The sequence below is a fragment of the Treponema saccharophilum DSM 2985 genome, from assembly GCF_000255555.1.
Taxonomy (GTDB): Bacteria; Spirochaetota; Spirochaetia; order Treponematales; family Treponemataceae; genus Treponema_D; species Treponema_D saccharophilum.
On sequence record NZ_AGRW01000044.1, the window covers coordinates 57,672 to 114,791 of the forward strand.

Below are 57,120 nucleotides of genomic sequence, written 5' to 3' on the forward strand. Positions count from 1 at the left end.
CCGTCATATTCGCGAAAATATCGGGCGTTGACGGCGGCGACGTTGGGCGCTACTGGAGAACAATCGGCTCCCTTTCCGGCAATGACGCGTTCGTCGTCCGCGGCGCGCCCTTCATAAAGCACGGGTCGTTCAGCCCGATGGCGCGGTTCGCCTCCGAATTCTACCGTGACGGGCGGCTCCGGGTCGATTACATAAAGGCGCATCCTGATTTTCCGTACAGGATTCTGCGCGGGGAAATGCAGGATTTCATCCTCGAGAAGCTTTCTCTCCTCATCGAGCGGAAACTCGTGCGGGGAATCGGGGAGAACGGGACGGAATACCTTGCCGTCTCGACAATACTGAACATGCCGGGCGAAATCGTCAGGCTGTTCCAGAATTTTGATTTTACGAAAAAAAGCCCTAAATTCGTCTACGTGAACGCGGGCGAGAGCGAGATTTCCGTCGAGGATTCGATTCTGTCGGCATTCCTCGTGGTTTGCGGATTCGACGTCGTCTTTTTTGTCCCGACGGGATACAGGAGCGTCGAGGGCAATTTTCGCGATATCCTTCCCGATGAGCACGTCGTCGGGGATTTCGTCTGCGGGCTTTCCGTTCCGGATGAGTTTCCGGCAGACGTTTCCCGCGCAGCGCGCTCGATTTTCGGGAAGTTTTTTAGGAGGAGGTGATTTATGGCACTTGATTTCGGGCGGAATGAGGAACGCCTGCCCGTCGAGGACGATTCGGCCGTAAGGACGTACGACATCGTCGCGGACAGGAAAAGCCTCGGCAAGACGCTTGTCGGTTCGGCGGAGGTTGACAGCCTCGTCAGCCGCATTGAGGTCCACAACATCGACACGATTGTGAACTTCGGGGCGGAGGCTGCCGGCGAGATTGCGAAGGCGTCCGATGCCGTTCTCGGCGGGATGAGCGTCGCGAAAATCGACGAGACGAGCGAGCTTCTCGGCACGCTCGCGAAGATAATGGACAAATTCGACATCAACGAGATAAAGGCCGACCCCGGTTTTTTGAGCAGGATGTTCGGGAACCTCAAGAAGCAGATTGAGAAGATAATGGCGAAATACCACACGCTCGGCGAGGATGTGGACAAAATATACGTCCAGCTCAAGTCGTTCGAGGCGGAGATACGCGAGTCGAACAAGAACCTCGACAAGCTTTTCGAGGCGAACGTCGAAAGCTACCATCAGCTCGTGAAGTACATCCTCGCGGGCGAGCAGGCGTGCGCGGAGCTTGACGAGTACATCGCCGCCCGCCGCGCCGAGCTTGAGTCCACCGGCGACAACTCGCTGAAATTCGAGATTCAGGAGCTTGAGCAGGCGCGCCTTATGATGGAGCAGCGGACGCAGGACCTCCGCATGGCAGAGAACGTCGCGATGCAGTCGATTCCGATGATAAAGACGATGGAATTCAGCAACTTCAACCTCATCAGGAAGATAAATTCGGCGTTCATCGTCACGCTTCCCGTTTTCAAGCAGGGAATCGCGCAGGCAATCCTCCTCAAGCGGCAGCGCATCCAGGCGGAGTCTCTCGAGGCGCTCGACAAGCGCACGAACGAGATGCTCGTCAAGAACGCGCAGAACACCGTGGAGGTTTCGACGGCGACGCTACGCATGGTTTCGGAAAGCTCCATAAAAATCGAGACGCTCGAAAAGACTTGGCGCACGATAACGTCCGGGATAGACGAGGCGCGCAGGATTGGCGAGGACGCGAAGAAAAAGCGCGAGGAGGATATCGTCCGGCTCGACGCCATAAAGCGCGAGTTCATGCAGAAATTCAACGGTAAGCAGTAAAAAAAAGGAGGAATGCATGCCGGTAAGTTTGGTGAAGGGGCAGAAGGTTGACCTGACGAAGGGAAACCCGTCGCTCAAAAAAGTTATGGTCGGGTTGGGATGGGACGTCAACGCGTTCGATTCCGGCTCGCAGTTCGATCTTGACGTCTCCGTTTTCATGCTCGGCGCGAACGGGAAATGCCCTTCCGACGGCGAGTTCATCTTCTACAACAATCTCTCGCACAAGAGCGGGAGCGTCGTGCACAAGGGCGACAACAGGACGGGCGACGGCGAGGGCGACGACGAGCAGGTCGATGTCGATTTGCAGAAAGTCCCGCCGAACATAGAGCGGATTGCGTTCACCGTCACGATTTACGAGGCGGAGAAGCGGCGGCAGAACTTCGGGCAGGTGTCGAACGCGTTCATCAGAATCGTCAACGATGCGGACGGCGCGGAAGTCGTAAGGTACGACCTAGGCGAGGACTTCTCGATTGAGACGGCGCTTGTCGTCGGCGAGCTGTACCGGAACGGCGCGGAGTGGAAATTCAACGCGATTGGAAGCGGGTTCAGCGGCGGGCTTGCGGCGCTGTGCGCCCATTTCGGAATCGATGCTGCCTGATTGATTCGTGTTTTGGCTGCGGGGATTCCGCGGCAAGGAGGAATATATGCCAATATGTTTGAAAAAAGGTGAGAAGGTCAGCCTCACGAAGGACAATCCCGGGCTGAAGAACGTTCTTGTGGGATTGGGATGGGACGTCAACGCGTTCGACACGGGCGGAAGCTTCGACCTTGACGCGTCTGCCTTTCTTCTTACCGACTCGGGAAAAGTCTCGGCGCAGGAGGATTTCGTGTTCTACGGCAACAAGGAGCACAAATCGGGCGGCGTCGTCTACATGGGCGACAACAGGACGGGAGCGGGAGAGGGCGACGACGAGCAGATTAAGCTCGACCTCTCGAAGATTCCGCAGGCGATAACCCGCATCGTCTTCACCGTCACGATTTACGAGGCGGAGGCGCGCCGGCAGAATTTCGGGCAGGTGTCGAACGCGTTCATCCGGCTCGTCGACGAGAGCGCGGGAAAGGAAATCGTGAGGTACGACCTCGGCGAGGACTTCTCGATTGAGACAGCCGTCGTCGTCGGCGAAGTGTACCGGAACGGCGCGGAATGGAAATTCAACGCGATTGGAAGCGGGTTCAGCGGCGGGCTTGCGGCATTGTGCGCCCATTTCGGCATCGAAGTCGCGTAGGAGGTTCTCGTGGCAGTAAGCTTGAAGAAAGGTGAGCGCATAAGCCTCACGAAGGACAATCCCGGGCTTGAGAAGGTAATCGTCGGGCTCGGATGGGACTCCGCGGAAAAAAAAGGCGGTTTTTTCGGGATTCTGTCGCAGCCGCAGCAGATTGATTGCGACGCGTCCGCGCTCGTGCTGAAGGGCGGCCGCCTCTGCGGGAACGCCGACATCGTCTATTTCGGGAATTTGCGCCATGCGTCGGGAACGGTCGTCCATCACGGCGACAACCTTACGGGCGACGGCGCGGGCGACGACGAGCAGATTTTTATCGACCTCGTGCACGTGCCCAAGGAATACGACAGGATTGTCGTCGTCGTGAACATCTACCACGCCGTTGAGCGAAGCCAGCATTTCGGCATGATTCGCAACGCGTTCATCAGAATCGTCAACGAGAAGACGCGCGCCGAGCTTTGCCGTTACAACCTCACCGACGATTATTCGAAAATGACGGCGATGGTTTTCGGAGAGCTTTACCGCGACGGAACCGAGTGGAAATTCGCGGCTGTGGGGCAGGGAACGACAGACCCCGGGCTTGCCGAGCTTTGCAAACGGTACGTGAATTAGCGCCGGAGCTTTTCAGACCGCTCAGCCCGGATTTCCGGCGTCATTCCGGACGTTTTTTTCAGAAAGCTGATTCGGAAATCGATGCGCGCGAAATACATGGATGCGGAATCTGTTCGGCATGACAAAATAAGGTGCCCGGACTCGTTTCGGGCACCTCCTCTTTTTGGAGATACTGATGAAATTTCTTGTAATATCGGACATACACGGAAGCGAAGGCTGCCTGAAAACTGCCCTCGCTTCCTTCCCCGATTTCGACATGCTCGTCCTCTGCGGCGACTACCTCAACCACGGCCCTCGGAATCCCCTTCCCGAAGGCTGGAATCCCAAAGGCGTCGCGGAAATCCTCAACCCGCTTTCGGGGAAAATCGCGTGCGTGCGCGGGAACTGCGACGCCGAGGTCGACGAGATGGTTCTCTCGTTCCCGTGCCTTTCCCCGTACGCGAACATATTCGCCGGCGGGGGCAGGATTTTCGTCCATCACGGTCATCTGTATGAGCGGGAACGGCTTTTGTCGTGGCTTCCCGAGAAAACGGTAATCGTTTCGGGGCACACGCATGTCGCGCTTCTTGAGGAGGACGGCGGGCGGATTTTCTTCAACCCCGGCTCAATCTCCCTTCCGAAATGCCCCGAGGGGAAAACGTGCGGGACAATCGAGTCGGACTGTTCCGGAATCCGGCGTGTCGCCCTCCATTCAATCGAAGGGAAGCTGCTGCGCGAGATTCGTCTATAGCCCGAGCAGCTTCTCCGCGCTGCCGAACGCGGTGTTCTCGTTTATGACGGCGCCCGCGCCCGTGAAAATCGGGAGGAATTCATCGACGAGCTTTTTGTTCCTGCCGTATGATTCCTCGTCCTTCGAGGCGTAGAGCGTGCTGAGTATGAAATACACGAGCGGCGTTATGTCGCATTTCGCGGTTTTCGCTGTCATCGCGCGCTTCGCCTTCGCGGGAAATCGCTCCAGATACTGGCGGAGAACGCCGAACTGGGAGAAACTTATCATCCTGTATACGGCTGAATTCGGGATGTCGGTGGAAATCGACGTTCCGTCCTTGTATCTCATGCCGAATTTCGCGAACCCGAGCGGCTTGTCGACGTCCGCGCCCTTTTCGACGAGAAGGCGCACCGTCTCCTCGTCCCCTATTTCCGCGGCAAGAAGGAGCGCGTTCGTCGCGGTTCTGTTTCCCGTGTCCTTCGAGAACGAGTCGACGTCCGGCGTCAGCTCGACGAGCCTCTTGATTATCCCCGCGAGCGCGTCCGATTTCTGAGGAAGCTCGTCGTCCTCCCCGAAAAACGCGCCGAACATTATCTTTCCCAGCCCCGACTTCTCGTATGTCGAGCGCATCTGATGGAAGATTTCGAGAATCTGCTTGTTGCGCATTTCCTCGGGAAGCTTGTCCAAATCCAGTTTCGCGACCATCGACTCTGCCTGAATCTGCACGATGTCGTCGGTGAATTTGCCTGCGCCCGATTTTATCGTCCCTTTTCTCTGTATCGCGTAGTAGAGCGGGGAAACGCCGTTTATGAGCCGCTTCGAAAAATCGCAGCCCGCCGCCGCCGCTATGAACGCCGCCTCGTCCGCGTCGTTTATCGATTTGAGGAGCGCGTCGTCCGTTTCCGCCGATTTCTTGTAGTCCGATTTTGCTTTCGTCCGCGCCTTCACCTCGTCCACGAACATGTCCGGCTGGAACTGCACCCAGAACTGCTCTTTCGCGTTGAATTTGGCGAAAAGCTTCCGGAAGAACGATTCCGTGTCGGGCTTCGCGAAGAATCCCCTCATCGCGCCTTCCGTCCAGAATTTCCGTGCGGATTCCTCGTCGCCGATGTACATGAAGAACGCGAATCCCTGCTGGAGGAATGCCGGAAGGTCGTCGGAAAGGGCGGACGCGTCCTTTATTGACGAGAGCGCTTCAAGCGCCCCGAGAAAATTGTCGCACGATTTTTTCCCGTCGTTCCGCGCCACCGCAACGAACGCTCGGAACCATGCCCCGTAGAATTTTCCGCTGTCCGGAGCCGATTCCTCCGCCTGCGCGAAGAATGCCTCCATCTGCGCGTCGTCCCTGTTTTTGTAGATGTGTTCCCGAAAAATCGAGCCGCACAAAAATGCCACCGTCTGCGCCTTAATCGAATCGAATTCCGTCATTTTTAATTTCTCCGTATTTGAATAGACCTGTTCGATAATTTCGTTATCGCTCAGGCCGACGAGTTCAAAGCAACCTGCTCGGAAACTTCATTTTCCGAACAAGTTTGATTTTGTTGTGCCCGCAAAAACATCCCGCCCTTTGCCGTTTTCCGGAGACTGCCGATGTTTCCGCAATCCCCGCCGGACGAACCTAAATCCACCAAGGCGCACGCCCCGAAGAACACTGATTGACGCGCGTCAACAAAGCGTGCGCCGTGCGTTAATTCCACAGAATTTCCGGGTAGTATCCTGACGAGATTTTTTCCGCGATGGCTGCCTTCACGATTGCCTTGTCCTCGGGGTACGTCATCCCGAACCAGCTTTCGTCGGACGTGAAGACTTTTATGCGTCCCTCGCCGTTCTTTATGATGTCGCTTGCCGCGACGGGGAGGAGCGCCTCGGCTTTAGGCATGGAAAGCGACGTTTTCTTGAAGTCGTCCCAGTATTTTTCGAACCGCTCGAACGCCTTGGGGCTGAACCCGAAGAGGTTCATGCTTACGGTCTCGTTTCCCGTCATCTGGATGGTTTTTCCGTCCAGCTCGGAAAGTATCGAATCCCCGCTGAAATTCTCTCCGCCGTAATAGATTTTCGTGTTCTCCACAATCGTCTCGAGGTATCCGTCCTTTGTCGTTGCGACGCCGCGGCTGACGGAGCCGTTCCTGCTCATCGTCTTTCCGAGCGTGTATCCGACCATCGCGTGCTCTGTGCAGTCGTTCCCGATTGACGAGAGGTATTTTCCGAGCGTCTGGAACCCGTTCCGGCCGTAGTAATCGTCCGCGTTTATGACGGCGAACGGCTCGTGTATCCTGTCCTTCGCGCACAGCACGGCGTGAATCGTTCCCCACGGTTTCGCGCGCTTCGCCTCCGCCGCGATTTTTATCTCATTTTCGGTGAGAAGCGCCTCCGGCGTCTGGAAAACGTACTCCGCGTCGAAGTTCGCCGCAACCCTGTCGAAAAGCCGCTCGCGGAAATCCTTCTCTATGTCCTTTCGTATGATGAACACCGCCTTTCCGAATCCCGCGCGCATCGCGTCGAACGTCGAGAAGTCGAGGATGCACTCGCCGTTTTTCCCTACGGCGTCAATCTGCTTCACCCCGCCGTATCTGCTTCCCATGCCAGCCGCGAGTACCAAAAGTGTTGGTTTCATTTTTTTTCTCCTAGTTTTGTTTTTGTCTGGAGGATTCCGCCCGTGGCGTCCTCCTGAAATGCATAAAAACTGCACGGAATGTTCATCCTTCCGGCAGTTTCGTTTTGTTTGGTTCGATTTCCCCGAAAAATGCAGGGCGATTTCCGGTTCTCGTAAAAAAACGCGTTTTGCCCGACCGCGCTTTCCTACTATAGCACCGAATCGCCGTATGCACAAACAACCGCCTCCGGCCTCGTTTTTCGGAAAAGCCGGCAGGGAACATGCGGTCTGTTTTTCCCCGGCGAATTCGCCCGCGCCGCAGCCTGCTTCCGTGAATCGACAACGAGTGTCAAATTCGGTAGAATCGGAATCCGCTTACAAATAAACGAGAAATCGAGGTCGCATATGATTAGACTGCGTGGCGCAATCACCGCAATGGTCACTCCGATGAATTCGGACGGTTCGGTGGATTACGAGGGGTTCCGGGGCAACGTCATCTTCCAGCTTGAGAGCGGGATAGATGTCATAGCTCCGTTGGGAACTGCTGGCGAGACTCCCTGCCTTGAGGAGGATGAGGAGGATAAGCTCATCAGGATTGCCGTGGAGGAGGCCCGGAAATATTCCGAGAAATCCGGACGGAAAGTTCCCGTGATGATTGGCACGGGCAGCAACAACACGAAGGATGCTGTCCGCTATACGTCCCGCGCGAAGGCTCTTGGTGCCGATGTCGCGCTCGTCGTCACGCCGTACTACAACAAGCCGAGCGACGAGGGCGTGTTCCGCCATTTTGAGGCAGTCTCGAAAGTCGGAATTCCCGTGCTCGTCTACAACATCCAGGGGCGCACCGGAAAGAACATCCCGACGCCGCTGCTCAAGAAAATCGCGTCCCTCCCGAACATAATCGGCGTCAAGGAAGCGAGCGGCAACATCGACCAGATGATGCACGTAATAAAGGAAATAAAACTTGAGAAGCCCGATTTCGCCGTTCTTTCGGGCGACGACTCGCTCACGCTCCCGCTTATCGCGCTCGGCGGCGACGGCGTCGTGTCCGTCGTGTCGAACATCGCGCCGTCTCTCATCGTCGATATGGTGCACTCCGCCCTTGACGGAAATCTTGCCGAGGCGCGAAGAATCCACTACAGGCTCATGCCGTTCTTCCGCGCGGCGTTCATCGACGGAAACCCAACGTCAATCAAGTACGCGATGAATTTCAAGGGCGGCGCCGGTCTTGCTGCCGGTGCTGTCAGGCTCCCGCTCGTGGAAGTCCACGACGAGGCGAAGAAAATCATCGAGTCCGCGCTCAAGGAATGCGGAATCTAAGTCGAGCCAGGAAAAATCGGTCATTTTGGCGGTTCGGGCGGCGTTCAACGGACGTTCCGCCTGCCGCCGTGAGGAGAAAAAATTATGTCGGATAAAATCAACGTCGGAGTTCTTGGCGCAACCGGAATGGTCGGTCAGCGCTACATCAAGCTTCTGGAGAACCATCCGTGGTTCGAGGTCACCTATGTGGCGGCAAGCCCGAGAAGCGCGGGCAAGAAATACAAGGATGCCGTCGCGAACCGCTGGCTCATCGGGGCGGACATTCCCGCAGCCGTCGCCGACCTCACCGTCGAGGACGCGAACGACGCGAAGAAGGCGCTCGGAAAGTGCAAGTTCGTCTTCTCCGCGCTTGAGATGGGAAAGGACGAGATAAAGGCGCTTGAGGCTGCCTACGCCGCGGAGGGAATCCCCGTCGTCTCCAACGCCAGCGCGAACCGCTGGACGGAGGACGTTCCGATGCTGATTCCGGAAATCAACTACAGCCACCTCGACGTCATCGCCGAGCAGAAGAAGCACCACGGCTGGGACAAGGGTTTCGTCGCCGTGAAGCCGAACTGCTCGCTCCAGACATACATGATGCCGCTCTACGCCTTGCAGAAGGCGGGCTATCCCGTCAAGCGCATGATTGTGACGACGCTTCAGGCGGTCAGCGGCGCGGGCTACCCGGGCGTGCCCTCGTTCGACATGATTGACAACATCGTGCCATACATCGGGGGAGAGGAGGAGAAGACCGAGAAGGAATGCCTCAAGATTCTCGGAAGCGTGAAGGACGGAAAAATCGAGAACGCATCTCTCCCCGTCGTCTCCTCGACATGTACGCGCGTTCCGGTCATCGACGGGCATACGGCAAGCGTGAACCTCGAATTTGACCTTCCCGAGGACAAGAAGCCGAGCCTCGACGAGATTCTCCGCGTGTGGCGCGAATTCACGTCGCTCCCGCAGGAACTGAACCTTCCGAGCGCCCCCGTCCATCCGATTGTCTACCGCGAGGAGGACAACCGCCCGCAGCCGAACCGCGACCGCGACACCGAGAAGGGAATGGCGTGCGTTCTCGGACGCCTCCGCAAGTGCAACGTGTTCGACGTGAAGTTCGTCGCGCTCAGCCACAACACCAAGCGCGGCGCCGCCCTCGGCGGAATCCTCAACGCCGAGCTTCTGAAGGCAAAGGGATTCTTCGACGCTCTCTAAAACCTGACGCGCGCATTTTTTTGCGTGCGTACACGCGGAACGTGCAGCAGCATGTTCCGCGCTTTTTTTTTGCGCTCCGTCCCGATTTCCTGCGTCCTTCCCGACCGCTTTCGAAAGAAAGATTGTTGCATCATCCATGCATCCGCAAACAGATATTCCGAATCAAGTTCGGAATGACAAAACCTTCAGTACATGCCGTATAGCGAAAAACAGCCCCGCAACCGCCCGCCCGGGCACGGAAGGCGCGCTTCTGCGCACCGGCGCACGCTTGCTCCGACCAAGCCGAACTTGGAGCGAAAAAAAATCCCCGCAACCGCCCTCCCATGCACGGAAGGCGCGCTTCTGCGCACCGGCGCCCCTTTCTCCGACCAAGCCGAACTTGGAGCGAAAAAAAATCTTCGCAACCGCCCTCCCGGGCACGGAAGGCGCGCTTCTGCGCACCGGCGCCCGCTTGCTCCGATGAAGCCGAACTTGGAGCGAAAAAAATCCCCGCAACCGCCCTCCCGGGCACGGAAGGCGCGCTTTCTCCGACCAAGCCGAACTTGGAGCAAAAAAAAAATCCCCGCAACCGCCCGCCCGGGCACGGAAGGCGCGCTTCTGCGCGCCGGCGCCCGCTTTCTCCGACCAAGCCGAACTTGGAGCAAAAAAATCCCCGCAACCGCCCGCCCGGGCACGGAAGGTGCGCTTCTGCGCACCGGCGCACGCTTGCTCCGATGAAGCCGAACTTGGAACGAAAAAAGACCCGCAAGCGCATTTTGTGGTAGGATTTATTTCATGAAGGAAAAAATGAGGAAAGCGCTTTTTTTGATGGCGTTTCTTGCGCTGTCGGCGTTTGCGGCATCGGAGAACTGGTATATCTGCCTTGCGTCGTTCATGCACGAGGACAAGGCAGACGCGCTGATTTCGGCGCTTGACGGAAAGGGAATTCCTGCGGTGAAGTCGGAATTCGTGAAGCCGACGGGGGAGAAATTCTTCCGCATATTGTTCGCGCAGCTTTTCCCGAATCTCACGAAGGCGCAGCTCAAGCGGGACAATCTCCGCGCGAATCCTGCCGTCCTTGAGCTGGGGCTCGACGGATTGTGGTGCTGCCGGGTTTCCGACATCGGCTCCCTCGACAACTCGAATCCGCCGGAAAGCGAGAAGCAGGTCATCCTCGTCCTCATAAACGGCGTTCCGTACAAGCGGCTTGAGATTGACAGGAGCGACAACAAGCTCATAAAAGTGAACATACATATCGACCGCTCGCACGCTGCCGATATTCCCGCGCAGAAATCAGGGGCGTCTGGCGTTCCCGTTCCGGATTCCGTGCCGCCTGAAAATGTCGCGGAAGTCGAGGTTCCCGTCGCGAAAAAAAGCGCCGCCGCCGTCGTTCCGCCTGCCCGCGAGGAAGGCGTGAAAGTCGCGGAAGAGAGCGCGGAAACTCCCGTCGTGCTTCCCGCGGAAAATGATGCCGCTTCGGAGATTCCTGCCGAGGAAAGCGGGGCGGGCGGCGCTTCTGCCGAAAGTGCAAGCCTGCCGGAAGCGGATGCTCGAATCGCTCCCGCCGGCGACGAGGGAGAAATTCCTTTGGAGGAGGAAAGCGATGCGGCTCCCCTGGAAGAAGTTGCCCAGCCGCCGGTTCCCGATGATGGGAATGCGGAAAATGAAAATCCCGCCGCGGACGGTGGCTTTTCTGATGAAGGTGCGGAATCCCCGTCCGAAATGCCGGAAATCCTGCTGGATGGCGGGGATGCCGGCGTTTCCGTTTCCGATTCGTGGTGATTTTTCGCCTCGCGGAGATTTTTTTGCCGAATCGGATTTTTTCTATTAGATTTCAAACCATGGACACAGAGAAAATTTTGCAGAAAGCGTTCAGCGACAACAAAGGCGCGCTGGCAAATCCCGGTGATTTGCTGAACGTCGCGATGGAATTCCAGCAGCTCCTGATGATTTACGAGAGCGCGATAAAAGTCGTCAAGACTCGCTTCGAGATTCTGCAGGACGAATTCGAGGCGAAGCACGAGCGGCGCCCGATTGCGACCATTTCGAGCAGGATAAAGGAGCCGATGAGCATCGCGGAGAAGCTCCAGCGGAAAGGGCTTGCCATAACGCTCGACAACATGGTGTCCAAACTGAAGGACATAGCGGGAATCCGCATAACGTGTCCGTTCATTAGCGATGTCTACCATGTCCTCCTCATGCTCAAGAACCAGAGCGACATAAAAATCGAGGACGTCAAGGATTACATAAAATTCCCCAAGAAGAGCGGCTACCGGAGCCTGCACGTAATCGTGTGCGTGTCCGTCGATTTCAGCGACACGCAGCGCGTCGTTCCCGTCGAGATTCAGATACGGACGATTGCGATGGATTTCTGGGCGAGCGTCGAGCATCAGCTTCACTACAAGAAGGACTACAATCTCCCCGCGAATGTCGATGACGAGCTCCGCGCCATTGCCGACACTATTGCGCAGACTGACGAGCGGATGCAGAGCATCGCCCGCCACATTCCCGGATTCGTCGATTACACGTCCGTCTCGGAGGAGATAAGCGCGCTCAAGGCGTATTATGCGCACGTTATAGAAACGCTGGAGATTTGATTTATGGCAGGGTATCTTTTTTTCGATGTCGAGTGCGCGAACTGCTTCGGCGGGGTGGGGAAGATGTGCTCGTTCGGGTACGTTCTTACGGACGAGGAATTCAACGTCGTCGAGAGCGACGATATCGTGATGAATCCGGAATGCGAGTTCGACTGGTATCTGTTCAAGAACAAGGACGACATAAAGCTCGCGTATCCGCAGGAGCATTTCAGAAGCCAGCCGAATTTTACCGCTTTCCACGAGAGAATCGTTGACCTGCTTTCGAAGCGTGGCGCGAAAGTGTTCGCGTTCGGCGCGCTCAACGATATAGGGTTCGTCGTCTCCGCGTGCGAGCGGTATTCGCTTCCCGTGCCCGCGATTTCCGCGCTCGATTTGGAGCGCGTCGTGAAATCGGACGACGAGATTTTCGGGAGCCTCGAGAAGCGGTGCGCGATTCTCGGCGTCGACAACTCCGACCTCGTCGCCCACAAAAGCTCCGACGATGCCGTCATGACGATGCGCCTTCTGCGCGCGTACTGCTCGCGCGAGGGGGTCTCCGCATCGGACATTTTCCGGAAAAACGGCGGGAGCGTGTTCACTACGGCGCGGTTCTTGAAGAAGCGCGAGGAGAGAAAACGGAAGAAGGAGCGCTGCAAACAGTATCAGCGCGGGAGGCGCGGCGCGCCGAAGACGGGAGGCGCCCTTGACCGGCGTCGCAAAGATTCGCGGACGATTTCGTTCGACGACTAACGGGCGCATTCCGTTCGATTCTTGGATGATGGCGTTCTTTTTTTATAGACGAATAATCCTAAATTCATTATTTTAGTGATAACGATTTTTTAAAATATAAGGAGTAGTTCAAATGGCAGTTAAAGTTGCTATCAATGGATTTGGCCGTATCGGTCGCTTGGCGTTCCGCCAGATGTTTGGTGCTGATGGATACGAGGTCGTCGCCATCAATGATTTGACGAAGCCCTCTATGCTCGCTCACCTTCTCAAGTATGACACCGCTCAGGGCGGATACTGCGGAAAGGTCGGTGAGAACCTCCACACTGTTTCTGCTGATGACGAGGCTGGAACAATCACTGTGGACGGAAAAGTTCTCAAAATCTACGCTGAGAAAGAGGCTAAGAACTGCCCGTGGAAGGAACTCAATGTTGATGTCGTCCTCGAGTGCACCGGCTTCTACTGCAAGAAAGAGCTCGCTCAGCAGCACATCGATGCGGGCGCTCGCAAGGTCGTAATTTCAGCTCCTGCTGGAAACGACCTCCCGACAATCGTCTACAACGTCAACCACAAGACCCTCACAAAGAATGACAACATCATCTCTGCGGCTTCTTGCACGACGAACTGCTTGGCTCCGATGGCGAAGGCTCTCAACGACTACGCTCCCATCCAGTCAGGAATCATGTCTACAATCCACGCTTACACTGGCGACCAGATGATTCTCGACGGCCCGCACCGCAAGGGCGACCTCCGCCGCGCTCGCGCTGGCGCTGCGAACATCGTTCCGAACTCAACGGGTGCTGCGAAGGCTATCGGCCTCGTTATCCCGGAGCTCAACGGCAAGCTCATCGGTTCTGCTCAGCGCGTTCCGACACCGACCGGCTCAACGACGATGCTTTTCGCTGTTGTTAAGGGCAAGGACATCACGAAGGAAGGAATCAACGCTGCGATGAAGGCTGCTGCTACAGAGTCTTTCGGATACAACGAGGATCAGATTGTTTCTTCTGACATCATCGGTATGCGCTTCGGCTCACTCTTCGACGCTACTCAGACGATGGTTTCTAAGATTGACGACGACACATATCAGGTTGAGGTTGTTTCTTGGTACGACAACGAGAACAGCTACACCTCTCAGATGGTCCGCACAATCAAATACTTCTCTGAGAACTGCTAAGTCCTTGTCTGAGAAGACATCAGCCTGAAAAGGCAGAAGCCCCGCGCGTTTTCGTGCGGGGCATTTTTTTTGCGGAACCGCGTCATCGGCTTTCGATGAGCTCGAGCGCCTTCTTCTGGTCTGCATCGTGGACTGCCGCCTTGATTTTGGCGAACAGGCATTCAAAAGACTCCGGCAGCGCGCACTGCTCGATTTCCGCGACAATCATGTCCGCCATGTCGAAGTCGAACGCGGACACGACTTCGCGGAGCGCGCTCAGCGCGTCGGAAATTTCGTCGTCGGAAAGGACGGGAAGCTTCTTGTCGCCGTCTTTTTTCTTCGCGCAGAGGGGCGCAAGCTTTTCCGAATAGCTTCTGTAGAATTTCAGGATGCCGGGCGTCTTTTCGGCGGCTTCTTCTGCCGCGCGCTCGTCGCCTTTCTTCGCCCTGTCGCCGAGCTTTTCCGCCTCCGCCGCCATTTCGGAAAGCTCCGTTGCGCCCAAAAGACGCGAGCAGCTTTTGAGCGAGTGGACGATGATTGTGTAGTTGTCCCAGTCTTTTTCCCGCGCGGATTCCTCGATTTTTGCCGCCCTCGAATCGATTGTGCCGGCGAATTCCCTGACCGCCTGGAGAAGAATGTCTGCGGAGCCGCAGTTCGAAAGCCCCGCCTCCGCGTCAATCCCGAACGATTCCGTCCACAGCTCCGCCGTTCTCCGCTGCTTTCCGCATGTCCGTGCAGAAAATCCGTCTGTTCCCGGCTCGATGACGAGGTTTTCCGGAAGGACGCGCCTTATGGTCCGCTCAAGCGACGCGGGATCGACGGGCTTTTGGAGGAACGCGTCGAATCCCTCGTTTACGTACATCTGCTCCGCGCCGTGAAGGGCGTTTGCGGTAAGGGCGATGCACGCGGTTTTCCCGTTCATCCCCGCGTCGTCCGATTTCATCGCATGGAGGAATTCGATTCCGTCCATTTTCGGCATCCTGTGGTCGACGAGGATGACGTCGTATTTCTTTTTCCGTGTCATCTCAAGCGCGTCGAACCCGTTTTCCGCCGTGTCGATTTTGATGAGCGTGTCCTTGAGGAGCCCCTTTATCACGGTGAGGTTCATCGGTGTGTCGTCCACGATGAGCGCGCTCGCCATGGGCGCCTGGAAATGTTCCTCGCGTCTGTTGTCCGCGCGCTCCGCCTCCTCCCGCAGCTTCCCGAAATCCCCGAGCGGCTCGCTGCTCCTTACGCCCTGCCTGACCTTGAACGAGAAGTCGGAGCCTTTCCCGTATTCGCTTTCCACCTCCAGCTTCGAGCCCATAGCGTCAAGGAGGCTCCGCACGATGCTCATTCCCAGCCCCGTCCCCTCGATGGAGCGGTTCCGGCTTTCGTCGAGACGCTCGAACGGGGAGAAAAGCCGCTCCATCTCCTCCGCCTTTATGCCGATGCCCGTGTCGCGTACCTCGACGCAGAGGAAAATGTCCCCGCTTCCCGCGTCTTCCGCCGTGATGCTCATCGTCACGGAGCCTTTTTCCGTGTACTTTATCGCGTTCGTGAGGATGTTCAGGACGCACTGCTTTATGCGGGCGTCGTCTCCGTTCAGCACGCGGGGGATTTTTTCGCTTGCGGAGACGATGAATTCCAGCCCCTTGTCCTCCGCGCGGTAGGAGACCATGTTGATGATGTCGCCCAGCATGGTCGCGACGTCGTAATCCGCGCGGATTATCTCCATTTTGCCCGCCTCAATCTTTGAGAAGTCGAGGATGTCGTTGATTATGGAAAGGAGCGATTTCCCCGAGCTTTTTATGTCGCGCGCGTAGCTTCGTATCGCGCTTTCCGTGCTCTCGCGCAGAATCATCTCGTCGAGCCCGAGGACGGCGGTAATCGGCGTCCGAATCTCGTGGCTCATGTTCGACAGAAAGCGCGATTTTGCGGTGTTCGCCTCGTTGAGCGCGACGAAATCCCGTTTTATGCGCAAGAAAAGCTCGTTGAACGTGATGGCGAGCGAATCGAGCTCGTCGTGCTTTCCCGTGACGTGCAGGAGCGTGCCGAGATTTGACGTTCCGATCGATTTAGCCGCCTTAGTCATTCCGACAATCGGGCGGAGCGTCCGCTTCGCGATGAGGAGCGCGGACAGGTACGATATTATGAGAAGCGGCAGGCAGATGAGAGCCGCGACTTTCGGCGCGAACGACAGGAAATCATCCGTCGCGTCGTCGCCCGAATTCGCGACCTGCAGTATCAGCTCATCGCCGCGCGCATGTATGCTTTTCGTCTTGTACCATACGAAAAGGTCTCCGTCCGTGTAATATCCCTTTTCCTTGTAAGTGCGCGTCCGTCCTCCCGTCTGCGGAAGAATGGGGAGGAGAAGGTCGTTCGTGGCGATGATTAAGTCTTTTTCGGGATTGTATATCGTGTACGTTATGTAGTACGGAAGCTCGATTTCCGCCTCGTGGATGGAATTTCCGGCTGCCAGCGATTCCTCGATTTTGGTGAGCGCGAGCATGAGCTCGTTCTTTTTTCCCTCTCTGATTCCGTGGACGAGAAGCAGCGTCACGACAGCGGAGATTATCGCGACGATGAGCGCGATGACGGCAAAAAACTGCAGCGCGATTTTCTGTGCAAGCGATTTCATTTCGTGTTTCCTGTTCCTTTTTCGTCGAATTCGATTTTGTATCCTGGTTTTATTCCTTTTATGACCGGATTTGCGATTCTCGTTCCGCCGATTGATTCAACGGAGCTGAGCGAGAGTGTTGAGTCGATGCCTTTCGGAAGGGCTACTTTGCATTCGATGATTTTTCCCGTCCTGCTGAATTTTATCAGCGCCGCGTTCTGCAGAGGATGCCCGTTTACCGTTATTTCATCCGCGCGGACGGATTTCGGCGATATTTTCTTGTTGAACAGTATCTTTACGGATTCGTCGTTCGCCTGCACGTACACGACGAGGAATTCCCCGCTTTCCTGTTCCTGTTGCCCGGATTGCGGGAAATTCCGCTCCCTTTCCCGCTCGCCTTTTTGCGGCGTGTCGGGGCGCCTTTGTGGGCGTTCCTGTCCCGCGCGATGTTCCGGCGGTTCTTTTTCCGTCCGGGGTTGCGCGAAAAGCGCGGATGAGATGTATGCTGCCGCAAAAACAAGGAAAAGAATCTTCTTCATTTGAGATTGGATTATACAGCCGATTCCCGATTTTTTTTAGTTCTGCGTCGGCGGAATCCACGCTTCGGCATGGCAAAAAGGCAATAAACCTGTTCGGAAAACTCTGTCTCGGAACAGGCCTGCTGATGCAGGAATTCTGAGCGTTTTGTAAGAAAAAGCCTGTATTGTCCAAAAATTGAAATGTTTGTGTTATTACGACATTTGATATGATTCGGATTATTCAAAAAGCGTTTTCAAAAGTAAGGAGGAAACATGAAAAAAGTGCTTATGAGGAGGGGACTAGCCGTCGCCGCGGTCGCCGTGATGGTCATTGCCCAGGGGTGCTCGTCAAGTTCGGATGATGATGGCGATTATCCTGCCGACAATCCTGCCCTCGTGCAGCCTTCCACGGTTGATGGCCTTGGAGGCGGTGCGGGAGCTGGTGGCAGCATTTCAGGCACGACAGGCGGCTCTGTAAAATCAAACGCAGGCGTCTCAATCATAAAGGCGCAGGGATGGCTCGAAAGCGGGTATGTCACATGGACTGACACCGCCGAAAGCTACAATGTCTACTACAAATCTTCAGACGCGACGGAATACACTCGGCTCGATGCACCTCTCATCAGAAATTACGGCTCGTATGTCCGCGCCGATGTCCTCGGCCTTGCAGCCGGCGATTACGACGTAAAAATCCACGCAGTGAACGACGGAACGGAATCAAGCGAGTATTCAGAAGCTTCAATCAGCGTGGCGAGCCATGACAGGAGCGGATTCGCGTTCACGGGAACGACGACTCCGGGTGCGTACAAGGCTGACGGAACGCTCAAAGAGAATGCCGTGGTAATTTATCTTACCGATGAAAACAAAGATTCTGTTTCGCTGGATGTCATTGTCGGAAACAAAAATAAGACGGAAACGAAGACCGGCATCATTGAAATTCTTCTCGGCTACAAAAAGGGATATGAAACTCGTCCTCTTGCAATCCGCGTCGTCGGAACTGTTTCCGGCTGGAGCACTTTGACAAGCACGAAAGACACAAAAGGCGACCTCGTGATTGAGAACGGCAACAAGACTGTTGGAATCACAATGGAAGGTGTCGGTGACGATGCCGTGGCAAATGAATGGGGATTGCGATTCAAAAATGCAAATTACTGTGAGGCAAGGAACATCGGCTTTTTGAACTGCTCTTCTGACGAAGGCGATAACATCGGATTGCAGCAGGATAATAACTACATCTGGGTTCACAACTGCGATTACTTCTACGGAAATGCAGGAAGCGACAAAGACCAGGTGAAGGGCGACGGCGCGCTTGACTGCAAAAAATCAAACTATGTCACATTCGCTTACAATCATTTCTGGGACAACGGGAAGTGCAACTTGCTTGGTTTGAGCGAGGGAACAAAGAGCTATGAGAGCGGTGCATACTACATTACCTATCATCACAACTGGTATGACCATTCTGACAGCCGTCATCCCCGCACTCGCTACTATAATGCGCATGTTTATAATAACTACTATGACGGAAACGCAAAGTATGGTGCCGGCTCAACACTCGGAAGTTCCGTCTTTATGGAAAGCAACTATTTCAGGAACTGCAAGAATCCGATGATGACTTCTATGCAGGGAACGGATGTCTATGCGGGAGATACTAAGCGAGACCCTGCAAATTTGGGAACTTTTTCCAAAGAGGACGGCGGTGTAATAAAAGCATACAACAACTACATGGAAGGAAAATATACGTTCATTCCGTATGGCGCAACGTCGTATGTTGCAAAAGGTGCTGAAGTCACCGCGTCTGAGCAGGGAATTGATACGTCTGCTGATTACGATGCGTATGTGGTTTCAAACCGAAGCGACACCGTTCCGAACACGGTCGTTTCTTATCAGGGAAGCAACTACTACTCGAATTTCGACACTGCAAGCGGATTCTATGCTTATTCTGCTGATGAACCTGCTGCTGCTATGGAGAATGTCAAAAAATATGCCGGCCGCGTCGAGGGCGGAGATTTCACGTACACATTCAATGATTCTGTCGAAGATACGAATTATACGGTAATCGACGACCTGAAATCTGCTGTTACGAACTACAAGACAACTCTCACAAAAGTCTACGGAACAAAATGGGTCTATGACAGTTCTTCCGGCGGAAGCTCGGAGGCCGGCGAATCCGGCGGCACGACCACAGGGGAAAACGTCGCCGTGACCGGTGTTTCTCTGAGCAAGACGGCGTTGGCTCTGAAAGCCGGAAGTAGCGAGACAATCACCGCGACAATCGAGCCTGCAAACGCCACGACACAGGATGTTACATGGTCTTCCGACAACACGGGCGTCGCAAAAGTTTCCGACGGAAAAATTACGGCTGTTGATGAAGGAGAAGCGACAATCACCGTGACAACGAAAGACGGAAGCTTTACCGCTACCTGCACAGTGACTGTGGAAGCGATTCATGCTACCGATTTGACCCTGAGCAAGACAGCAGTCGAACTGACTGCCGGAAAGATAGAGACAATCACGGCGACTTTGGAACCGGCCGACGCGACAGATTCTGTTACATGGTCTTCAGGCGATAAGGCAATCGCGACCGTGGACAAAAATGGAAAAATCACTGCGGTAGCCGAAGGCACCGTGACGATTACCGCAAAGGCCGGCACGATTGAAAAAACGTGTACGGTTACCGTTACTGCCGCCCCAGCCGAAGATTTGAGCGGGCTTGTTGCTCTTGCAGCAGGAACGTACAGTTTCAAGACTGGTGATAAGAACTTCTCTAAGCTGAGCGCAGGAACTTCGCAGACGGCTTTGGGAATCACTGTTACTTGTACAATCGATTCTAACGGTGCAAACTTGAAAAAGAATGCTGGAGCAGTCTACTTCAAGATTGATTCTGAAAAGAAGATTTCGTTCACAGATTCAAATTCCAAAGGTGCCGCCGCGCTTTACGCTGTCAACGAAGACGGTACAGTTTCTGAAACTGCCATAACAAATGAATCAACTGCGCCAAGCTACAAATACACGCTTTCTGCCGGAACTTACGCAATAAAAGGAACAAGCGGTTCAAGCGCGAAAATCGCTTCTATAACAGTTGAATAACCTGCGCTGAGCATCTTCCCGGTGCTCAGCTCCGCGTGAAAAAATAGACCTGCTCGGAAACTGAATTTTTCGAGCAGGTCTAATGATGATTCCCCTGTCCGCACGAACGCGGGCGGGGGAATTTTTTATGGAGGATGTTCCGTTCGGGGCAAAAAAAAACGGAATCCGTTTGGATTCCGCTAAAGTCGGGCTAACCGAATTCGAATCGGTGACCCCAAGTCCCCCAGACTTGTACGCTAACCAGCTGCGCTATAGCCCGATGAATGAATGGAGTATAGCATAAAAAGATAATGAGGGGGAAGTGGTTTTCCGAAAAAAAACGCGGTGATTTTGTCAAAGAAGTTTTTGGCTATCCCTTCAAAAATCGGCGCGATGTTGTAAAATCATTTTTTATGAATGACAACGAAGATATTGAACAAGAGAATGTAGTTTCGGGGCTGCCCCGCGCAGATGAGGCTTCCCCGTCGCCTGCGGAGCCGTCTCCTGAAAAAGGGCGTGCGGCTTCTTCTTCGGGGCGCAGAAAGCCGCTTCCGGGCAGGATACTTATCGGCATCGCGGTTTTTCTCGTCGCGGTCGTGCTTATGGTGGTCGTCGCGCTGTCCTTCTGCGCGTTCGACAAGCGTAAGACGATATCGATTTTTCCGAAAAACTTCAGCGTTTTTGTCGGGACTGATTCTGCATACGGAACCGTGGAGCCGATGCTCGATTTGCAGGCGGCGGACGTTTTCCTCGCGACGCCGGAACTTCGCTCTGTTCGGCCTGCGTTTATGATGCTGCGCTCGTCATCGCTCAGGCGCAACCCGGTGGTGAAGGCTGTCGCCTCTCGTCCCGTGAAGCTTGCGCTCTACGAAAACGGCGACGGCGCGAAGAATTTCCTTGCGGCAATCGACCTCGGGTTCCTCTCGGCTTTTTCCCGCGCGCTTCCTGCCGTGTTCCCGTTCGCGTATCCGAGTCTGTCTCAGGCGCTTTCCGAAAACGGCGTCTCGCTTTCGTTCGAGAAGGACGGCGTTCTTCAGCATTTCAAGTTTTCGTCGGGCGATATGACGGTTTTCTTCGCGCCCGTGAAGAATTTCGTCGTGGCGTCCGATTCGCTCGACGTGCTCTCGCTTTCTGTGCTCGCCGAGAACGGGATTTCGTATTCCGATGAGCAGCGCAGGATGATGGAAAGCCCGTCTGGCTCGCTCCGCATCGTCGCGAACGCGCAGAAGCTTGCGGGTTCCTTCACCAACGAGGGCGACATCCTCGGTTCGATGGTGTCGCTTCTTCCGTACGATTCTCTTTCCGAGGTCAGCTTGCGGGTGTCTGATTCCGACATCGTCGTTGATGTGAGCATCCCCGTGTCGCCGTCTGCCGACAATCCGACGTCGCTCGACTCGCTCGTCACGAAAAAATCTTCCGTTCCAGCAGTCGTGTCGAAGATGACGGACATCGTCCAATATTATACCGTCGTGAACGCGGGCACGCTCAGCGAGCTGCAGGCCGCGCTCTTCCCGATTCTTCCCGTGAAGGATGCCGGTTCGCTCTGGTCGAAGGCGAACGCCGCCTGCAAGCTTGCGTTTTCCATGGACATAGACGAGATGCTTTTCTCGTGGACGGGGAAGGAGCTTGCCGCATTCGGCATAGAGAACCAGAACGACCCGGTTTTCGCCCTCCAGGTTGTCGACGAGAAGAAACGGCAGCAGGTTTTCGACAAGCTCGTCTCGTCTGTCTTCGTAAAGGACGACAATTCGCTCATCCTTGGCGGCGTCCGGCTTCCGAAAATCAAGCTTCCCGCGTTTTTGGGCGGGCTGCTCTCTCTCTTCGGCGTGTCGATTCCCGAGCCGTATTTTATGGTCCTCGACGGATTCATCTATTTTTCCGAAAGCCCCGAGTGCCTTTCCGCGATTTTCTCGAATTCAGCGTCGGGAAAGCCGCTTATGAAGTCGGAAGGGTGGGGAACTGTTTCCGACGGAATCAGGAACGAGGCGACGGTCTCCCTTTTCTACGACCTCGAGCGCTCCGTCCCGTTCTTCCTCCGCTCGAACGAGTCGCTCTCGCAGGTGCTTGAGCTGTACACGATGGGGCGGTTCGACGCGAAAATCGTTGACGGCGGAATCAAGCTCGTCCTTCACGCGAACGCGCGGAAGCCCGGCGACCTTCGTTCCGTTCCCGGCTTCCCCGTCTCCGTGGACAAAAGCGCGTCTGTGGCAAGCTTCATAGCCGACGACGCGAAGAATCCTTCCGCCGTGTTCTGGACGGAGCGCGGCGGCGTGGGGATGCTCGACCTTTCGAGCCTTGAGCAGCGCCGCGCGGAGAAGGTCGGGAAATGCGAGGTTGCCGTTGCTGACGGCGTGAAGGGCGGCGCTGTCTGGGCGGTGAACGCGGACGGGTTCGTGTATCTGTGCGACAAATCGATGAATCTCCTGCCGAATTTCCCCGTCGTAATTTCCGACAAGGTCGTTCCCGGAATCGTTCCCGCCGACGGAAGCCTCGTCGTCCCGCTCGAAAGCGGCTCCCTCGTCGTCGTTTCCCCGGACGGCTCGACCGCGCGGATTGACATGCCGGAGATTTCCATAAAATCGTCCCCGACCGTCCTCGGGAACACGCTCTGCGTTTACGACAAGTCGTTCGTCGGCGGCGTGTATTTCGTCGACTTGAAGAAGCTCGAATGCCTCAACGCGGAAAGCCCGCTTTTCGTCGACGGAATCGCGTTCGGAAGCCCCGCCCTCGTCTCGTCGGGGAAGAAAACGTACGCCGCCTTCGTCACGCAGTCGGGGATTTTCTCCGTGTGGGACAGCGCGGGCGATGTCGTCATGCAGAAACAGCTCGACGGCGTTTTCAACTGCCAGGCCGTTGCGGGCGACTCGTGCTTCTATGTCCTTTCTTCGGACGCCGTCCTCTACAGGATTGACCTCCGCGGCAACGTCCTTTCGGTGCGGATTCCCAGAAGCACCGCGAAGAACGCGTTCGTCAGCGTGAGGGATTCCGGCGGAAAGGGAAAACTCAACGTTTTCGTGAATGCGGATTCGAACGCGATGTACGGTTTCAGCGGGGAGCTTGAGCTTCTTCCCGGCTTCCCGATTTCCGGTTCCGGCCGCCCTGTTTTTGCGGACGTGAACGGGGACAAAACTCTTGAAATGCTCGCGATGACGATGGACAGGAAAATCGTCGCGTGGAAAATGAGGTGATTTTTATGGATTTGAGAATAAAGTCGTTTTTTGCAGCCGCATTCGCGCTTCCCTTCCTTTTTTCGTGCACGACGCTCCAGCAGGACGTGAACATCGAGCAGGTTTCGTATGACGATGAGGTCGTTTCGTTCGAGAGGCGCTTTTCGGAGATAGACGCGGAATCCCTCGTGCCGGATGCCGACGTGAACGGGAAGCTTCTCCGCGAGCAGCGCGTCGATGATTTTCTGGAGGACATATCGTTTGCGATAGACAATCCTTCCGTGCAGAAGGCCGCGCGCGCCCGCCTTCTTGCGCTCAAAGGTGAGGCTGAGCTTCTTTCGGGAAGCAAATCCCGCGCGAAATCGCTGTGCGAGGAGTCTTCGGCGTCGTACAAGGGCGACACCCGGAACGTGATTCTCTCGTACCGGCTCGGTGCTTTCGAAAGCGGCTACAACATCGAGGACAGCGCGCCCGTTGTCTCTGAGAAGCCGCTGCTCACGCTCGAGCGCGCGATTTCCTTGTTCAAGGAAAAGTCGTATTCCGATTCGGCGGCGAAATTCGACGAGGCGTTCCTCTTGCTCGACCCGCTCTACGGGGATGCGTACCGGGAAATCAGGGACCTCGCGTGGAATTTGCGGAACGCGGAATCTGGCTCGGATTCGTTCGGCCTGATGACGCTCCAGGAAATCAGCGTCATGCAGATGCTGAAAATTGCGCGAGACAAATCCGATTTCCTCTACAATTTCACGGGCGGGAAGTCGCTCGGGGACAAGGCGTTCTTCAACAAGGTTTCCGCCGCGGGGCTGCTCTCTCCCGTCTCGAAGCCGCTCGATTCGGAGAATGCGCTCGGAAGGGACGATGTCGTGACGAAATTCGTGACGGCGCGCTTCTTGTGGAATCTCCGCGCTGCGAAACGTAATGCGGCGGATGCCACGAAGTATTCTGCGCGGCTGAAGAAATCTCCGGTCGGGGACGTTCCTGCCGACAGCCCGGATTTCGATGCCGTGCTCGGCTGCGTCGAGAACGAGTACATGTCGCTTGAGGACGGGCGGAATTTCCGCGGCGACAGGACTGTCAGCGCGGTGGAATTCTCCGATGCCGTGTCGAAAGTCGAGTGACTGCTCCCGCGTCATAATTAGAAAATCTTGACATTCTTTTGATTTATTCCGTACTTGAAAAATTATTTCCTTTACTTTGAATGGTGGATGATTTATCATGTACGCATTATTTTTATGATTTTTCATGTCTAATGGAGGGATAAAGAAAAATGATTAAGACTGTGAAAGACATCGACCTCAAGGGGAAGAGAATCGTCATGCGCGTTGACTTCAACGTTCCGATGAAGGACGGAGTCGTGCAGGACGACACACGCATCATGGCTGCGCTTCCGACTATCAAGTACATCTTGGAGCAGAAGCCGCGCAGCCTCGTGCTGATGAGCCACCTTGGCGATCCCAAAAAGGACGTGAAGAAAGCGCAGGAAAAGGCTGAGAAGGCTGGAAAGACCTGGACCGATGCCGATTCCGAGAAATTCATCAATGGAAAGAACAGGCTCGCCCCTGTCGTGAAATATTTCGAGGAGAAGCTCGGCTCTCCCGTAACGTTCCTTCCCGATGCGCTCGGGCAGAAGGCCGCGATTGATGCGCTCCCCGAGGGCGGCGTCGCGATGCTTGAGAACACTCGCTTCCACAAGGAAGAGACGAGCAAGGATGCCGCGGAGCGCGACGTTATGGCAAAAGAGCTCGCAAGCTACGGCGACATCTTCGTGAACGATGCGTTCGGAACGGCTCACCGCGACCAGGCGTCTACCGCTTCAATCGCGAAGTTCGTCGGAACGAAAGTCGGCGGATTCCTCATGGAGAAGGAAGTCAAGTATATCCAGCCGATGGTGGAGAACCCGCCCAAGCCGCAGGTCGCAATCATCGGCGGCGCGAAGGTTTCTTCAAAAATCGCCGTCCTCGAATCTCTCCTCAAGAACGCGAGCGCCCTCGTTATCGGCGGCGGAATGGCGTATACGTTCCTCAAGGCGCAGGGACACAAAGTCGGAATCTCTCTCGTCGAGGATGATTTCATCGACACCGCGAAGAAGCTTCTTTCCGATGCTGCCGCAAAGGGCGTGAAGATTGTTCTTCCTGTTGACCATGTCGCTGCCGACAAATTCGCTGCGGACGCTGCTCCCGTTGCTGTTGACGGAGTTGATATTCCCGACAACCTCATGGCGATGGATGTCGGCCCGAAGACAATCGAGCTTTACAAGGAAGTCCTTTCTACCGCGAAGTCAATCGTGTGGAACGGTCCTGTCGGCGTCTTCGAATTCGATGCGTTCGCGAATGGTACTGCGACTGTCGCGCAGCTCGTTGCCGATGCTACCGGCCGTGGCGCTATGACTGTCGTCGGCGGCGGTGACTCTGTCGCGGCTGTCAACAAGTTCAATCTCGCGAGCAAGATGAGCCACGTTTCTACGGGCGGCGGCGCGTCGCTTGAATTCCTCGAAGGCAAGACCCTTCCGGGAATCGCCTGCCTCGAGACAAAATAACAAAGTCTCCTGACTTTTGTCCGGCGGAATGTCGTTGCGGCATCCCGCCGGGATTTTTTGCGCCCGCGTTTTTTTCGGGCGGATTTTTCTTTTTGAATACCGTTTTAATGTGTAAAAGGAGGTTGTATGCGTACAAAATACATTGCTGGTAACTGGAAGATGAATATGGACCGCGCCGGAGCCGTCGATTTGTCAAAAGCGCTCGTTTCTGAGCTCAAGGGGCTTGACGGTTCTTTCATGATTGCGCCGCCGTTCGTTTATCTCGATGCTGTCGCTTCGGTGATAAAGGGCTCCAACATCAGGCTCGGGGCGCAGAACGCTGCCAGCACTGAGAATGGTGCGCACACTGGAGAAGTCTCTGTCGCGATGCTCAAGGATATCGGCGTTCAGTCGGTTATCCTCGGACACAGCGAGCGCCGTGACGCCCAGAACGAGAGCGACAAGCTCATCAACGAGAAGATTCTCGCGGTGCTCAACGGCGGCCTCGAGGTTGTTCTCTGCATCGGCGAGCAGTATTCCCAGAGAATCGCCGGAGCTACAGAGGAAGTGTGCGGAAAGCAGGTTCGCGGCTGTCTCAAGGGGCTGACACCCGAGCAGATGAAGAACGTAGTCATCGCGTACGAGCCGGTCTGGGCAATCGGAACGGGAAAGACCGCGACCCCGGAAGAGGCGAATGCTGTGCATAAATTCGTCCGCGGCGTCCTTGCCGAGATGTTCGGAAACGAGACTGCCGAGAACACGAAGATTCTCTACGGCGGTTCTATGAACGACGGAAACGCGGAGGCTCTTCTCGCGCAGCCCGATATCGACGGCGGTCTTATTGGCGGCGCGTCGCTCAAGGCCGACAAATTCTCAGCTATTTGCCGCTTCTCCGTAAAATAACGCATCCATTTTGTTCGTGGGCATCTTGCTGCTGACGGGCGAAGAACGCGCGGGTCGCCGTATCCGCGCTTCTCGTTTTTCTGTTTCTGTTGATTCAGTCGTCTTTTTCGGATAGTATTGTTGCCTACGAATAAAACATTTGGAGTAAAAAATGGGTGCTATTAGCGTAGTTCTTTTGGTTGCTTTTGTTATCATCTGCGTCCTTCTCGTCCTTCTCGTCCTCGTTCAGGACAAGGACAACAGCGGAATGGGCGGGATGCTCGGCGGAGGAAATTCAGCCGCATTCGGATCTCATTCTGCTTCTGTTTTGACGAAAACAACTGTGGTATTCGTCGTACTTTTCTTCATCACGACATTCTCCCTCGCTTTCTTGAACAGAAAAACTTCATCGAACGACGACCTTGCCGGCGTCGCTGCTGAGGCGGGCGTTCTTTCCGACAAGTCTTCGGACGCGTCTTCATCTGATTGGTGGAAGAATGACAACGCGTCCGTCGAGCAGGAGCCTGCGCAGCCCGTTTCTGAAGAGGAGACGGCAGCCGCTGATTCTGTGGAGCCGAAAGCCGAGGAAGCCCCGGTGGTTGCCGAATAGTGGTCGCGGAGAATTAAGGAGGTCATTTTATGGTGCTTGGACAGATTTTTCCGAAAGAAACAGTTGTCGTGAATCTTCAAAGTACGGAAAAAGATGAACTCTTTGAGGAACTTGTCGAGGCCATTCATTCTCATGTTCCCGGATTGGACAGGAATGAAGCTCTCGAGAACCTGCGCGAGCGTGAGGCAAAAATGTCGACAGGCATAATGCACAGCATTGCTGTTCCTCACGCGCTGATTTCCAGCGTCAAGGAGACTGTCGGCGCAATCGGAATAAGCCGCGACGGAATCGACTATGATGCGCTTGACAAAGCACCTGTTCATGTCGTGTTCATGATAATCGGGGCGAGCGGGGAGACGGAGCACCATATTCAGGTTCTCAAGCAGATTGCGACCGTTCTGCAAATTCCGGGTTTTGTTGACAGAATTAGGAAATGCGAGTCTGCAGGGGCTGTCCATGAGCTTATCTGCAAATCCGAGGAATCGGTTTCCGAGTGATTTTGAGACGGCGTTGAGCCGTCTTCTTCTATTTTAAAAGGAGTTGAGAATGGCAGGAAATGAAGTCGAGGTCATAAGTCACCTTCTGGAAGTCGAGCAGGCGGCGGTAGCTCTTACGACGGAGGCTCAGACGGAGGCGGACAAGCGGATTTCCGCTGCGCGCGCGAAAGCCGATGCCGAATTCAAGGCAGGGTTCGACAAGATTATCTCCGATAACGAGCGCGTCTTCGAGTTCGAGCGCGAGAAAATCTCGGCCGATTCCGAGCGCTCCGTAAAGGAATTCAAGGATAGAATCGAGGCTTCGGCGAAGGATGTTGCGGCGTTCAATTCTTATCTTGAAGAAATTTTGTTTGCTTAATTTCGCAAAATGGGCGAAAATTGAAGCCGGTCTTGCACATCCGCGCCGTTCCGTGCGCTACGGATGGATTGACCGGAAACGTACGGCAAGGAATGTCGGATGTTAGGACTGCGGAGCTGATTCGTGGCGTTTCGGCTGTGATGCAGTAAATCTGCGAAGCAAAGTAGCAGAAATCTTTTGCGCAGGTGCGCGGGGATGATTCCGAAGCAATTATCGTTGAATGTATCGAGGTTATTTTATGGATAATTCTGCTGCTTCCGCTTATGTTTACGCCAAGGCAGGCGGTATACTTGCGAGGTCATTTGTCGGGCAGAATGCTTCCAGGCTTTTTTCTGTAAAGTCTCTTCGGGATTTGCATTCGCTTCTTTTTTCTGGCGAGGTTCCCTCCGTTCCTGAAATGATGCTTTCGAAAATCATAGAGGAAAAGGCGGAGGAGCAGTTCATAAGCCAGTTCGTCTCTCTTATAGAAAATTATTCGCATCCTGCGGAAATACTCGTCGCGCTGCTCAGGTTTTATGATTACGACAACCTGAAGGAAATCGGCGCGGCTTTGTGTTTCGGCGAGAGCGTGCGTCCACACATAACGGATATAGGCTCGTTCTCGATGCTCAATTACGATGCGTGGCCGAACCTGAAAGCCATAACGGAGAATTCCCCCGTGTCCTGGTATTCCGAGGCGCCGAAAATTTCCGAGCAGCAGAGCGCCGATTCGAGGCTTGACGGGCAGTATATCCGCTCTTTGTGGTCGACCGTCGAGAAAATCCCCGAAAGCGAAAGCGGCGTCGCGAAGCTCATACGGGCGGATATTTCGGCGAGGAACATACTGTGGGTTCTCCGCCTGAAGGTTTATTACAAAATGGCTCCCGAAGAAATCAGGGAAAAACTCGCTTTTGCCGACGATTCGGCGCGTCGCGGCGACGTGCTTGCGGGCGAGGCGCTTTCGATAATCGACAAGGACGTCGGTTCGTTCGACGATTGGAAGGACTGGAAATACCGCCGGCATCTCAATCCGCACGAGGACGGAACCGTCTGGGAAATCGATCCTACATGGGTCGAGAAATCGTTTAGGCGGGAGCTTGGCGCGATGGCGATGCGCTCGTTCCACAAGGAGCCGATGAGCGTCCTCAGCATGGTCGCGTGGTTCAAGATAAAGCAGAACGAGCTTGACAACATCAGAACCGTGGCGGAGGGATTGCGCCTCAACATTGAGGAGGAGCAGATGCTCGATGTCGCGGGGATGGCTGGCGGGAAAAAGTCGAAGTAGCGAACAGGGCGGGATTCTAATAAAGGAGAGAATATGGCAAGGACAACTCCCATGCGTTTGGTCGAACTTATGGTCTTGAAGCAGGATGTCGGTTCGGTCATTGAATTTTTAGGAAAAAAAGGAAATTTCCAGTTCCAGTCGAAGCGCTCCGAGGCTTCGCAGAAATCGGAATCGAAAAAGGATAACGCCGATGGCGAGGTGCTGCAGAAACTTCAGCAGGCGCGGTCTTTTCTCTGCGTCGATGTTCCCGTCAGCGAGAAATGCTTGGGCGCCTCGTCGCGGCCTGATGCCGGCGACAGGGAGCGCGCGCAGAAAATCCTTGACGAAGTAGATGCGCTGCGCATGAAGGAGATTTCCCTTTCCGAGGATTTGAAGCGCGTGAAGGATGCCGTCGATGAGGCGCATTCGTTCGCGAACCTGAAAGTTCCGTTCGAGGAGCTCGACCATCTTTCGTTCCTCACGATACGGATTGGGCGCGTCGATTCCGTATCGCTCGACGAGATGAAATTCTCTTTGGGAGAGCGCGCCGTTGTCGTCCCGCTTTCCGATTCGGCTTCTTCCGACAAGTCGAAGGTGCTCGTCGCGTCCTCGAAGAAGGCGCGCTTTTCGATTGATTCCGAGCTGAAGAAATTCGGCTTCATCGGAATGGAAATCCCCAAAGATTTCAAGGGAATTCCGGATGACGTTCTCCAGGGCCTCGAGGCAAGGCTTTCCGATACGCAGAAAGCGTTCGATTTGGTTGAGGAAGAGAAGCGGAATTTCGCGAAAACGCATTTTGACATGCTCAAATCGCTTCTCGTCTCGTTCACCATCGGCTCGCAGATAATCGAGAAGCAGAATGCGCTCGAGTCGACGAACCTCGTCTACCGCATGACGGGATGGATTCCCGAGCGCGACTGCCATGACATGATGAAGGAGCTCGACACGCTTACGGACGGAAGAATTGCCATCCGCGTGTACAACCCGAGCGAGGTTCCGTCCGTCATAAACGGAAGCGAGAAAGTTCCGGTGAAGCTCCGCCACGGAAAGATAGTCAGCGCGTTCGAGCGGATGATTTTCAGCTACGGCTCGCCGCTGTACGGGACAATCGACCCGACGCCGTTCGTGGCCGTGTTCTTCACGGTTCTTTTCGGCATAATGTTCGGCGATTTCGGGCAGGGGCTTGTTTTCATACTCGTCGGAATCCTGCTTGCAAAGAAAATCTTGAAATTCGGCGGCTGGGGACGGTTTGCCCCGATTTTCATGTGCATCGGAATATCAAGCTCGATAATGGGATTCCTTGAGGGCGAATTCTTCGCGAATACGGAAATTCTCCGTCCCGTTTCCGCGGCGATAAAAGGCGCGTTCGGCGTTACCGACCCGAAGGCGCTTGAGGAGCCGCTTTTCAGCCTTGAATTCTGGGAGGCGGAGAATCCGATTGTTCCGATTTTCATGATTTTCGGAATAACCATCGGTCTCGGGTTCGTCATAAATTCGATAGGGCTGATAATAAATTTCTTCAACAAGCTTTCGCAGAAACAGTTCGGGCGCGCGTTTTTCGGGAAGACGGGGCTTTCCGGCGCGTTGTTCTTCTGGTATGTCGTCGTGTTCGCCATTCGGATTGCGGCGCTCAAGCATTCTCCGTGCGCGGCCGATTGGATTATAATCGGAACGACGCTGTTCCTTTCGGCGTTCGGCGAGCCGTTCGAGCGTCTTGTAGACGGCGAGCGCCCCGTAATCGAGAACGGGTTCGGCGCGTTGCTGATTGGCGGCGTCGTCGAGCTGATTGAGGTCGTCTCGACATACCTGTCGAATTCGATAAGCTTTGTCCGCGTCGGCGCATTCGCTCTTGCGCACGCCGTTCTCGGCTACATAATATCGTCGATGGTGGCGCTTGCGCCTCCGCCGGCAGGAATCGCGATTTCCGTGATTGGCAACGCGATTGTAATCGTTCTTGAAGGTATGATTGTCGCGATTCAGGTCATACGTCTTCAGTATTACGAGTTCTTCTCGAAATTCTTCAACGAAACTGGACGCGAATTCAAGGCATTCGCGTTTGAGTATAAATGATGTTCCGGGTACGGGGCGTCAAAAAATTTTGTGAGGTGACAAAATGAATAAAAAGGTCCTTTCAGTCGTAGCTGCGCTCATCTGTTTTGCAGTCGCAGGAGCATTCGCCGCGTCAAACGGTGAGGCTGTGGAGAATGAGGCGCAGGCAGTCGAGACGGTCGTTCAGACGAAGAACGCTCCCGAGGCTGCTCCTTCTGACAGCGGTGCGGTAAAGTATATCGCGGCGGGGCTTGCGGTCGGCCTTGCTTGTATCGCAGGCGGACTCGCGGTCGGAAAAATCGGTGCGGCGGCAATGGGCGCGATGAGCGAGAACGCGGAGCTTTCCGGAAAGGCGCTTCCGTTCGTTGGTCTTGCCGAAGGAATCTGTCTGTGGGGATTCCTTGTGGCCCTGCTTATCATAATCCTGTAAAGCGGGGAGCTGGGGAACTTTGGAATACTTTGTGATTGGCGAGCGCGAGATTGTTCTCGCGTTCAAGCTCGTTGGTGTTGATGGGAGCGTTGCCGTCAATAGGACTGAGGCGCTCGATTCGTTCAACAGGATTACCGGGCGTGGCGGAACTGCGTCCGTGCCTGTCGATGAGCGTCCCAAAGTTCTGATTCTGACGGAGGAGGTGTCCTCCATGCTTGAGGATGAGGTTCTCGATTGGCAGAAAAGGGCGCAATATCCTCTTGTCGTTGAGGTTCCGGGCCTTCAGGGGCATCTTGAGGGGCGAAAGTCCCTTACCGATGCCATCCGTGAGGCCGTCGGAATTCAAGTCTAGGAAAGGTGGCGTTTTCCCGTGGGAAAAAGGAACCTTTTAATTGATTTTCTTTGGGAAGTGAGCATTTTATGGAAGAACTGAGATCTACCGAGATTCTTGACAAGGAGATAGAGTCCGATGCAAGGAAGAAGGCCGAGAAAATCCTGAAAAACGCGGACGCTGAGTGCGGGCGCATCCTGTCCGATGTCGAGAACCGTGTCAAGGAGGCCGCATCCCAGAAGGCTGAATTCTACAAATCGAAAATCGAGCAGTTCAGGAAGAATGTCGAGGCGGCTGTTCCTCTTGAGAAGGAGCGCTTCCTCGTCGATTTCTATGCGAAATCGGTTTCAGCCGCGTTGAACGACTATCTCCGGTCCATCGGGGCGGAGAGACGTTTGTCTTTGATTGGAAAATCGCTCGAAAAGAAGTTGACCGTCGTTTCGGGAAAGAAGATACATGCGTTTGTGTTCGGAATCGGCAGGGATTCTGCATCCGCGCTTTTGGAGAAGTCGGGCGTGTCGCTCAGCTCTGTCGCCGATATTTCGTTCGGGGAGTCGGGCGAGGAGCCTGCCCTCGGAAACGAAATCCACGAGGGGATTATCCTTGAGAGCGAGGACAAATCCGTGCGCGTTCGCCTTACAATCGATCAGATTGTGCGGGAACTTCTTGATTCCCGTTCTATGGAACTTGCCACGACGTTGTTCGGAGGAGCATTGCCAGAATGAGCGCAATAAAAGGAAAAATTACGAGAATTTCCGGTCCTATTGTGTATGCCGAGGGACTGGACGGCTGCGGCTTGTACGACGTGGTTGATGTTGGCGACAAAAAAATCATCGGGGAGATAATCCGCCAGAACGAAGGAATGGCGACGATACAGGTCTACGAGGATGATACCGGCATGAAGATTGGCGAGGAGGTCGTATCGAACGGTCGTCCTCTGTCGCTGCGGCTTGGCCCCGGGCTTGTCGGAACGATTTACGATGGAATCCAGCGTCCGTTGGAGTCGATGTACGAGAATTCCGGCGCGTTCCTCGTTCCGGGCGAGCGTACGGAGCCTATCGACGAGAAGAAGAAGTGGGCGTTTGACGCGAAGGAAGGAATCGCCGAGGGATGCGCGATAGAGCCGGGCATGGTTCTCGGAACCGTGCAGGAAACGGCGTCGATTCTCCACAAGATTATGGTTCCGCCGCTTATCCGCGGAAAGACGCTCAAGACGTTCGCGGGTTCCGGCGAATACACCGTTGACGACGTTATCGGGACGACCGAATTCGGCGAGGAGCTGAAGCTTTCCCATTATTGGCCGTTGCGCCGCCCCCGTCCGTTCTCGAAGAAGCTCACGGTCAGCCAGCCGCTTGTGACGGGGCAGCGCGTCATCGACGTTTTCTTCCCGCTTTCCAAAGGTGGCACTGCCGCGATTCCGGGCGGATTCGGAACGGGAAAGACGATGACGCAGCACGCGATCGCAAAATGGTGCGACGCCGATTTGATTGTGTACATCGGATGCGGCGAACGCGGAAACGAGATGACGGACGTTCTGACGGAATTCCCGACCCTTATCGACCCGCGCACGGGACGCTCGCTCATGGAACGAACGATTCTCATCGCCAACACGTCGAATATGCCGGTCGCGGCGCGCGAGGTTTCTCTTTATTCTGGAATAACGCTCGCCGAGTATTACCGCGATATGGGAATGCACGTCGCGATAATGGCAGACTCGACGTCGAGGTGGGCGGAGGCATTGCGCGAGCTTTCCGGACGAATGGAGGAGATGCCCGCCGAGGAAGGATTCCCCGCGTATCTTCCGACGAGGCTTGCTGAATTCTACGAGAGGGCGGGGCGCGTCACCTCTCTTTGCGGCGAGGAAGGTTCTGTTTCCGTAATCGGTGCGGTCTCGCCTCCGGGCGGCGACTTTTCCGAGCCTGTAACGCAGCACACGAAGCGCTTTATCCGCTGTTTCTGGGCGCTAGACAGGGAACTGGCGAACGCGCGCCATTATCCTGCAATCGGCTGGATTGAAAGCTATTCTGAATACGCCGACGAAATCCGCGAATGGTGGGACAAACTCGACCCGCGCTGGGCCGAGGTCAGGCTTTCGGCGCTCGAGCTTCTCAAGAACGAGCAGCGCCTCCAGCAGATTGTCCGCCTTATCGGTCCCGATGCTCTTCCCGAGGAGAAGCGCATTATCCTGACCGTCGCGGAGATGATAAAGAACGGGTTCCTGCAGCAGTCGGCGTTCGATGCCGTCGACGTGTATTCCGTTCCGGAGAAGCAGATTCAGATTCTTCTTCTCATAATGAATTTCTACGAGCGGGGAATCGCCGCGATAAAGGCGGGCACGCCGCTTTCGAAAGTCGTGTCGCTTCCTGTCAAGGACGAGATTGTCCGCCTCAAGTCTTCCGTCCCGAACGACAAGCTTGAGATGATACACGAAGTCCAGCTTCATCTTGACGAGCAAATGGGAAACCTTGAGCGCTCATACAGAAGATAACCTATGATAAGGCGCGCCGAAAAATACTCGGCGCGCTTTTTTTTGCGGACGGGCTTCCCATGCAGAAATAGAGATGAGACTCAAAAAAAATAAAGGAAAGAAAGGGGCTTATTTTACCGATACTATTATGATTTTCTTATATTTTTTTTAGATTTATTTAAATGGTTTTTTTGTATGAAGAAAAGTGAAAAAGTTGATGAAATGAAAGTAAAAAAGCCGATAGGCGTAACTTTGGCCGCAATATTCGGCATCGTCGTCCTCGTCTCGCTCGGCGTCGAGACGTTCATATCAAGCTACTTGATGGGGCAGGACGTCCAGATAACGGCGGAGAACAACAACCTGTCGCTGAACACGCGCGCGGCGGGAACGGTGGAGGACAAATTCCAGACGATACGCTCGAACGTCTTCCAGCTCCTCGATTTGCTCGGCGTTGTCGGCGGAACGAGGACTGCTGCAATTGCGCGGCAGACGGAGACGTTCTTCTTCGAGCGCAACACCGACATCGCGTGCGTCTACGTTCTTTCTCCGGAAAGCGCAAATTCCGTGAGCGCGGGCGACCAGAGAATCCTGAACAACCAGTTTTTCATATCCAACGAGCTTGATTCGGCGGTCGTCGATAAGTTCGTCTCCCTCAACGCCTCCGTCCTTGCGCGCTCGTGCGGCGGCGAGACAATCGCCGTGAACGCGTCCCCCGTGTTCGGGATTCCCGCGATGTCCCTTTTCTTTCCGTGGAAGGAGAACGGCCGCGACCAGTCGTGCGTCGTCATTTTCTCCATAGAAAGCCTTTCCGATATACTCGGGACGAAATCCGAGAACACGACGTTCCTCATAAACGATTCCGACGAGCTTCTGAGCCATCCTGAAAGCGAGCGCATCATTGCCGGGGAAAGCTTCAGGAACTACGAGCTTGTCAGGATGATGCGGCAGAACAACGAGAACAACGACGATTCCCGTCAGGTGCTTTTCGAGATTGGCGGCGACGGGAAGCCTTCCGAGCATTGGTTCGGCGCGTACGAGAAAATTTCGATTGCCGATATCGTCGTCCTCACCGTCGTCTCGCGCGACGTCATAATGGGCGCGGTCAACAAGACGTTCCGCAACAATATATTCCTCATGGGCGTCGTCTTTTTCCTCACGCTTATAATCGCACTGACGTACTCGAAATTCGGGATTGCGAACCCGCTGAAGAAGCTTTCCATCGCGACAAGCGACATCCAGAAGGGCGAATTCGATTCCAAGTCAATCGACTGGCTGAACACGAGGCGGAAGGATGAGATTGGCGTCCTGAACCGCGGTATGGTTGACGAGCGCCAGTTCCTGAACACGTTCGCGAAATTCACGAACAAGGGCGTCGCGAAGGCAATCGCCCGCAAGGAAATAGACTTCGAGCCGCACCTCAAGGACATCACGATTTTCTTCTCCGACATCCGCGGCTTCACGGCAATTTCCGACGGTTTCAAAAACAGGTTCGGGAACGATTCCCCGCGCGAGATAATCGGGTTCCTGAACGATTACATGAGCCGCATGGTCGAGTGCATCACGCTGAGCCACGGCAACGTCGACAAATTCGAGGGCGACGCTATCATGGCTGTATGGGGAATCCTCCGCGACGACAGCCTTGCGTTCGAGGAGCTGCCCGACGGTTCCCCCGAGAAAGAGAATCTCCGCCGCATCCACGAGGAGCACGCGCGCGAGGACGCGTACAACGCCATCCGCGGGACGATTGCGATGAGGTATTCGCTCATGAAATACAACAAGGATGCCGTCGCGTTCACGAAGGCGCATGAGAACGAGCCGCTCGCGAAATACAAGCCGCACATACGAATCGGCTGCGGTCTGAATTCCGGGCGCGCCACAGCCGGCATCATGGGAAGCGAGGACAAGATGGAGTACACCGCAATCGGCGACGCCGTCAACTTCGCGTCGAGGACGGAAAGCTCGAACAAGCCGTGCGGAACGGACATTCTGATAACGGAAGACACATACGCGCTTCTCCGCGAGCAGATTGAGTCCGGCGAAATCGTCGTCGAGAGAATCCCCGTTGAATTCGAGGTGAAGGGAAAGGGCGCGCAGCATTTTTACGGGGTGGTGAACCTGCCGCAGTTCGACATCGAGGAATTTTTCCGCCAGGCGAACCCGGATTTCGTCGCCGACGAGGAGTGCATGAGGGCTGTCGGCAAAAACGGGCCGAAAACGCTGAACGAGGTTCGGACTCTGCTCGGCATTCCGATTCCGGATTTTGAGAAGGTGAATTTGAATGAAGAAGAGAACAAAATCCAGGTCAAGCAGTAGCCTCTCGCAGTATAGGAGCGTCTCGTCGGCGTTCCTTATTGCCGTTCTTGTCTGCCTCGCGGGCGCGTCGTCGAGTTTTATGCTGTTCACGCGCAGCTTTTTTGAGACTCTTTCGAAGCACGAGGCTCCGATTGCGACGATATCGTTCAAATACAAGACGGCGCAGCGGAAATTCATCGACGTTGCCGTTTGGGACAGGCTCAAGCAGAAATCCGACCTTTACAACGGCGACACCATCCACACGTCGAATTTGTCGCAGGCGACGATAACGTTCATCGACGGAAACGAGATGGTTCTTGCCGACAACACGATGGCGCAGATATTCCTCCTTCCCGAAAGCTTCTCCGCGTCAGTCCTGAGCGGTTCCGCATACGTCGAGACTGCCGAGTCTGCCGGGTTCGTCCTTGAGTCGTCCGGAAAAAAAGTCGCGCTCGAGACGAACAGCGCCGTGAACATCGAGAAAGGCGCCGGCGGCGACATGATGCAGGTGTATTCGGGCGGCGCGTCGATTTCCGATGAAAGCGGGACGTTCATGAGCGTGGGCGAAGGCTCTGTCGTCTCCGTCGGCGGCTCCGCGCCCGATGCATCCGCACCCAGGCTCAGCGTGGAGAATCCGCGCCCGAACCAGAATTATCTTTACCATTCCGAGGGCGCGACAATCATTCCGTTCAAGGCGAAATTCTCGAATGTCGAGGCGATGACGAAATTCGTCCTTGAAATATCGTGCGACAAGAATTTTTCGACGGTCGTCGAGCGGAAGGAATTCCTCGCGCTTGAAATCGACAGCCTTTCCGTCTCGCTCGGCGGCGGCATCTATTATTGGCGGATTTCCCCGGCTGATGAGGGCGGCTCATACAGCTCCGTCACGGTCTCTGGAAAAATCCGCGTCATACAGTCTATTCCGCCCGTGCTTCTCGCGCCGGCGGACGGGTATACGTTCAATTACAGGAAACGCCTTCCCGCGGTCAGGATGATATGGTCGGAATCGGCGGCGGCTTCGTCGTACAGGCTCACGGTGTCGAAATCCGCCGACTTCTCATCCCCCGTCGTCGAGATGCGCTCCTCGACTCCGTCGTGCATCATCTCGACGCTTTCCGAGGGAACGTATTACTGGAAGGCGGAGCCGTTCTATTCCGTCAACAAAATCGGCTTCTCCTCGTCGTCTGAGACGGGCGTTTTCAGAATCGAGCAGAAAGGCGCGCTTCCTGCCCCATCTCTCTACATCCCGACGGACGGCTCGATTATCGATTCCGGAACGGACGCGAAAAGCACGCTTTTTTCGTGGAGATTCGAGAACGAGGCGGTGAAATACAAAATCGAATTCTTCAAGGGCGATTCCTCCGTCGCGGAGCGCACCGAATACGCGACGGACAACTTCATTTCGGTGAACGGTTCCGAATTCGCGCAGGGAAAATGGTCGTGGCGCGTCTGCCAGGTCGACAACGAGAACAACGAGTCGGCGCCGTCGCAGAAATCAGCCTTCTACTCGATGGCAGGGAAGCCGGAGCTTAAGGTGATTGAGCCGGCCGACAAATACAGCGTTTCCGAATCCCTCGTGCGCGATATGGTTTTCACGTGGAAGAAAGTCGTCCCGAACGGCGTCTCGACGGAGATGGAGATTGCTGCCGATTCCGGGTTCAGCAACATCGTGAAGGTCGTTCCTGCCGACGGATATTCTGCGGTGGGCATATCGCTCGACACGGGCGCGTATTTCTGGCGCATCCGCGCGCATTCTCCGGACGGGGACTTCGAACTTTCGACTCCCCCGCGGCAATTCTCCGTGATAGGAAATCTCGACGCGTCGACGCTCATCGACCCTGTCGGACGGGCGGTCGCGCGCGATACGCAGCCGTATTCGTTCAAATGGGACGAGGTTGACGGCGCGGACTACTACAAATTCTCGCTCAGGCGCATCGGCGACGGAAAAATCCTCTACGAGGACACGGTGTTCGACACGTCGCTCGACATCGATATGTATTTCGGGGAGCATTTCATCGACAAGGAATCGTACCATTGGGAAGTTCAGGCAAAGGCGAATGCTGTTCCCGGCGTCGTCAGCCGCCGCAGCGGAAAACTTGCCGAGGCGAATTTCCAGCTCGTCAAGCTCAAGCCGGTCGAAATCACGTCCCCGCGTCAGAACAGCGTCATCAACGGCGTCGACGCGACGCTAAAAAAGGTGCAGATATCGTGGACGGCCGTCGATGAGGTCGCCGAGTCGCAGATTGTCGTCTCCCGCGTGGAGGCGGACAGAAGCCGCCGCGTCGTTTACAAGAATCCGACGGACAAGGAGCGCGCAGCAGGAAAACTCAGGACGCTCAAGAGCATCCTGATGGAGAATCCCGACATAAAGCGGGGCGGAAACTACGAGGTAATCGTCTACGCGAAGACGGTGGACGGAATAGACATCTCGAACACGGACGACAAGAGAATCGGGCGTTTCCGGATTCTTCCCGTCGAGCCGCTTCCCGCCGCGGAGAACCTGGGCGTACATCCGAATGTGTTCGGGCTTGAATACCTCAAGAACCGCAATAACCCGAGAAAAATACGCCTCGACTGGAATGCCGTTGAAAATGCCACCGATTATGTTATCCTCGTAAAGGATGCTCGCGGCAGGCTTGTCCTCAAAACGGAGGTCGAGGGAAAGAATTCATACGAAATAAACTGGCTCAATCTCGTCCGTGCGCATCAGGGCTCGTTCTCGATGAGCGAGCTTTATAACGGGACGTTCTCCTGGTCGGTCGAGGCAGTCCGCCGCGTCGATTTGGACGGAGACGGGGAGAACGAGACAGTCCTTCAGCCCGGCAGCGTCGTGGATTCGTCATTTGTCGTCGAGATACCGGACGTGAATCCTGTCAGCGGAAAAGGAGCGAGGAATCCTTATGGAAATTAGAACCGCATTTTTTTTGGGCGCAGTTCTTCTCCTTTTCTCCAATCCTTTCGCCTTCGGGCAGAATCAGCCCGATTTCGCGCTTCCGTCGGAGGAGACGTCGTCCGACGGAGAGAGCGGCGACGAATTTGAGATAGAGGACGATTTAACAGTCGAAAGCTCATGGCAGGAGCTGGTTTGGGACGAGCTGGATTCCGACAGCATCCTCCGCTACGATATCGTCATAGAAGGGTTCGACGAGAAAAATTCGGAATGGACGGCGGTGCGGACAATCAACACGGACGGCAACGAGACTCGCCTGATGATTGAGCCGAAGCTTTCCGCCGGAAAGTACCGGTACAAGGTCGTTTCTTACAATCTGATTGGCTTTCCGTCCGCCGAGTCGGGGTGGAACGAATTCGACATCTACAAATCGTTCAAGCCGCAAATCCGTTCCGTCTCCACCGCGGTGAACAGAAGCTCCACGATATACCTTGAGGAGTACAACGACGGAATCCTGAACGTCAACGGGCGGAATTTGTTCGGCACGAAGGACGCGAACCCGTTCAACTACACGAGCTATTTTCTCGTCGGCACCACGGGAAAGAACAGGCTCGTCATCGTGCCGGAGCTTCTCGAGAACAGCAGCGACAACAGGAAGATAAAAGTCCACTTCGACATGGACAAAATCGACGTGGGGACGTTCAATTTCGTGGCGACAGACGCGAGCGGGCGGTCGAGCGTCCTCAACGACGACAACAGGATTTCCGTGAAGTTCAAGAAGCCGGTCGATATCGACGTTTCGGGCGGATATGCTGTCCCGATGAATTTGTTCGACGATACGCTTCCGTTTTATCTCGACACGAAAATATGGCCTGAAAGCCTCCGCGCGAAAGTTTCGCTTCTTCCATTCAAGCGCAGATGGGGGTATATTGGTGTTGGTGCTTCCGCGTTCTACATGCGCATACGGACTGAATTCGACAATTATGAGATTGACGGGAACATGTACGCCGCGCATCTGAATTTCACTTTTCAGAAGCCGATTTTCCGCAAGGTGGGCGAGTACATGCGCAAGCATTTCATGACCGTCGAAGCGCGTGGAGGCATCGGCATGACTTCTTTCGCGAACGTGCTGTTCCATTTCCCGCACGGAATCGATTCGGAGCCGCTCAACAGCTCGAATCTCAGTTTCGATGTCGGCGCGGGCGTGCAGGTGTATTTGATGGGGCGGCTTTTCCTTGAGCTGGACGCGGATTTCGTCGTCGCCCTTGTTCCTGATATGAGCCTCGGGATGCTCGTCCCGAGCGTGTCTGTCGGATGGCAGTTCTGATTTTTTTTCGGGAGGGAATGTATGGTTCGGAATGCTCTCGTCGTTTTTGTTCCGTTGCTGGCGCTTGTTTTTCAGTCGTGCGGATTTCGGGAGCCTGTAAAGGAATTCTTCAAGGAATACACGGAGACGGCTTCAATCGAGGCCCATGCGATAAATCTCGACGACGTTCCCGTCGACAAGGACGGCTACAAGTGCATTCCGTCGGCGAATATGACGTCGATTTCATTCTTCATGAGAAACCCGCAGAACTACATCATCAACTTCGATTATAAGATGGATGACGAAAACGTGCAGAGCGTCTCGCAGGGCGACGGGTATTTCGTCATGAGACAGGAAAGCGCCGACCTTACCGTCATGGACCTTTCCCTTGCCGTCGATTTTCTCCGCGAAATCGATTGTGGCGGAAACCTTTCCTCATCTATTTCCCTGACCGAGTCGAAAACGCTCCGAGTGTTCGACCCGTATTATTTTTCGTTGCGGTGCAATTCTGTCCCGGAGCCAGTCAGGAATCTTACCGTCCTCCAGAACAATTCGACGAACACATACGTTCTCGCGATGAACATGCCCGACATGAGCGGAATCCACCGCGACATAAAAAAGATAACGATTGACGGCGAGTCGTTCGACGTCAGCCTTTCTTCTTCTCCGTCTCCGTCCGACACCGGGCTTCCGGAACGGTTCCTCACGGAGTTCGACGATTCGTCATGGGGAAGCGGTGCGAACGGAATCTCGTTCAGCGGGAGGGACGGCGAGCGCGCGGTGTATTTCCAGACGGACAAGGAATTCCAGACCGATGAATATTTTTTCGATGTCACGGTCGAGGATGAGGCGGGGCTTTCCGTGTCGTCCAAGGTTTCCGACCATTCCAAGCAGCTTTCCGACGTCGTTTTCGAGGCGGACGACCTTTCCACGCTTGAGACGGACGATTACGGATACGCGCACATACTTGTCGACGCGCCGACGGAGACGGTTGACGGCTCGCCTGTTTCCGATGTCACCGTCTATTGGCGGCTGTACGATGCGGGCGGGAACCTGAAAACGCAGGGAAGCGGAATCGGGAAGGCTGATATCAGTGTCGCGACGGGAAAATGGAGAATCGAGACATGGGCGCACAAAGTCGGCTACATCGATTCGGCGACGGTTTTCAGCGATGTGTCGGCTTCCGGATATCTGTTCGTCAAGCCGTCGTTCGAGGGTATTTCAGACGGAAGCAGGATGTATCCGTACACGACGTTCGAGGATGCCGTGAATGCTGTCGTCTCCGCGAACCTCGATTACCTGCGCGTCGAAATCCTTGAGGATGTCGAGCTTGCCGAGGAATTCCGCGTGGAGCCGTTCAATGCGGAGATACGTGCGCACGGAGCATTGACGCTTTCCGGAACAATCCGCATTTCCGGCGGACATTATCTCGTCGTGAATTCCGACATACTGCTCGGCGAGATACAGATGGAGGAAGGCGCGCTCATAAAGACGCGCGGCGTCGGTGCGTCTGGGGATGTTGTCGCGAACGTCGTTTACAATGGCGACCTCGTCGAGGATTCCGTTCTTATGGAAGGAGTCGATTCGGATGTGACGCAGGAGCTTGCCGACCGGTTCCTCCTCAAAAACAGGGGATACTACATCAAATCGCTCGATGTGGGCGGCGTGCTCAAGGGCGTCGTCGGCGTGAGCGGCGTCAAGGTCAAGGTCGATACGGCGGAAGGCGCGTACACGGTCTCCGTTACGGGGCTTGACGCGGCGGAGGCAGGAAGCACGCTTTCAGTTTCGTCAATTGCGGATTTTGAGGGCAATGATGTCGATGTGTCGCGCGTCACGAAGATGAAGGTCTACGCCGACGGAATTCTCGTCAAGGAATCGAACGGAAGCAGCATCGTTCTCGACTTGGAATACACAGGCGCGTACAAATACACGCTCGAGGTCATATTCTCCGACAGGAATATTGAAGTGTCGGCGCAGTTCCCGTTCGAGATTCATGAGTGACAGGAGGAGATTATGGGAAAACAGTTCGTGTTCGGTTCAGTGTTGTCTAGGATTCTTCTTGTCGTTGCGGTGATTTTTCTTTCGGCATCGTGCTCCGACATCGGGGAAAGCGCCGGCGCCTCCCGCGTTGAGGTGTTCGTCTCGTCGCAGACGGCGCGCTCCGCCTTTCCCGTCCTTGACGGAATCGACGTGTCGTATGAGGTCACGGCGACGAACGGCACCCGCACGGAAATATCGACCGAGCCGACGGAAAACGGCGCGTACCAGCTCGGGATTGAGAGCGGCGAATGGAGCATCGATATAATCGGAAAAAGGCAGGACAGCGGCGAAGCGATTCTTCACGGGAGCGACACGATTTCCGTTCCCGCGACAGGATACTACAGCAAGACGATTCCCGTCGTGTTCTTCCAGTCCGGCACGGGAAGCGGAAGCGTGAGCCTCACGGTCGATGCCTCCGCGGTTTCGGCTTATTCAATGGGAAAACTCGTAATCGACGGCATTGGCGAACAACAAGAGCTTGTTCCCTCTGGCGGAGTGTATTCGCTGCTGCTTGATTCCGTTAGCTCCGGCGATTATCCCGTTACGATGAAGTTTTTTTCCGTTTCGGGCGAATTCCTCTTCATAATTCCGGAGCGGATAAGCGTACGGCAGAACATGATGACCGAAAAATGGTTCAAAAACGGAGGCGAGCCGTACATCAGCACCACGTCATTCGTCCTGAGCGACTCCGTGATAAAGGAAATCATCAGCACGCAGTTCTTTGTGAAAGGAAATGGCGGCTCTCTTTCTGCGTCGGCGTCGGATTCGGGGAGCGGAAACTGGAAGGAGCCTTTTGAGTCGCTGGATGCGGCGGTAAAACGCGCGGAGATTCTTGGCGCGGAAAACTACACGGTTTTCATCGACGGAACAGTTTCCGGCGGGGGAACAATATCGTATGGCAACGCAAAAATCTGCGCGTATCCCGGAACGTCCGCTTGCGGAATATCGGGCGGAATAACGGTTACGGCTTCAGGCGGCGACGTTTCATTCTCCGGAATTTCGATTACGGGCGGCTCTTCCGGCGGAATTTCCGTTCCTGAAACGTCCGGTGCCGAAAAAATATCGCTTTCGTCGGTCTCCGTAAAAGACAACGAGGGGTTCGGGATAAACATATCCAACGGCGCGGAGCTGTGCATGTCAGGCGCTGTCACCGTCTCCGGAAACTGGTATTCTGACGGAAGCAAAAGAATCGAAAAGAACGTTGTCCTTCCCGCGGGCGGAACGATAAAAATCGCGGGAGAGCTTTCATCGTCATCAGAAAAAATCGGAATCACGCTTGATGAAAGCGACGGGCCTTCTGCCGAAAGCTCATATGTTTTTACGGACGGATTCTCGGCGAACGCGGGCACGTCCGCAAAACCGTGGTCCGTTTTCAAAAGCGACAACGGAAAATTCACCGTCGTCTGGAACGACGATTCGTCCGAGGGCGCGTTCACGAAAAACGGCGGCGGAATCAACGCCCAGTCCGACAAAATCGAGATTTTGCTGACGGATGCTTCGGGGAACGAGCTTTCTTCATCCGAAATCAACGAGGGCGATACGGTTTCCGCAAAAGCCGAAATCGACGGGGATGAAGTCGAATCCGGCGTCACGTGGTCCATGAAAATTCTTTTCCACGGTTCCGAGGTGAAATCCGTTTCGGAAAATTCGATATCGTTCGATTCTCTGAAATACGATTCTTCGACCGCTTTCGATTTTGCCGACGGGAATGTGTTCCAGCTTCTTGTCATCGCGACCTACAACGAAAAAGATTTCTCCGTTACGAAAGAATTCACGGTCACGCAGCCGTAGCGGAATGCCCGGTTTCGGCGCGTCTGTCCGGCATCTTGCCTTTTCCGGATATGATGTTTCCGAACAGTTTTATTGAAAAATCGGCTCTTTGAGGATATTCTTGGAATGGCGAGGATTATAGAAATATGAAAGGTGTTGAATACAAGGGATTGTCTTCTGTCGATGGACCGATTGTCGTGGTGAAACGGAGCGAGGATGTTTCTTACAACGAGATTGTCTATGTGCGCGACAAATTCGGCGAGAAAAAGACAGGGCGGGTCATAGACCTTAACACGGAAACTGCCGTCGTTCAGATTTTCGGCTCGACGACGGGGCTTGATTTGAACGACACTACGGTTGAATTCCTGGACGAGCCGATGGAGCTCCGCGTTGGCGAGGGGCTGCTCGGCCGCATATTCAACGGTCTTGGCGAGCCGATTGACGGCCTTCCTCCGATTGTGTCTTCCACGAAAATCGACGTCAACGGAATGCCGATAAATCCGTATGCGCGCGTTTATCCGAGGGATTTCATTCAGACGGGAATCTCTTCCATTGACGGTATGAACACGCTGATTCGCGGTCAGAAGCTTCCGATTTTTTCGGGGAACGGCCTCCCGCACAACAAGCTTGCCGCCCAGATTATCCGCCAGGCAAAAATCCGCAATTCGGACGAGCAGTTCGTCATGGTTTTCGCGGGAATGGGAATCAAATACGACCAGGCGCAGTTCTTCATAAAATCGTTTGAGGAATCGGGCGTTTTGTCCAAGGTCGTCATGTTCCAGTCGCTCGCCGATTCTCCCTCAATCGAAAGAATCATCACTCCGCGCTGCGCTCTGACGGCGGCGGAATATCTGGCGTACGAGAAGAACATGCACGTTCTTGTCGTGATGACGGACATGACGAATTATTGCGAGGCGTTGCGCGAGATTTCGACGACGAGAGGCGAGGTTCCCGGAAGAAAGGGCTATCCGGGCTATCTGTATTCGAATCTTGCCGAGCTTTACGAGCGCGCGGGAAAGATTAAGGGTGCGACCGGCTCAATCACGCAGATTCCGATTCTTTCCATGCCGAACGACGATATCTCGCACCCGATTCCCGACCTTACGGGGTACATCACCGAGGGACAGATTGTCCTTGACCGCGAGCTTTCCCAGAAAGGCGTCTATCCGCCTGTCTCGGGGCTTCCGAGCCTGAGCCGCCTTATGAAGGACGGAATCGGCGACGGCATGACGCGCGAAGACCATTCCGCGGTTTCGAGCCAGCTTTTTGCCGCGTATTCGAAAGTTAAGTCGATACGAAACCTCGCGGCGATTATCGGCGAGGAGGAGCTCGGAAAGGAGGACAGAATGTACCTCCGGTTCGGCGACGCGCTTGAGGGGCAGTTCTTCACGCAGGGCGAGTACGAGAACCGCTCGATTGAGGAGACGCTCGACCTCGGCTGGAAGCTGCTCAAGATTCTTCCGCAGAACGAGCTGTACCGAATAAAGCCGGAGCTTATCGAAAAATACATGCCCAAGGACTGATGCACACGAATCCCGTTTTTTTGCGCGATGCAGGAAGACGGGATTTTTTTTGCCGATTTTCTCTCAAAAAAAATCACTTTTTTTTGTATTTTTTTTGAAAAGCCGTTGACACAAATTTTTTAAATCGATATATTATACACATCACTTGCGAATAACGCGAGCGATAAACAAAAATAAAAAATGCGGGGTTAGCTCAGTTGGTTAGAGCATCACGTTGACATCGTGGGGGTCAGTAGTTCGAGTCTACTATTCCGCAACTTAATAGGTTCCGAAAATCGGAACCTATTTTTTTTGTCCGCGTAGATTTTTCATTTTTGCCGCTGATGCGTTGACCCCTTCGTTTCTTTCTTCATTCTTCTTGCCGGCTTTCAATCGGATTATTTTTAATAGTCAACTTTACTAAAATGAAATACAGGTTTACTATTCTGTGCAAAAAAGAGGTGCAAAAATGGATTTGATGAAATTGGCGGATGAGATAATCGGCGGGAGAAGACTTTCCGAAAACGACGACCTTTCGTTTTTCGTGACGTGCGGCATCGACGAGCTTTGCGAGGGGGCGGACAAAATACGCGGGGAATTCTGCGGCGACAGGGTCGATTTATGCTCGATAATCAGCGGGAGAAGCGGGCTTTGCCCGGAAAACTGCAAGTATTGCGCGCAGAGCGTCCATAGCAAGACGGATTGTGCCGTTCATCCCTTTCTTCGCGAGGACGAGATTGTGGAGGCGGCGCGGCGCAACCAGGAGGAGGGCGTCGACAGGTTCGCAATAGTCACGGCGGGGCGCGCGCTTTCGGGGGAGGAATTCGAGAGGGCGGTTGCCTGCTACGAGCGGATGAAGCGCGAGCTGAAGATAGGGCTGTGCGCTTCGATGGGGTTCCTCACGCGGGAGCAGTTCCGGCGGCTGAAAAATGCGGGCGTGACGAGCATTCACAACAACATCGAGACGTCGAGACGGTTCTTCCCGAACATCTGCACGACGCACACGTTCGACATGAAAATCGCTACGATAAGGACGGCGCAGGAGGAGGGGCTTGCGGTCTGCTCCGGCGGCATCATCGGGCTTGGCGAGACGTTCGCGGACAGAATCGACATGGCGCTGACTCTTTCCGGGCTTGGAATCCGCTCGATACCGATAAACGCGCTCATGGCGATTCCGGGAACCCCGCTTGAGGGGCAGAAGCCGCTCTGCGAGGACGAGATAATCCGCACGCTCGCGATGTTCCGCTTCGTAAATCCGGAGGCGAACATCCGCCTTGCCGCGGGACGACGGCTCATTTCCGGAAACGGCCGGCGCGCGTTCGAGTCGGGGTGCAGCGCGTCGATAACGGGAAACATGCTCACGACAACGGGAAGCACCATTCAAGCGGATATCGCGATGCTCGAATCCATGGGGCGGAAGGTCGGGCGGGGGAGCGGCTCGTCGTGCGCGCCGTCGTGCTGCCCGTGCTCTGGCAGAAAATAGCCGGGATACTCAACGAAACGATTGCATTCTGCTATAATCTCCGCCATGTTCGAGGTACGGGTCAACACTGATTTCGCGGCGGCGCACTTCCTCCGCGACTACAACGGGAAGTGCGAGAATCTGCACGGTCACAATTACAAAGTCTATGCGCATGTCCGCGGGAATGCGCTTAACGAGGGCGGGATGCTCCTCGATTTCACGGAGCTCAAGCGTGCCCTAAAGTCTGTATGCGCGCGGCTCGACCACACCAATCTGAACGACATGGAGGTCTTCGACCAGAATCCGAGCGCGGAGAGAATTGCGAAATTCATCTTCGACTCGATTCTGGCGATGATTCCGTCGCTGGTGAAAACGGACGGGGACAAGGCATTTTTGCAGGCGGTCGATGTTTTTGAGACGGACACGAACCGCGCCCGTTATTCCGTAGATTGAATTTGCGCCATCGGTTCCGGCGGTTTGGGACTGAAATCAATTGGGGAAAATCAAATGAAAAAAATCGACATATTCGACTCGACGCTCCGCGACGGCTCGCAGGGCGAGGGGATAAGCTATTCCGTTCAGGACAAACTGAACATCGTCCGCGCCCTCGACGAGCTGGGCGTCTCGTTCATCGAGGCGGGAAATCCCGGCTCGAATCCGAAGGACATGGAATTTTTTCAGGAGGCGAAGAAGCTCACGCTCGCGAATTCGAAGCTCGTGGCGTTCGGCTCGACAAGGCGGAAGGATTTGTCCTGCCGCGAGGACGCGAACCTCCAGAGCCTCCTTTCCGCGGGCACCGAGTGGGTCTGCATTTTCGGAAAGGCCTGGGATTTTCAGGTGACTGACATTCTGCACGCGACGCTCGACGAGAACGTCGAGATGATTCGCGACACCGTGTCGTATCTTGTCGGCGAAGGGCGCAAAGTCGTCTTCGATGCGGAGCATTTCTTCACGGGATACGCCGCGAATGCTGAATACGCGCTCCGCTGCCTCGGCGCTGCCGTCGATGGCGGGGCGGAATGCCTCTGCCTCTGCGAGACGAAAGGCGGCGCCATGCCGATGGAATGCTACAACGCGACGAAAACGGTTGTCGAGAAGTTCGGCAAGAACCCCGGCGGAATTTCCGTCGGAATCCACACGCACAACGATTCGGGGCTTGCCGTGGCGAACTCGCTCCTTGCAGTCGAGGCTGGCGCGACGCACGTGCAGGGCGTCCTTCTCGGGTTCGGCGAGCGCACCGGAAACGCGAACCTTTCGACGATAATCGCGGATTTGCAGCTCAAGCTCGGCTGCTCGTGCATTCCCGAGGATTCGCTCAGGAACCTCACGCCGATATGCAAGCGCGTCGCCGAAATCACCAACATCGCGCTCAATCCCGGAATGCCCTACGTCGGCTCGAGCGCGTTCGCGCACAAGGCGGGAATGCACATCGACGCGGTCATAAAGAACCCGTTCGCGTACGAGCACGTGGAGCCTGACAGAGTGGGGAACGAGCGCGTGTTCCTGATGAGCGAGGTCGCCGGGCGCAGCATGATTATCGAGAAGGTGCAGAAATTCGACAAGTCGATAACGAAATCAAGCCCCGTCGTCCAGGAAATCGTCACGCGCGTGAAGGAGCTTGAGCACGACGGCTACCAGTTCGAGGGCGCGGACGCAAGCTTCGAGATTCTCGTGCGGAAATCAATCGGAAAATACCAGCCGTTCTTCAACCTGCATTACTATAAGACGAGCGGCGAATTCCCGCGTTTTGCCGACGGCCAGTGCGCGTTCTGCCAGGTGAAGCTCGACGTCGACGGAAATGTCGTCGTCACGGCGGGTGAGGGCGACGGCCCCGTCAACGCGATGGACGTGGCGCTCAGGAAGGCGCTCGAGGAATTCTACCCGAACGTCGGGCAGATTCACCTCACCGACTACAAAGTCCGCGTCCTTGACGGAAAGAGCGCCACCGCGTCGAAGGTGCGCGTCCTCATCGAGTCGAGCGACGGAAGCAGCACGTGGACGACGATGGGCGTTTCCTCCGACGTCATGGAGGCAAGCTACATAGCTCTCGTCGATTCGTTCGAGTACAAGCTGATAAAAGATTTGGAGCGGAAATTCTCCAAGATTCTGTGATTAAGGGCCGCCGGGAAGATGTTTCCGGCGGCTTTTTTTTGCGGGCGAAATCGGCGCCAATATTGAAAATGGCTTGATTTTTTCGGGGGGGGGTGGTATATTTCTTCCTCGTGGATTTTCACGAATCTATGAGGAGTTTTTTATGAAGAAGAAGATTCTTGCAGGACTCGCCGCGGCTGCTGCTGCCATCGCGTTCTCTGCTTGTACATCTGTGGTTCCTGTTCAGGGAAACAACCAGCTTCCTGCGAACGGCTACAAAATCCTTGGCCGCGTTACGACGAAGACCAGCTCGACACAGTCGGGATACACGAAGCTTCTTGCCGAGGCTCAGAAGCAGTATCCGGGCGCTGACGACGTTGTGAACATCCTCGTCGACAAAAAGACGACGATTTTCCTTATTTTCGTCTTCCAGACATACGAGATGTCTGCGCTCGCGGTCGATTACGACTGATTTTCCCTTTCCGGTAATTCCCGGAAAGCGTTTCGCGTCCCGTTTGGGGCGCGTTTTTTTTGTGCCCGGAAAATCGTTCCGCAAAAAAAAACACCTGCCGGGGATTTCCCTCGGGCAGGTGCCTGCGCGTCTTTTCGCGGGAAGCGCTACTTCGCGCCGTACTCCGCGTAGTATTTGTCGATTTCCGCCTTGATTTCGTCGGTGATTATTTTCCTGTCGCCGTTCGTGTGGAGCGCGTCGATGACGTCCTTCATCGAGACGATTGCACGCGCGGGGAATCCGTATTTTTCCGAGATGACCTCAAGCGCAGCCTTGTCCGAATCGGGTGCCTTCTCCATCCTGTTGAGCGAGACGATTTCGCCGACGATTTTGATTCCGCCGGGAACCGTTTCCTGCGCCTTGATTTTCGGGTATGTTTCCTCGATTGACTTTCCGCTCGTGGTGACGTCCTCGATAATCACGACGCGGTCACCGTCCTTGAGCTGGTAGCCGAGAAGCCCGCCCTTGTCCGCGCCGTGGTCCTTCGCTTCCTTCCTGTCCGCGCAGTATTTGATTTCCTTTCCGAACAGCTCCGAATATGCGACGGCAGTGACGACGGCGAGGGGGATTCCCTTGTACGCCGGCCCGAAAAACGCGTCGATTTCGTCGCCGAAGTTGTCGTGGATTGCCTTCGCGTAGAATTCGCCGAGCCGTTTGAGCTGGCTTCCAGTGACGTATGCGCCCGCGTTCATGAAGAAGGGCGACTGCCTTCCGCTTTTGAGCGTGAACGAGCCGAATTTGAGAACTCCGCATTCGACCATGAAATCTATGAATTCTTTCTTGTAGTCTTCCATATTTTCCTGTTTTCCGTTTCGATTCCTGAAAATGGCGGATGATGCGCGCGCCGGAATCCTTTCGCGAAAGAAATGCCGGCGCGCGGTGCGCCTATTTCATCAGCTCAGCGTATTTCTGTGCGAGACGCGCTGATTTCTTCGCCGCAAGACCGCAGTAGTTCGCCGGATTCTCGAAGAACGACGCGGGGTTCTCTACGCCGAGCTTCTCAAGCTGCGCCGTGATGTCCGCGAATTCCTTCTCGTGCGTCTTCAAGACCTCGAAGAACGATTTGCCGCTCTTCTCCGCCTCGAGCGTGATTTTCCTGATGACCTCGTGGCCGTCGTTGTAGCCAGCCTCGCCGAGGAGGATGTACGCCGGCTCGGCAAGGACGCCGCCCTTGACCTTTCCGCCCGCGCCCGCGAGGTTCCTCGCCATTCCGTCCTTGTCCGCCTGCAGCCCCGAGACGACGCTGTTCATGCGCGCCACCGCCATCGTGAAGCCGGAAACGTAGTCGGAGATGAAGCGCTGGCTCGCGCTGTTCGTCAAATCGCGCTGGTGCTCGGAAATCTGGTCCATGTAGAACGTGATTACGCGCGGGCACATCGCCTTCCACAGCGACTTGACGTGCTCGCTGTTCCACGGGTTGCGCTTCTGCGGCATGGTGGACGAGCCGACCTGCGTCGACGCGAAATATTCGAAAACCTCGCCGATTTCGCTCCGCTGGAGGTTCCTGAGGTCGTCAGCGAGGTTCGCGATGATTCCGAACGCGACGTTCATCTCCAGGAGGAGGCGGAGGACGTGCTCCGGCTCGACAAGCTGGTTCGAGTACTCGCTCGGCTTCAATCCCAGAAAACCTGTGTAGATGCGCTCAAGCTCCTCGGGATCCTTCACAATCATCGACGGACCGTTGTACGAGCCGACGGGGCCGGCAAGTTTTCCGACCAAATCGTCGGAAAGCTGCTCGATTTTGAGGATTGACTTTCCGAGTCTCGCCACGAATTCCGCAATCGACCAGCCGAACGTGATGGGGACGGCGTGCTGGCCGTGGGTGCGCCCGACCTGCGGCGTCGCAGCCTCGCGCTCGGCGATTGTGCAGAGATGCTTCTCGAGCGTCTTGAGCTCGGGGAGGACGACGTTCTTCGTCACGTCGCGCATGCGGCATGAGAGCGCGGTGTCGAGGATGTCAACGCTCGTCGCGCCCAGATGGATGAGCGGTCCGATTTCCGCGCTGACCTTCGTCTTCATCACGTTGACGAGCGCGCGGATGTTGTGCTTCGTCTTCTCTTCCTCGGCGTAGACTTCCTCGGGGTCGATGTTCTCGGCGACAGAGTCGAGCGTCGCGGCGATTTCGTCGGTGAGCGTGCCGCGGACCTTGAGGTGTGCTTTCACGAGGGCGGATTCGCATCTCGCGCAGGAGCGGATGGACGCCTGCTCGGAGATGTACCTAGAGAGCGATTCGAACGCCGCCTTCTCGGAAAGCGAGTAGCGGTGGTCGATGCAGGAGAGGTTCTCAAAAATATTTCGTGTTTCCATGCGCGGAAGTATACCGGATTGCGCCGGTTTGTTCACCGTTCGCGGCGTTTTCAAAAAAGTTGCCGGCGACTTTGCGGGATTTATCAAATATAATAAACTTGAGCGGCAGTTTGGTTGCCTGGCAATTTTGCTGCTTTCGTTTAAAAATGTTTGTTTTTACAGAGGTCGAAGCATGGAGAATGATTTTTTTAAAGTCGCATATGTTGCCCAGAAATACGGGCTGGAATTGAAATATAAAATAAGGGAAAAATTCGAGGGCGATTTGCTTGGATATCTGGCAAGAATCTACGAGAAAAATTCCTCGGCGTTCATCGTGTACAGCGATTTCGCTTTCGTTTGCCTTGATTTTCATGACATTGACGGAAACATTCTCTACGCCTTCTTCACGAAGAACAGATATCCCGACAAGCAGCCGTGGTTTTTGTCGGACATAAAGACAGAGGATGAAATAGCTGAATTGTGCAGCCCGTCAGGCTCCTCCTCGGACGGCGACGACGGCGCGGATAAAAGTTCGCGCGGAAAGCGGCGCATCGTCCAGCGCGTCGTGACGGTGTTCGAGGACAAAACCCTGCGGACAAATACATCGGTGAAGGCTCTTGTCGACAAATACAGAAAGGAGCATTCCGGGGGCGGTGAGAAGGACGGCGTTGTCTTTGAGCGGATGCTCATCCAGGCAATCATCGAAAACGACTCCCCGAACAGCATAAACAACGATGAGTCGCTGCTCGACGCAATCTGCGTGGACGATTACTACGATTCCGGGATAGACGGCATCTGCATCCGCGTGAACGGGCACATCGTCACGAACAAGAAGCTGCTGGATTTCATCATCGCAAGCGACAAGGGAATCCGCTCCGCCGAGATTATACTCATCCAGTCCAAGTGCAAGGACTCGTTCGACCTCAAGGAAATCAGCGTGTTCATCATGGGAATCCAGAATTTCTTGGACAGGGAGTCCACCAGAAAGCTCAATCCGAAAATTCTCGCCTGGTTCGACATCAAAAACGACATCCTTGCGCGTCCCGAGGATTGGACCGAGCTTACGCACATCGAGGTCCGCCCGTTCTATGTGGCGGCGAACGCGAAATGGACGAATTCGAGCGAGGTGCTCGGCTCCTTCGAGACGCTCAGGAAGGCAGCCGAGCGCATGGAGAACGGAATCTACAGCATATCGTCCCCCGTGTTCGTTGACGAGGAGCGCGTGCTCAAGCTCTCTGCGAACGATAACGAGACTTTTTCCGTCCGCATAAAGCTCAACGGGACGCCGCTCCAGCTTTCCGGGGACGAGGCTGTCATGGGCTGCGCCGCCATGATAAACGCGACGGAGCTTCTCAAAATCCTCACCGACGAGACGACCGGAAATTTGAAGAGGGGGCTTTTCGAGGAGAACGTTCGGGACTATCAGGGAAACACGGGCGTGAACCTTTCCATAAAAGAGACGATACGAACGGCTCCCGAAAGCTTCATTTTGAGGAACAACGGAATCACGATTCTCTCGAACAGGCTGGAGTATCCGACCCTGGATTCCGTGCGCATCACGAACCCGCAGATTGTTAACGGCTGCCAGACCTGCTCCGTCATCTACTACGCCCACAAGGAGGGGCTGGACATCTCGAATGTGAAGGTTTTCGCCCGCATCATCAGCACGAACGACTCCGAGACGATAAATTCGATTGTAAGCGCGAACAACAACCAGAACATGGTCCACGACATGATTAACGAAATCACCAAGTCGTACCACAAGAAGCTTGAGGTGTTCTTCCGCAACTTCGAGGACACGAGCGAGCAGCGGCACGTCTACTACGAGCGCCGCTCCAAGTCGCTCGCCGGGGAGAACATCTGCGCCTACCAGAAATGCTCGTTCAAGACGCTTTTGCAGAGCGCCGTCGCGGTGTGGTTCGATTCCCCGTTCGATGCGATGGCTTCCGAATACCAGCTTCTTCCGCTGTACCGGGACAGGGTTTTCTCCGACAACCACAGCGAAATCTGCTATTACGCGAGCGCGAGCCTCTACTCGGCATTCGAGCGGCTCATCTATCAGGGCAAGCTCGATTCGAAATTCCGCAGCGCAAAGTCGTATGCCTGCTATCTCGTCAAGGAATCGCTCGGCTCCGGAACGGTCAGCATGAACGACACCAAGAAATCGGTCTCGCTTTCCCGGTCGATTCTGTCGCTTTGCAAGCGGGACGCTGAGCTGGAGGACGAGTTCAACGACGCGCTGCTGGTGTTCGAGAAGGCGGAGGAGCTGTTCACGAAGGCAAACGGCGGAAAGAGGATGGGAGATTTCCTCAGCAGCCATAAAATCATGTCGTACCTGCGCGATGCAAAAAAGGCGCTCGGGGTGCGCACGGAGGAGAAGTCGGACGAAAACAATACGGGCACTTATTCGGGGCGGATTGCCAGAATCGGCAGGGACCGCTACGGCAGGTACTATCTTTTCATCACGCGCAGCACCGGGACGGTGTTCGCCCACGAATCGTACAGCGAGTCTGTTTCCTTCGCATGTCTTCAGAACGGGCAGAACGTCGTCTATGAGCTTGGCCCGGATGCGAACGGCAAGGAGGTCGCGAAGAACGTCCGTGCGTGACGCGCGCGGGAGATTTGTGTCATTTTTGTCAAAAACTTTTGAAAAAAGCATAGACCGTAAAAAGCATTTGCTTTATGATTCGAATTTATGCGTGGAACCTTGGGTTCCGAGATTCTCGCACAAGTGAAAAAAGGGACGAATGGGTTCGGCGGAAAAAGCGGCTGCTGCCGGACTGGGAAACAAAATCTTTCACTTTTAATCGTGCCGCCTGTGGACGGGCGGCTCATTATCAACTAAAAAGGTGGTTTGGGACATGTTCAATCGTTCTGACTACATTTCCGATTCCGAGTGGAATCGTTTCTTGGAGTTCTCAAAGGATTTGGAGACTCCGAATGTTGTTATCAATCTCCATCAGATTAAGTACAACTTCATCAAGCTGCGCGACTCCTTCCCTTTCGCGCACATCTATTACGCCGTCAAGGCGTGCCCGGGCGAGCCTGTCCTCCGCCTTCTCAACGAGCTTGGGTCGAATTTCGACATCGCATCGCGCTATGAGCTTGACCGCGTGCTTTCGCTCGGCATAACGGGGGATCGCATTTCGTACGGCAATACCATCAAGAAGGCGAGAGACATCGAGTATTTCTATCAGAACGGCGTGCGCATGTTCGCAACCGACTCAAAGGACGACCTCAGGAACATAGCGAAATTCGCGCCGGGCTCGCGGATTTTCGTTCGTATGCTCGTCGAGGCGGGGCAGAGCGCCGACTGGCCGCTTTCCCGCAAATTCGGATGCCATCCCGACATGGCGTACGACCTTCTCGTTCAGGCGAAGGAGCTGGGGCTGACTCCCTACGGCGTCTCGTTCCATGTAGGCTCTCAGCAGCGCGACATCGGAATCTGGAACGAGGCTATCGCGAAGGCGACATACCTTTTCTCTTCGCTAGAGGAGGAGGAAGGAATAAAGCTTTCGATGATTAACATGGGCGGCGGTTTCCCGGCGCACTACATTCAGCCGACGAACCCGCTTTCCGATTACGCTTCGGAAATCACGCGCTACCTTCACGACGATTTCGGCGACGAGATTCCGATGATTGTCCTTGAGCCGGGGCGCTCCCTTGTCGGCGACTGCGGAATCCTCACGAGCGAGGTCGTCCTCATCTCACGCAAGAACAACACCGCGCTCCAGCGATGGGTCTATCAGGATTCGGGAAAATTCAACGGCCTTGTCGAGACGATGGACGAGTCTATAAAATATCCCGTCATCTCCGAGAAGGACGGCCCGGGTGAGAAAGAGGGCGAGGTCATCCTTGCCGGCCCGACGTGCGACAGCGCCGACATCATGTACGAGAACATCAAATACAAGCTTCCGCTCTCGCTCAAAGCCGGCGACAAGCTCTACTGGCTTTCGACGGGCGCATACACCGGAACGTATGCCAGCGTCGAGTTCAACGGTTTCCCGCCGATAAAAACGTATTACATGGAATAGCATTTTCCGCATGATTCCTTCATCCCGCATTCCAAAGCGAAGTGCGGGATTTTTTTATGCGCGCATTCTGCTTTATGAAGCGCGCTCCATGCTGGAGCAAAAATAGCTTTGAAAATTTGTCGCTTGCAGAACAATTTCTAGGCCGAATGTCGAGTTTTGCTATTTTTGTAATTCGGCTCCGCTCTAATGGGAACGGCATTCCCGCTCTAATGGGAGCGTCGTTCCTGCTCTAATGGGAACGGCATTCCCGCTCTAATGGAAGTGGCGTTCCTGCTCTAATGGGAGCGTCGTTCCTGCTCTAATGGGAACGGCATTCCCGCTCTAATGGGAACGGCATTCCT

General features: G+C 55.1%; 44 protein-coding genes and 2 tRNA genes (1 of these 46 cut by a window edge). 39 read left to right on the forward strand and 7 right to left on the reverse strand.

The window, feature by feature from the left end:
* The 6 genes from TRESADRAFT_RS06345 to yfcE form a co-directional block, all read left to right on the forward strand.
* A protein-coding gene (locus TRESADRAFT_RS06345; RefSeq protein WP_002703957.1) for a YceG family protein crosses the window boundary here: on the forward strand, positions 1 to 665 show its end. Its footprint begins 1,603 nt before the window's first position; only the last 665 of its 2,268 coding nucleotides appear in the window; its start codon lies off the left edge, out of view; it ends in the stop codon at positions 663 to 665.
* A gap of 3 nt (positions 666 to 668) precedes the next feature.
* Complete coding sequence (locus TRESADRAFT_RS06350; protein WP_002703959.1) at positions 669 to 1,787, forward strand: toxic anion resistance protein; 1,119 nt, start codon at positions 669 to 671, stop codon at positions 1,785 to 1,787.
* 16 nt (positions 1,788 to 1,803) lie between these two features.
* Entirely contained in the window at positions 1,804 to 2,385 is a 582-nt protein-coding gene (locus TRESADRAFT_RS06355) for a TerD family protein (protein ID WP_002703961.1), read from the forward strand.
* A gap of 46 nt (positions 2,386 to 2,431) precedes the next feature.
* Positions 2,432 to 3,013, forward strand: coding sequence for a TerD family protein (locus TRESADRAFT_RS06360; RefSeq protein ID WP_002703962.1), 582 nt, complete (start codon positions 2,432 to 2,434; stop codon positions 3,011 to 3,013).
* A gap of 9 nt (positions 3,014 to 3,022) precedes the next feature.
* Complete coding sequence (locus tag TRESADRAFT_RS06365) at positions 3,023 to 3,619, forward strand: TerD family protein (protein ID WP_002703964.1); 597 nt, start codon at positions 3,023 to 3,025, stop codon at positions 3,617 to 3,619.
* 175 nt (positions 3,620 to 3,794) lie between these two features.
* Complete coding sequence (gene yfcE / locus TRESADRAFT_RS06370; RefSeq protein WP_002703972.1) at positions 3,795 to 4,349, forward strand: phosphodiesterase; 555 nt, start codon at positions 3,795 to 3,797, stop codon at positions 4,347 to 4,349.
* Here the strand turns inward: yfcE and TRESADRAFT_RS06375 are convergent.
* Both TRESADRAFT_RS06375 and TRESADRAFT_RS06380 read right to left on the reverse strand, forming a co-directional pair.
* Positions 4,344 to 5,756 carry an ankyrin repeat domain-containing protein gene (locus TRESADRAFT_RS06375; RefSeq protein ID WP_002703973.1) on the reverse strand — a complete coding sequence of 471 codons (1,413 nt, stop codon included), beginning with the start codon at positions 5,754 to 5,756 and terminating at the stop codon, positions 4,344 to 4,346. The genes yfcE and TRESADRAFT_RS06375 overlap by 6 nt on opposite strands.
* Before the next feature lie 259 nt (positions 5,757 to 6,015).
* Positions 6,016 to 6,942 carry a nucleotidyltransferase family protein gene (locus tag TRESADRAFT_RS06380; protein ID WP_002703975.1) on the reverse strand — a complete coding sequence of 309 codons (927 nt, stop codon included), beginning with the start codon at positions 6,940 to 6,942 and terminating at the stop codon, positions 6,016 to 6,018.
* 384 nt (positions 6,943 to 7,326) lie between these two features.
* Between TRESADRAFT_RS06380 and dapA the strand changes: the two genes are divergently transcribed.
* The 6 genes from dapA to gap all read left to right on the forward strand — a co-directional run bounded on the left by dapA (position 7,327) and on the right by gap (position 13,884).
* Entirely contained in the window at positions 7,327 to 8,241 is a 915-nt protein-coding gene (gene dapA / locus TRESADRAFT_RS06385) for a 4-hydroxy-tetrahydrodipicolinate synthase (protein WP_002703976.1), read from the forward strand.
* Between the two features lie 84 nt (positions 8,242 to 8,325).
* Positions 8,326 to 9,429, forward strand: coding sequence for an aspartate-semialdehyde dehydrogenase (gene asd / locus TRESADRAFT_RS06390; RefSeq protein WP_002703977.1), 1,104 nt, complete (start codon positions 8,326 to 8,328; stop codon positions 9,427 to 9,429).
* 786 nt (positions 9,430 to 10,215) lie between these two features.
* On the forward strand, positions 10,216 to 11,190 hold the full coding sequence (locus TRESADRAFT_RS06405) for an SPOR domain-containing protein (RefSeq protein WP_141607220.1): 975 nt from the start codon (positions 10,216 to 10,218) through the stop codon (positions 11,188 to 11,190).
* A gap of 59 nt (positions 11,191 to 11,249) precedes the next feature.
* The gene (locus TRESADRAFT_RS06410; protein ID WP_002703980.1) at positions 11,250 to 12,005 is read left to right on the forward strand and encodes a GTP pyrophosphokinase; all 756 of its coding nucleotides are present in this window, start codon (positions 11,250 to 11,252) and stop codon (positions 12,003 to 12,005) included.
* 3 nt (positions 12,006 to 12,008) lie between these two features.
* On the forward strand, positions 12,009 to 12,734 hold the full coding sequence (locus TRESADRAFT_RS06415; protein WP_002703981.1) for a 3'-5' exonuclease family protein: 726 nt from the start codon (positions 12,009 to 12,011) through the stop codon (positions 12,732 to 12,734).
* A 112-nt stretch (positions 12,735 to 12,846) separates the two neighbouring features.
* Positions 12,847 to 13,884: a type I glyceraldehyde-3-phosphate dehydrogenase gene (gene gap / locus TRESADRAFT_RS06420; protein WP_002703982.1), complete on the forward strand. Its 1,038-nt coding sequence runs from the start codon at positions 12,847 to 12,849 to the stop codon at positions 13,882 to 13,884.
* 82 nt (positions 13,885 to 13,966) lie between these two features.
* Here gap and TRESADRAFT_RS06425 read toward each other — a convergent pair whose 3' ends face one another.
* Together TRESADRAFT_RS06425 and TRESADRAFT_RS06430 are read right to left on the reverse strand one after the other, a co-directional pair.
* Positions 13,967 to 16,483: an ATP-binding protein gene (locus TRESADRAFT_RS06425; RefSeq protein ID WP_002703984.1), complete on the reverse strand. Its 2,517-nt coding sequence runs from the start codon at positions 16,481 to 16,483 to the stop codon at positions 13,967 to 13,969.
* Positions 16,480 to 17,001, reverse strand: a complete 522-nt coding sequence (locus TRESADRAFT_RS06430; protein WP_002703986.1) for a hypothetical protein — start codon at positions 16,999 to 17,001, stop codon at positions 16,480 to 16,482. Before TRESADRAFT_RS06430 ends, TRESADRAFT_RS06425 begins: the two co-directional genes overlap by 4 nt.
* A 252-nt stretch (positions 17,002 to 17,253) precedes the next feature.
* Here TRESADRAFT_RS06430 and TRESADRAFT_RS15065 point away from each other — a divergent pair, with 252 nt between their 5' ends.
* Positions 17,254 to 20,067, forward strand: coding sequence for an Ig-like domain-containing protein (locus TRESADRAFT_RS15065; protein WP_002703988.1), 2,814 nt, complete (start codon positions 17,254 to 17,256; stop codon positions 20,065 to 20,067).
* A gap of 185 nt (positions 20,068 to 20,252) precedes the next feature.
* On the opposite strand, the gene TRESADRAFT_RS06445 is transcribed toward TRESADRAFT_RS15065, so the two are convergent.
* Positions 20,253 to 20,326, reverse strand: a tRNA-Pro gene (locus TRESADRAFT_RS06445).
* Between the two features lie 133 nt (positions 20,327 to 20,459).
* Between TRESADRAFT_RS06445 and TRESADRAFT_RS06450 the strand changes: the two genes are divergently transcribed.
* The 24 genes from TRESADRAFT_RS06450 (at position 20,460) to TRESADRAFT_RS06565 (ending at position 50,420) form a co-directional block, all read left to right on the forward strand.
* Positions 20,460 to 23,234 carry a hypothetical protein gene (locus TRESADRAFT_RS06450; RefSeq protein WP_141607222.1) on the forward strand — a complete coding sequence of 925 codons (2,775 nt, stop codon included), beginning with the start codon at positions 20,460 to 20,462 and terminating at the stop codon, positions 23,232 to 23,234.
* Between the two features lie 5 nt (positions 23,235 to 23,239).
* On the forward strand, positions 23,240 to 24,331 hold the full coding sequence (locus TRESADRAFT_RS06455) for a hypothetical protein (RefSeq protein ID WP_002703992.1): 1,092 nt from the start codon (positions 23,240 to 23,242) through the stop codon (positions 24,329 to 24,331).
* Between the two features lie 149 nt (positions 24,332 to 24,480).
* Positions 24,481 to 25,749 (forward strand): phosphoglycerate kinase, encoded by a 1,269-nt coding sequence (locus TRESADRAFT_RS06460; protein ID WP_002703994.1) that lies wholly within the window; start codon positions 24,481 to 24,483, stop codon positions 25,747 to 25,749.
* Positions 25,750 to 25,875: 126 nt separating this feature from the next.
* Positions 25,876 to 26,631 (forward strand): triose-phosphate isomerase, encoded by a 756-nt coding sequence (tpiA, locus tag TRESADRAFT_RS06465; RefSeq protein ID WP_002703996.1) that lies wholly within the window; start codon positions 25,876 to 25,878, stop codon positions 26,629 to 26,631.
* Between the two features lie 151 nt (positions 26,632 to 26,782).
* A complete protein-coding gene (secG, locus tag TRESADRAFT_RS06470) occupies positions 26,783 to 27,220 on the forward strand; it encodes a preprotein translocase subunit SecG (RefSeq protein WP_002703998.1) in 438 nt (145 codons plus the stop codon).
* A gap of 29 nt (positions 27,221 to 27,249) precedes the next feature.
* A complete protein-coding gene (locus TRESADRAFT_RS06475; RefSeq protein ID WP_002704001.1) occupies positions 27,250 to 27,717 on the forward strand; it encodes a PTS sugar transporter subunit IIA in 468 nt (155 codons plus the stop codon).
* A 49-nt stretch (positions 27,718 to 27,766) separates the two neighbouring features.
* On the forward strand, positions 27,767 to 28,075 hold the full coding sequence (locus TRESADRAFT_RS06480; protein ID WP_002704002.1) for a hypothetical protein: 309 nt from the start codon (positions 27,767 to 27,769) through the stop codon (positions 28,073 to 28,075).
* A gap of 238 nt (positions 28,076 to 28,313) precedes the next feature.
* Positions 28,314 to 29,339, forward strand: a complete 1,026-nt coding sequence (locus TRESADRAFT_RS06485) for a V0D/AC39 family V-type ATPase subunit (protein ID WP_002704003.1) — start codon at positions 28,314 to 28,316, stop codon at positions 29,337 to 29,339.
* Positions 29,340 to 29,372: 33 nt separating this feature from the next.
* Positions 29,373 to 31,388 carry a V-type ATP synthase subunit I gene (locus tag TRESADRAFT_RS06490; protein ID WP_002704004.1) on the forward strand — a complete coding sequence of 672 codons (2,016 nt, stop codon included), beginning with the start codon at positions 29,373 to 29,375 and terminating at the stop codon, positions 31,386 to 31,388.
* Between the two features lie 43 nt (positions 31,389 to 31,431).
* Complete coding sequence (locus TRESADRAFT_RS06495; RefSeq protein ID WP_002704005.1) at positions 31,432 to 31,797, forward strand: ATP synthase subunit C; 366 nt, start codon at positions 31,432 to 31,434, stop codon at positions 31,795 to 31,797.
* Positions 31,798 to 31,816: 19 nt separating this feature from the next.
* Complete coding sequence (locus tag TRESADRAFT_RS06500; protein WP_002704006.1) at positions 31,817 to 32,149, forward strand: V-type ATP synthase subunit F; 333 nt, start codon at positions 31,817 to 31,819, stop codon at positions 32,147 to 32,149.
* Positions 32,150 to 32,217: 68 nt separating this feature from the next.
* Positions 32,218 to 32,853: a V-type ATP synthase subunit E family protein gene (locus TRESADRAFT_RS06505; RefSeq protein ID WP_002704007.1), complete on the forward strand. Its 636-nt coding sequence runs from the start codon at positions 32,218 to 32,220 to the stop codon at positions 32,851 to 32,853.
* Positions 32,850 to 34,616 (forward strand): V-type ATP synthase subunit A, encoded by a 1,767-nt coding sequence (locus tag TRESADRAFT_RS06510; RefSeq protein ID WP_002704009.1) that lies wholly within the window; start codon positions 32,850 to 32,852, stop codon positions 34,614 to 34,616. The genes TRESADRAFT_RS06505 and TRESADRAFT_RS06510 overlap by 4 nt, the downstream gene beginning before the upstream one ends.
* Before the next feature lie 201 nt (positions 34,617 to 34,817).
* Positions 34,818 to 36,908, forward strand: a complete 2,091-nt coding sequence (locus TRESADRAFT_RS06515; protein ID WP_141607225.1) for an adenylate/guanylate cyclase domain-containing protein — start codon at positions 34,818 to 34,820, stop codon at positions 36,906 to 36,908.
* Positions 36,874 to 39,798 carry a FecR family protein gene (locus TRESADRAFT_RS06520; protein WP_002704013.1) on the forward strand — a complete coding sequence of 975 codons (2,925 nt, stop codon included), beginning with the start codon at positions 36,874 to 36,876 and terminating at the stop codon, positions 39,796 to 39,798. Before TRESADRAFT_RS06515 ends, TRESADRAFT_RS06520 begins: the two co-directional genes overlap by 35 nt.
* A complete protein-coding gene (locus TRESADRAFT_RS06525) occupies positions 39,788 to 41,104 on the forward strand; it encodes a hypothetical protein (protein WP_002704016.1) in 1,317 nt (438 codons plus the stop codon). Before TRESADRAFT_RS06520 ends, TRESADRAFT_RS06525 begins: the two co-directional genes overlap by 11 nt.
* Positions 41,105 to 41,125: 21 nt before the next feature.
* Positions 41,126 to 43,084 carry a hypothetical protein gene (locus tag TRESADRAFT_RS06530; protein ID WP_002704019.1) on the forward strand — a complete coding sequence of 653 codons (1,959 nt, stop codon included), beginning with the start codon at positions 41,126 to 41,128 and terminating at the stop codon, positions 43,082 to 43,084.
* Between the two features lie 12 nt (positions 43,085 to 43,096).
* On the forward strand, positions 43,097 to 44,914 hold the full coding sequence (locus TRESADRAFT_RS06535; protein ID WP_002704021.1) for a hypothetical protein: 1,818 nt from the start codon (positions 43,097 to 43,099) through the stop codon (positions 44,912 to 44,914).
* A gap of 125 nt (positions 44,915 to 45,039) precedes the next feature.
* Entirely contained in the window at positions 45,040 to 46,416 is a 1,377-nt protein-coding gene (locus tag TRESADRAFT_RS06540) for a V-type ATP synthase subunit B (RefSeq protein ID WP_002704023.1), read from the forward strand.
* A 182-nt stretch (positions 46,417 to 46,598) separates the two neighbouring features.
* Positions 46,599 to 46,672: transfer RNA gene (locus TRESADRAFT_RS06545), tRNA-Val, on the forward strand.
* Between the two features lie 192 nt (positions 46,673 to 46,864).
* Positions 46,865 to 47,878: a biotin synthase BioB gene (gene bioB, locus TRESADRAFT_RS06550; RefSeq protein ID WP_002704025.1), complete on the forward strand. Its 1,014-nt coding sequence runs from the start codon at positions 46,865 to 46,867 to the stop codon at positions 47,876 to 47,878.
* Between the two features lie 45 nt (positions 47,879 to 47,923).
* Entirely contained in the window at positions 47,924 to 48,310 is a 387-nt protein-coding gene (queD, locus tag TRESADRAFT_RS06555; protein WP_002704027.1) for a 6-carboxytetrahydropterin synthase QueD, read from the forward strand.
* A gap of 54 nt (positions 48,311 to 48,364) precedes the next feature.
* Positions 48,365 to 49,969, forward strand: a complete 1,605-nt coding sequence (cimA, locus tag TRESADRAFT_RS06560) for a citramalate synthase (RefSeq protein ID WP_002704029.1) — start codon at positions 48,365 to 48,367, stop codon at positions 49,967 to 49,969.
* 142 nt (positions 49,970 to 50,111) lie between these two features.
* A complete protein-coding gene (locus TRESADRAFT_RS06565; protein ID WP_002704031.1) occupies positions 50,112 to 50,420 on the forward strand; it encodes a hypothetical protein in 309 nt (102 codons plus the stop codon).
* 146 nt (positions 50,421 to 50,566) lie between these two features.
* Here the strand turns inward: TRESADRAFT_RS06565 and pyrE are convergent, their stop codons facing one another.
* Both pyrE and TRESADRAFT_RS06575 read right to left on the reverse strand, forming a co-directional pair.
* On the reverse strand, positions 50,567 to 51,253 hold the full coding sequence (gene pyrE / locus TRESADRAFT_RS06570) for an orotate phosphoribosyltransferase (RefSeq protein WP_002704033.1): 687 nt from the start codon (positions 51,251 to 51,253) through the stop codon (positions 50,567 to 50,569).
* 91 nt (positions 51,254 to 51,344) lie between these two features.
* A complete protein-coding gene (locus tag TRESADRAFT_RS06575) occupies positions 51,345 to 52,766 on the reverse strand; it encodes a lyase family protein (RefSeq protein WP_002704036.1) in 1,422 nt (473 codons plus the stop codon).
* 172 nt (positions 52,767 to 52,938) lie between these two features.
* Between TRESADRAFT_RS06575 and TRESADRAFT_RS15070 the strand changes: the two genes are divergently transcribed.
* Together TRESADRAFT_RS15070 and TRESADRAFT_RS06585 are read left to right on the forward strand one after the other, a co-directional pair.
* The gene (locus tag TRESADRAFT_RS15070) at positions 52,939 to 55,353 is read left to right on the forward strand and encodes an AIPR family protein (RefSeq protein ID WP_002704038.1); all 2,415 of its coding nucleotides are present in this window, start codon (positions 52,939 to 52,941) and stop codon (positions 55,351 to 55,353) included.
* Positions 55,354 to 55,606: 253 nt separating this feature from the next.
* On the forward strand, positions 55,607 to 56,779 hold the full coding sequence (locus TRESADRAFT_RS06585) for a type III PLP-dependent enzyme (RefSeq protein WP_002704040.1): 1,173 nt from the start codon (positions 55,607 to 55,609) through the stop codon (positions 56,777 to 56,779).
* The last annotated feature ends 341 nt before the right edge of the window (positions 56,780 to 57,120 follow it).

Coding starts and splice junctions, on each gene's coding strand:
- queD (WP_002704027.1), top strand. CDS start 47,924: ATGTTCGAGGTACGGGTCAACACTGATTTCGCGGCGGCGCACTTCCTC.
- cimA (WP_002704029.1), top strand. CDS start 48,365: ATGAAAAAAATCGACATATTCGACTCGACGCTCCGCGACGGCTCGCAG.
- gap (WP_002703982.1), top strand. CDS start 12,847: ATGGCAGTTAAAGTTGCTATCAATGGATTTGGCCGTATCGGTCGCTTG.
- TRESADRAFT_RS06475 (WP_002704001.1), top strand. CDS start 27,250: ATGGTGCTTGGACAGATTTTTCCGAAAGAAACAGTTGTCGTGAATCTT.
- TRESADRAFT_RS06410 (WP_002703980.1), top strand. CDS start 11,250: ATGGACACAGAGAAAATTTTGCAGAAAGCGTTCAGCGACAACAAAGGC.
- TRESADRAFT_RS06515 (WP_141607225.1), top strand. CDS start 34,818: ATGAAAGTAAAAAAGCCGATAGGCGTAACTTTGGCCGCAATATTCGGC.
- TRESADRAFT_RS06525 (WP_002704016.1), top strand. CDS start 39,788: ATGGAAATTAGAACCGCATTTTTTTTGGGCGCAGTTCTTCTCCTTTTC.
- TRESADRAFT_RS06530 (WP_002704019.1), top strand. CDS start 41,126: ATGGTTCGGAATGCTCTCGTCGTTTTTGTTCCGTTGCTGGCGCTTGTT.
- asd (WP_002703977.1), top strand. CDS start 8,326: ATGTCGGATAAAATCAACGTCGGAGTTCTTGGCGCAACCGGAATGGTC.
- TRESADRAFT_RS06430 (WP_002703986.1), bottom strand. CDS start 17,001: ATGAAGAAGATTCTTTTCCTTGTTTTTGCGGCAGCATACATCTCATCC.
- TRESADRAFT_RS06450 (WP_141607222.1), top strand. CDS start 20,460: ATGAATGACAACGAAGATATTGAACAAGAGAATGTAGTTTCGGGGCTG.
- TRESADRAFT_RS06535 (WP_002704021.1), top strand. CDS start 43,097: ATGGGAAAACAGTTCGTGTTCGGTTCAGTGTTGTCTAGGATTCTTCTT.
- TRESADRAFT_RS06505 (WP_002704007.1), top strand. CDS start 32,218: ATGGAAGAACTGAGATCTACCGAGATTCTTGACAAGGAGATAGAGTCC.
- TRESADRAFT_RS15070 (WP_002704038.1), top strand. CDS start 52,939: ATGGAGAATGATTTTTTTAAAGTCGCATATGTTGCCCAGAAATACGGG.
- pyrE (WP_002704033.1), bottom strand. CDS start 51,253: ATGGAAGACTACAAGAAAGAATTCATAGATTTCATGGTCGAATGCGGA.
- tpiA (WP_002703996.1), top strand. CDS start 25,876: ATGCGTACAAAATACATTGCTGGTAACTGGAAGATGAATATGGACCGC.
- TRESADRAFT_RS06380 (WP_002703975.1), bottom strand. CDS start 6,942: ATGAAACCAACACTTTTGGTACTCGCGGCTGGCATGGGAAGCAGATAC.
- TRESADRAFT_RS06565 (WP_002704031.1), top strand. CDS start 50,112: ATGAAGAAGAAGATTCTTGCAGGACTCGCCGCGGCTGCTGCTGCCATC.
- TRESADRAFT_RS06490 (WP_002704004.1), top strand. CDS start 29,373: ATGGCAAGGACAACTCCCATGCGTTTGGTCGAACTTATGGTCTTGAAG.
- TRESADRAFT_RS06455 (WP_002703992.1), top strand. CDS start 23,240: ATGGATTTGAGAATAAAGTCGTTTTTTGCAGCCGCATTCGCGCTTCCC.
- TRESADRAFT_RS06460 (WP_002703994.1), top strand. CDS start 24,481: ATGATTAAGACTGTGAAAGACATCGACCTCAAGGGGAAGAGAATCGTC.
- yfcE (WP_002703972.1), top strand. CDS start 3,795: ATGAAATTTCTTGTAATATCGGACATACACGGAAGCGAAGGCTGCCTG.
- TRESADRAFT_RS06355 (WP_002703961.1), top strand. CDS start 1,804: ATGCCGGTAAGTTTGGTGAAGGGGCAGAAGGTTGACCTGACGAAGGGA.
- TRESADRAFT_RS06425 (WP_002703984.1), bottom strand. CDS start 16,483: ATGAAATCGCTTGCACAGAAAATCGCGCTGCAGTTTTTTGCCGTCATC.
- TRESADRAFT_RS06350 (WP_002703959.1), top strand. CDS start 669: ATGGCACTTGATTTCGGGCGGAATGAGGAACGCCTGCCCGTCGAGGAC.
- TRESADRAFT_RS06540 (WP_002704023.1), top strand. CDS start 45,040: ATGAAAGGTGTTGAATACAAGGGATTGTCTTCTGTCGATGGACCGATT.
- TRESADRAFT_RS06415 (WP_002703981.1), top strand. CDS start 12,009: ATGGCAGGGTATCTTTTTTTCGATGTCGAGTGCGCGAACTGCTTCGGC.
- bioB (WP_002704025.1), top strand. CDS start 46,865: ATGGATTTGATGAAATTGGCGGATGAGATAATCGGCGGGAGAAGACTT.
- TRESADRAFT_RS06375 (WP_002703973.1), bottom strand. CDS start 5,756: ATGACGGAATTCGATTCGATTAAGGCGCAGACGGTGGCATTTTTGTGC.
- TRESADRAFT_RS06495 (WP_002704005.1), top strand. CDS start 31,432: ATGAATAAAAAGGTCCTTTCAGTCGTAGCTGCGCTCATCTGTTTTGCA.
- TRESADRAFT_RS06480 (WP_002704002.1), top strand. CDS start 27,767: ATGGCAGGAAATGAAGTCGAGGTCATAAGTCACCTTCTGGAAGTCGAG.
- TRESADRAFT_RS15065 (WP_002703988.1), top strand. CDS start 17,254: ATGAAAAAAGTGCTTATGAGGAGGGGACTAGCCGTCGCCGCGGTCGCC.
- secG (WP_002703998.1), top strand. CDS start 26,783: ATGGGTGCTATTAGCGTAGTTCTTTTGGTTGCTTTTGTTATCATCTGC.
- TRESADRAFT_RS06520 (WP_002704013.1), top strand. CDS start 36,874: ATGAAGAAGAGAACAAAATCCAGGTCAAGCAGTAGCCTCTCGCAGTAT.
- TRESADRAFT_RS06485 (WP_002704003.1), top strand. CDS start 28,314: ATGGATAATTCTGCTGCTTCCGCTTATGTTTACGCCAAGGCAGGCGGT.
- dapA (WP_002703976.1), top strand. CDS start 7,327: ATGATTAGACTGCGTGGCGCAATCACCGCAATGGTCACTCCGATGAAT.
- TRESADRAFT_RS06575 (WP_002704036.1), bottom strand. CDS start 52,766: ATGGAAACACGAAATATTTTTGAGAACCTCTCCTGCATCGACCACCGC.
- TRESADRAFT_RS06585 (WP_002704040.1), top strand. CDS start 55,607: ATGTTCAATCGTTCTGACTACATTTCCGATTCCGAGTGGAATCGTTTC.
- TRESADRAFT_RS06360 (WP_002703962.1), top strand. CDS start 2,432: ATGCCAATATGTTTGAAAAAAGGTGAGAAGGTCAGCCTCACGAAGGAC.
- TRESADRAFT_RS06510 (WP_002704009.1), top strand. CDS start 32,850: ATGAGCGCAATAAAAGGAAAAATTACGAGAATTTCCGGTCCTATTGTG.
- TRESADRAFT_RS06405 (WP_141607220.1), top strand. CDS start 10,216: ATGAGGAAAGCGCTTTTTTTGATGGCGTTTCTTGCGCTGTCGGCGTTT.